At 40.1% G+C, this 56,234-nt stretch carries 66 protein-coding genes and 1 riboswitch (1 of these 67 running past the window's edge); of the genes, 51 read left to right on the top strand and 15 right to left on the bottom strand.

All coding sequences use genetic code 11. The annotated features are described in order from the left end of the window. The 12 genes from rocF to AB5N96_RS11505 form a co-directional block, all read left to right on the top strand. On the top strand, nt 1-256 hold the 3' end of the coding sequence (gene rocF / locus AB5N96_RS11560; protein ID WP_392455492.1) for an arginase. 650 nt of this gene lie to the left of the window's left edge; only the last 256 of its 906 coding nucleotides appear in the window; the start codon falls outside the window, past its left edge; its stop codon occupies nt 254-256. 178 nt (nt 257-434) lie between these two features. After that, nucleotides 435-1,025: an RNA polymerase sigma factor SigW gene (gene sigW, locus AB5N96_RS11555; RefSeq protein WP_204590376.1), complete on the top strand. Its 591-nt coding sequence runs from the start codon at nt 435-437 to the stop codon at nt 1,023-1,025. Further along, complete coding sequence (locus tag AB5N96_RS11550; RefSeq protein WP_204590458.1) at nt 1,025-1,690, top strand: zf-HC2 domain-containing protein; 666 nt, start codon at nt 1,025-1,027, stop codon at nt 1,688-1,690. Before sigW ends, AB5N96_RS11550 begins: the two co-directional genes overlap by 1 nt. A gap of 100 nt (nt 1,691-1,790) precedes the next feature. After that, nucleotides 1,791-2,627, top strand: a complete 837-nt coding sequence (cdaA, locus tag AB5N96_RS11545; RefSeq protein ID WP_204590377.1) for a diadenylate cyclase CdaA — start codon at nt 1,791-1,793, stop codon at nt 2,625-2,627. Then, nucleotides 2,620-3,921 (top strand): CdaR family protein, encoded by a 1,302-nt coding sequence (locus tag AB5N96_RS11540; protein ID WP_499705590.1) that lies wholly within the window; start codon nt 2,620-2,622, stop codon nt 3,919-3,921. The genes cdaA and AB5N96_RS11540 overlap by 8 nt, the downstream gene beginning before the upstream one ends. 29 nt (nt 3,922-3,950) lie before the next feature. Beyond that, entirely contained in the window at nt 3,951-5,303 is a 1,353-nt protein-coding gene (gene glmM / locus AB5N96_RS11535; RefSeq protein WP_499705589.1) for a phosphoglucosamine mutase, read from the top strand. Between the two features lie 385 nt (nt 5,304-5,688). Then, nucleotides 5,689-6,663, top strand: a complete 975-nt coding sequence (locus AB5N96_RS11530) for a nuclease-related domain-containing protein (protein WP_499705588.1) — start codon at nt 5,689-5,691, stop codon at nt 6,661-6,663. 275 nt (nt 6,664-6,938) lie between these two features. After that, entirely contained in the window at nt 6,939-7,454 is a 516-nt protein-coding gene (locus tag AB5N96_RS11525; RefSeq protein ID WP_392455497.1) for a type 1 glutamine amidotransferase domain-containing protein, read from the top strand. 404 nt (nt 7,455-7,858) lie between these two features. Further along, nucleotides 7,859-9,661, top strand: coding sequence for a glutamine--fructose-6-phosphate transaminase (isomerizing) (gene glmS, locus AB5N96_RS11520; protein WP_204590381.1), 1,803 nt, complete (start codon nt 7,859-7,861; stop codon nt 9,659-9,661). A gap of 143 nt (nt 9,662-9,804) precedes the next feature. Beyond that, nucleotides 9,805-10,047 (top strand): hypothetical protein, encoded by a 243-nt coding sequence (locus AB5N96_RS11515; RefSeq protein ID WP_499705587.1) that lies wholly within the window; start codon nt 9,805-9,807, stop codon nt 10,045-10,047. Beyond that, a complete protein-coding gene (locus AB5N96_RS11510) occupies nt 10,044-10,640 on the top strand; it encodes a hypothetical protein (protein WP_499705586.1) in 597 nt (198 codons plus the stop codon). Before AB5N96_RS11515 ends, AB5N96_RS11510 begins: the two co-directional genes overlap by 4 nt. 107 nt (nt 10,641-10,747) lie before the next feature. Further along, nucleotides 10,748-10,900 (top strand): hypothetical protein, encoded by a 153-nt coding sequence (locus AB5N96_RS11505; RefSeq protein ID WP_499705585.1) that lies wholly within the window; start codon nt 10,748-10,750, stop codon nt 10,898-10,900. Between the two features lie 201 nt (nt 10,901-11,101). Here AB5N96_RS11505 and AB5N96_RS11500 read toward each other — a convergent pair whose 3' ends face one another. Beyond that, nucleotides 11,102-11,764, bottom strand: coding sequence for a phospholipid phosphatase (locus AB5N96_RS11500; RefSeq protein ID WP_499705584.1), 663 nt, complete (start codon nt 11,762-11,764; stop codon nt 11,102-11,104). 179 nt (nt 11,765-11,943) lie between these two features. Between AB5N96_RS11500 and AB5N96_RS11495 the strand changes: the two genes are divergently transcribed. After that, nucleotides 11,944-12,597, top strand: coding sequence for a hypothetical protein (locus AB5N96_RS11495; RefSeq protein ID WP_499705583.1), 654 nt, complete (start codon nt 11,944-11,946; stop codon nt 12,595-12,597). Between the two features lie 398 nt (nt 12,598-12,995). Beyond that, nucleotides 12,996-13,505 carry a hypothetical protein gene (locus AB5N96_RS11490; RefSeq protein ID WP_499705582.1) on the top strand — a complete coding sequence of 170 codons (510 nt, stop codon included), beginning with the start codon at nt 12,996-12,998 and terminating at the stop codon, nt 13,503-13,505. Between the two features lie 345 nt (nt 13,506-13,850). Here AB5N96_RS11490 and abc-f read toward each other — a convergent pair whose 3' ends face one another. Further along, a complete protein-coding gene (gene abc-f / locus AB5N96_RS11485; RefSeq protein ID WP_499705581.1) occupies nt 13,851-15,338 on the bottom strand; it encodes a ribosomal protection-like ABC-F family protein in 1,488 nt (495 codons plus the stop codon). A gap of 248 nt (nt 15,339-15,586) precedes the next feature. Between abc-f and AB5N96_RS11480 the strand changes: the two genes are divergently transcribed. After that, nucleotides 15,587-16,114 (top strand): DNA topology modulation protein, encoded by a 528-nt coding sequence (locus tag AB5N96_RS11480; RefSeq protein WP_499705580.1) that lies wholly within the window; start codon nt 15,587-15,589, stop codon nt 16,112-16,114. A 12-nt stretch (nt 16,115-16,126) separates the two neighbouring features. Here the strand turns inward: AB5N96_RS11480 and AB5N96_RS11475 are convergent, their stop codons facing one another. Both AB5N96_RS11475 and AB5N96_RS11470 read right to left on the bottom strand, forming a co-directional pair. Beyond that, nucleotides 16,127-16,426, bottom strand: coding sequence for a TIGR04104 family putative zinc finger protein (locus AB5N96_RS11475; RefSeq protein ID WP_204590403.1), 300 nt, complete (start codon nt 16,424-16,426; stop codon nt 16,127-16,129). 68 nt (nt 16,427-16,494) lie between these two features. Beyond that, entirely contained in the window at nt 16,495-17,775 is a 1,281-nt protein-coding gene (locus AB5N96_RS11470; RefSeq protein WP_239584909.1) for an RNA-binding domain-containing protein, read from the bottom strand. Between the two features lie 141 nt (nt 17,776-17,916). Here AB5N96_RS11470 and AB5N96_RS11465 point away from each other — a divergent pair, with 141 nt between their 5' ends. Next, complete coding sequence (locus AB5N96_RS11465) at nt 17,917-18,318, top strand: hypothetical protein (protein WP_499705579.1); 402 nt, start codon at nt 17,917-17,919, stop codon at nt 18,316-18,318. Between the two features lie 419 nt (nt 18,319-18,737). On the opposite strand, the gene AB5N96_RS11460 is transcribed toward AB5N96_RS11465, so the two are convergent. Together AB5N96_RS11460 and AB5N96_RS11455 are read right to left on the bottom strand one after the other, a co-directional pair. Further along, nucleotides 18,738-19,142, bottom strand: coding sequence for a type II toxin-antitoxin system RelE family toxin (locus AB5N96_RS11460; protein WP_499705578.1), 405 nt, complete (start codon nt 19,140-19,142; stop codon nt 18,738-18,740). Further along, complete coding sequence (locus AB5N96_RS11455; RefSeq protein ID WP_499705577.1) at nt 19,139-19,495, bottom strand: hypothetical protein; 357 nt, start codon at nt 19,493-19,495, stop codon at nt 19,139-19,141. The genes AB5N96_RS11460 and AB5N96_RS11455 overlap by 4 nt, the downstream gene beginning before the upstream one ends. A gap of 321 nt (nt 19,496-19,816) precedes the next feature. Between AB5N96_RS11455 and AB5N96_RS11450 the strand changes: the two genes are divergently transcribed. Beyond that, entirely contained in the window at nt 19,817-20,260 is a 444-nt protein-coding gene (locus AB5N96_RS11450; protein ID WP_499705576.1) for a hypothetical protein, read from the top strand. 23 nt (nt 20,261-20,283) lie between these two features. Here the strand turns inward: AB5N96_RS11450 and AB5N96_RS11445 are convergent, their stop codons facing one another. Beyond that, a complete protein-coding gene (locus AB5N96_RS11445) occupies nt 20,284-20,601 on the bottom strand; it encodes a hypothetical protein (protein WP_499705575.1) in 318 nt (105 codons plus the stop codon). Between the two features lie 67 nt (nt 20,602-20,668). After that, a complete protein-coding gene (locus AB5N96_RS11440; protein WP_499705574.1) occupies nt 20,669-21,532 on the bottom strand; it encodes a GNAT family N-acetyltransferase in 864 nt (287 codons plus the stop codon). Nucleotides 21,533-21,677: 145 nt separating this feature from the next. Between AB5N96_RS11440 and AB5N96_RS11435 the strand changes: the two genes are divergently transcribed. Together AB5N96_RS11435 and AB5N96_RS11430 are read left to right on the top strand one after the other, a co-directional pair. Continuing rightward, entirely contained in the window at nt 21,678-22,106 is a 429-nt protein-coding gene (locus tag AB5N96_RS11435) for a YhfM domain-containing protein (protein ID WP_499705573.1), read from the top strand. Nucleotides 22,107-22,116: 10 nt separating this feature from the next. Beyond that, entirely contained in the window at nt 22,117-22,389 is a 273-nt protein-coding gene (locus AB5N96_RS11430; RefSeq protein WP_499705572.1) for a hypothetical protein, read from the top strand. Here the strand turns inward: AB5N96_RS11430 and AB5N96_RS11425 are convergent. Beyond that, complete coding sequence (locus AB5N96_RS11425; RefSeq protein WP_499705571.1) at nt 22,381-22,623, bottom strand: hypothetical protein; 243 nt, start codon at nt 22,621-22,623, stop codon at nt 22,381-22,383. The two genes, AB5N96_RS11430 and AB5N96_RS11425, sit on opposite strands and share 9 nt — an antisense overlap. A gap of 125 nt (nt 22,624-22,748) precedes the next feature. Here AB5N96_RS11425 and AB5N96_RS11420 point away from each other — a divergent pair, with 125 nt between their 5' ends. From AB5N96_RS11420 to AB5N96_RS11365, 12 genes are all read left to right on the top strand, one after another. Next, nucleotides 22,749-23,108, top strand: coding sequence for an immunoglobulin-like domain-containing protein (locus AB5N96_RS11420; RefSeq protein WP_499705570.1), 360 nt, complete (start codon nt 22,749-22,751; stop codon nt 23,106-23,108). A gap of 51 nt (nt 23,109-23,159) precedes the next feature. Next, on the top strand, nt 23,160-23,447 hold the full coding sequence (locus tag AB5N96_RS11415; protein ID WP_499705569.1) for a hypothetical protein: 288 nt from the start codon (nt 23,160-23,162) through the stop codon (nt 23,445-23,447). A gap of 51 nt (nt 23,448-23,498) precedes the next feature. Continuing rightward, nucleotides 23,499-23,645, top strand: a riboswitch (FMN riboswitch). A 354-nt stretch (nt 23,646-23,999) separates the two neighbouring features. Next, the gene (ribE, locus tag AB5N96_RS11410) at nt 24,000-24,644 is read left to right on the top strand and encodes a riboflavin synthase (protein ID WP_499705568.1); all 645 of its coding nucleotides are present in this window, start codon (nt 24,000-24,002) and stop codon (nt 24,642-24,644) included. Nucleotides 24,645-24,656: 12 nt separating this feature from the next. Next, complete coding sequence (gene ribB, locus AB5N96_RS11405) at nt 24,657-25,301, top strand: 3,4-dihydroxy-2-butanone-4-phosphate synthase (protein WP_499705567.1); 645 nt, start codon at nt 24,657-24,659, stop codon at nt 25,299-25,301. Then, nucleotides 25,298-25,765, top strand: coding sequence for a 6,7-dimethyl-8-ribityllumazine synthase (gene ribH / locus AB5N96_RS11400; RefSeq protein WP_392455546.1), 468 nt, complete (start codon nt 25,298-25,300; stop codon nt 25,763-25,765). The genes ribB and ribH overlap by 4 nt, the downstream gene beginning before the upstream one ends. A gap of 40 nt (nt 25,766-25,805) precedes the next feature. Beyond that, nucleotides 25,806-27,404: a DcuS/MalK family sensor histidine kinase gene (dcuS, locus tag AB5N96_RS11395; RefSeq protein WP_499705566.1), complete on the top strand. Its 1,599-nt coding sequence runs from the start codon at nt 25,806-25,808 to the stop codon at nt 27,402-27,404. Further along, nucleotides 27,401-28,108, top strand: coding sequence for a response regulator (locus AB5N96_RS11390; protein WP_392455550.1), 708 nt, complete (start codon nt 27,401-27,403; stop codon nt 28,106-28,108). The genes dcuS and AB5N96_RS11390 overlap by 4 nt, the downstream gene beginning before the upstream one ends. A gap of 151 nt (nt 28,109-28,259) precedes the next feature. Next, entirely contained in the window at nt 28,260-29,570 is a 1,311-nt protein-coding gene (locus AB5N96_RS11385; RefSeq protein ID WP_499705565.1) for a 2-hydroxycarboxylate transporter family protein, read from the top strand. A 99-nt stretch (nt 29,571-29,669) separates the two neighbouring features. Further along, nucleotides 29,670-29,819 (top strand): hypothetical protein, encoded by a 150-nt coding sequence (locus AB5N96_RS11380; RefSeq protein ID WP_499705564.1) that lies wholly within the window; start codon nt 29,670-29,672, stop codon nt 29,817-29,819. 132 nt (nt 29,820-29,951) lie between these two features. Beyond that, on the top strand, nt 29,952-30,590 hold the full coding sequence (locus AB5N96_RS11375; protein ID WP_499705563.1) for a LytTR family DNA-binding domain-containing protein: 639 nt from the start codon (nt 29,952-29,954) through the stop codon (nt 30,588-30,590). A 145-nt stretch (nt 30,591-30,735) separates the two neighbouring features. Then, nucleotides 30,736-31,587 (top strand): ABC transporter ATP-binding protein, encoded by an 852-nt coding sequence (locus AB5N96_RS11370; RefSeq protein ID WP_499705562.1) that lies wholly within the window; start codon nt 30,736-30,738, stop codon nt 31,585-31,587. Continuing rightward, nucleotides 31,584-32,291 (top strand): ABC transporter permease, encoded by a 708-nt coding sequence (locus tag AB5N96_RS11365; RefSeq protein WP_499705561.1) that lies wholly within the window; start codon nt 31,584-31,586, stop codon nt 32,289-32,291. Before AB5N96_RS11370 ends, AB5N96_RS11365 begins: the two co-directional genes overlap by 4 nt. 227 nt (nt 32,292-32,518) lie before the next feature. Here AB5N96_RS11365 and AB5N96_RS11360 read toward each other — a convergent pair whose 3' ends face one another. Further along, complete coding sequence (locus tag AB5N96_RS11360; RefSeq protein ID WP_499705560.1) at nt 32,519-32,692, bottom strand: hypothetical protein; 174 nt, start codon at nt 32,690-32,692, stop codon at nt 32,519-32,521. 201 nt (nt 32,693-32,893) lie between these two features. On the opposite strand from AB5N96_RS11360, the gene AB5N96_RS11355 reads away from it, so the two are divergent. Together AB5N96_RS11355 and AB5N96_RS11350 are read left to right on the top strand one after the other, a co-directional pair. After that, complete coding sequence (locus AB5N96_RS11355) at nt 32,894-33,067, top strand: hypothetical protein (protein ID WP_499705559.1); 174 nt, start codon at nt 32,894-32,896, stop codon at nt 33,065-33,067. A 15-nt stretch (nt 33,068-33,082) separates the two neighbouring features. Then, nucleotides 33,083-33,556, top strand: coding sequence for a DMP19 family protein (locus AB5N96_RS11350; RefSeq protein WP_499705558.1), 474 nt, complete (start codon nt 33,083-33,085; stop codon nt 33,554-33,556). Between the two features lie 347 nt (nt 33,557-33,903). Here the strand turns inward: AB5N96_RS11350 and AB5N96_RS11345 are convergent, their stop codons facing one another. The 3 genes from AB5N96_RS11345 to AB5N96_RS11335 form a co-directional block, all read right to left on the bottom strand. Further along, nucleotides 33,904-34,470, bottom strand: a complete 567-nt coding sequence (locus AB5N96_RS11345; RefSeq protein WP_499705557.1) for a hypothetical protein — start codon at nt 34,468-34,470, stop codon at nt 33,904-33,906. Then, nucleotides 34,467-34,976 carry an RNA polymerase sigma factor gene (locus AB5N96_RS11340; RefSeq protein WP_499705556.1) on the bottom strand — a complete coding sequence of 170 codons (510 nt, stop codon included), beginning with the start codon at nt 34,974-34,976 and terminating at the stop codon, nt 34,467-34,469. Before AB5N96_RS11340 ends, AB5N96_RS11345 begins: the two co-directional genes overlap by 4 nt. Before the next feature lie 69 nt (nt 34,977-35,045). After that, nucleotides 35,046-35,762: an alpha/beta fold hydrolase gene (locus tag AB5N96_RS11335; RefSeq protein ID WP_499705555.1), complete on the bottom strand. Its 717-nt coding sequence runs from the start codon at nt 35,760-35,762 to the stop codon at nt 35,046-35,048. A 183-nt stretch (nt 35,763-35,945) separates the two neighbouring features. Between AB5N96_RS11335 and AB5N96_RS11330 the strand changes: the two genes are divergently transcribed. The 11 genes from AB5N96_RS11330 (at nt 35,946) to AB5N96_RS11280 (ending at nt 42,361) form a co-directional block, all read left to right on the top strand. Beyond that, on the top strand, nt 35,946-36,689 hold the full coding sequence (locus tag AB5N96_RS11330) for an alpha/beta hydrolase (protein WP_499705554.1): 744 nt from the start codon (nt 35,946-35,948) through the stop codon (nt 36,687-36,689). 13 nt (nt 36,690-36,702) lie between these two features. Further along, nucleotides 36,703-37,977, top strand: coding sequence for a S41 family peptidase (locus AB5N96_RS11325; RefSeq protein ID WP_499705553.1), 1,275 nt, complete (start codon nt 36,703-36,705; stop codon nt 37,975-37,977). After that, on the top strand, nt 37,978-38,334 hold the full coding sequence (locus AB5N96_RS11320) for an alpha/beta fold hydrolase (protein ID WP_499705552.1): 357 nt from the start codon (nt 37,978-37,980) through the stop codon (nt 38,332-38,334). It begins immediately after the preceding gene. Nucleotides 38,335-38,370: 36 nt separating this feature from the next. Then, nucleotides 38,371-38,685, top strand: coding sequence for an alpha/beta fold hydrolase (locus AB5N96_RS11315; protein WP_204590427.1), 315 nt, complete (start codon nt 38,371-38,373; stop codon nt 38,683-38,685). Nucleotides 38,686-38,704: 19 nt separating this feature from the next. Next, nucleotides 38,705-39,169, top strand: coding sequence for a hypothetical protein (locus AB5N96_RS11310; RefSeq protein WP_204590428.1), 465 nt, complete (start codon nt 38,705-38,707; stop codon nt 39,167-39,169). Nucleotides 39,170-39,219: 50 nt separating this feature from the next. Next, nucleotides 39,220-39,672 carry an NUDIX domain-containing protein gene (locus AB5N96_RS11305; RefSeq protein WP_499705551.1) on the top strand — a complete coding sequence of 151 codons (453 nt, stop codon included), beginning with the start codon at nt 39,220-39,222 and terminating at the stop codon, nt 39,670-39,672. A gap of 24 nt (nt 39,673-39,696) precedes the next feature. Next, nucleotides 39,697-40,152: a hypothetical protein gene (locus tag AB5N96_RS11300; RefSeq protein WP_204590430.1), complete on the top strand. Its 456-nt coding sequence runs from the start codon at nt 39,697-39,699 to the stop codon at nt 40,150-40,152. A gap of 72 nt (nt 40,153-40,224) precedes the next feature. After that, entirely contained in the window at nt 40,225-40,722 is a 498-nt protein-coding gene (locus tag AB5N96_RS11295; protein ID WP_204590431.1) for a DinB family protein, read from the top strand. After that, complete coding sequence (locus tag AB5N96_RS11290; RefSeq protein WP_204590432.1) at nt 40,719-40,913, top strand: hypothetical protein; 195 nt, start codon at nt 40,719-40,721, stop codon at nt 40,911-40,913. The genes AB5N96_RS11295 and AB5N96_RS11290 overlap by 4 nt, the downstream gene beginning before the upstream one ends. Nucleotides 40,914-41,104: 191 nt before the next feature. Beyond that, nucleotides 41,105-42,133 (top strand): hypothetical protein, encoded by a 1,029-nt coding sequence (locus AB5N96_RS11285; protein WP_499705550.1) that lies wholly within the window; start codon nt 41,105-41,107, stop codon nt 42,131-42,133. 24 nt (nt 42,134-42,157) lie between these two features. Further along, on the top strand, nt 42,158-42,361 hold the full coding sequence (locus AB5N96_RS11280; protein WP_499705549.1) for a DUF7683 domain-containing protein: 204 nt from the start codon (nt 42,158-42,160) through the stop codon (nt 42,359-42,361). 750 nt (nt 42,362-43,111) lie between these two features. Here AB5N96_RS11280 and AB5N96_RS11275 read toward each other — a convergent pair. Next, nucleotides 43,112-43,699 carry a peroxiredoxin family protein gene (locus AB5N96_RS11275; protein ID WP_499705548.1) on the bottom strand — a complete coding sequence of 196 codons (588 nt, stop codon included), beginning with the start codon at nt 43,697-43,699 and terminating at the stop codon, nt 43,112-43,114. 244 nt (nt 43,700-43,943) lie between these two features. Here AB5N96_RS11275 and AB5N96_RS11270 point away from each other — a divergent pair, with 244 nt between their 5' ends. After that, nucleotides 43,944-44,936: a YcjF family protein gene (locus tag AB5N96_RS11270; RefSeq protein ID WP_204590440.1), complete on the top strand. Its 993-nt coding sequence runs from the start codon at nt 43,944-43,946 to the stop codon at nt 44,934-44,936. 388 nt (nt 44,937-45,324) lie between these two features. Here the strand turns inward: AB5N96_RS11270 and AB5N96_RS11265 are convergent, their stop codons facing one another. Further along, the gene (locus AB5N96_RS11265; RefSeq protein WP_499705547.1) at nt 45,325-46,998 is read right to left on the bottom strand and encodes a DUF2207 domain-containing protein; all 1,674 of its coding nucleotides are present in this window, start codon (nt 46,996-46,998) and stop codon (nt 45,325-45,327) included. A gap of 171 nt (nt 46,999-47,169) precedes the next feature. Between AB5N96_RS11265 and AB5N96_RS11260 the strand changes: the two genes are divergently transcribed. The 6 genes from AB5N96_RS11260 to AB5N96_RS11235 all read left to right on the top strand — a co-directional run bounded on the left by AB5N96_RS11260 (nt 47,170) and on the right by AB5N96_RS11235 (nt 55,958). Then, the gene (locus tag AB5N96_RS11260) at nt 47,170-47,631 is read left to right on the top strand and encodes a hypothetical protein (protein WP_499705546.1); all 462 of its coding nucleotides are present in this window, start codon (nt 47,170-47,172) and stop codon (nt 47,629-47,631) included. Between the two features lie 20 nt (nt 47,632-47,651). Beyond that, the gene (locus tag AB5N96_RS11255) at nt 47,652-48,029 is read left to right on the top strand and encodes a hypothetical protein (protein WP_499705545.1); all 378 of its coding nucleotides are present in this window, start codon (nt 47,652-47,654) and stop codon (nt 48,027-48,029) included. A 408-nt stretch (nt 48,030-48,437) separates the two neighbouring features. After that, nucleotides 48,438-49,358, top strand: a complete 921-nt coding sequence (locus AB5N96_RS11250) for a DNA/RNA non-specific endonuclease (protein ID WP_499705544.1) — start codon at nt 48,438-48,440, stop codon at nt 49,356-49,358. Between the two features lie 81 nt (nt 49,359-49,439). Continuing rightward, nucleotides 49,440-52,175, top strand: a complete 2,736-nt coding sequence (locus AB5N96_RS11245; protein ID WP_499705543.1) for a DNA-directed RNA polymerase subunit alpha C-terminal domain-containing protein — start codon at nt 49,440-49,442, stop codon at nt 52,173-52,175. Nucleotides 52,176-52,177: 2 nt separating this feature from the next. Next, the gene (locus AB5N96_RS11240; protein ID WP_499705542.1) at nt 52,178-53,392 is read left to right on the top strand and encodes a hypothetical protein; all 1,215 of its coding nucleotides are present in this window, start codon (nt 52,178-52,180) and stop codon (nt 53,390-53,392) included. Next, entirely contained in the window at nt 53,385-55,958 is a 2,574-nt protein-coding gene (locus AB5N96_RS11235) for an SNF2-related protein (RefSeq protein ID WP_499705541.1), read from the top strand. The genes AB5N96_RS11240 and AB5N96_RS11235 overlap by 8 nt, the downstream gene beginning before the upstream one ends. Nucleotides 55,959-56,234 lie beyond the last annotated feature (276 nt).

Here is a 56,234-nt window from a genome sequence, read left to right as displayed (position 1 = left end):
CCGTGAAGTGGATGGCGTCCACTTGTCTCTAGATTTAGACGGACTTGACCCACTCTATACCCCGGGAGTTGGGACGCCTGTACCAGGTGGAATCAGCTATCGTGAAAGTCACCTAGCGATGGAAATGTTAGCATCTTCAAACTTGATTACATCAGCGGAGTTTGTGGAAGTGAACCCGATTCTTGATGAGAAAAACAAGACTGCGGATGTTGCAGTTGCATTAATGGGCTCACTTTTCGGAGAAAGCCTTGTATAAAAAAGTCATTCGTCCTCTTCTTAAAAGAAGGGGACTTTTTTCATGCACTATATGAATAATTCGTCCCCTAAGGTCTGTCAAAATTTGTTACAATAAAATAATAAAGAAAAAGTGAAACCTATTGATACCATGGACCGTATAGATTATAGAACCGCAGAGGCGGAGGGGAAAGTAGAGCATGGATGCTATCGTCAACAAGAGAATCAAACAAGTGTTAAACGGGAATCAAGATGCCTATACAGAAATCGTGGATTTGTACCAAGCACGCCTTTATCAAGTCTGCTATCGTATGCTTGGCAACAAACACGAAGCCGAAGATATTACCCAAGAAGCTTTTTTACGGGCTTTCATTAATTTACATTCATTCGATCAGAAGCGAAAATTTTCTACATGGATTTTTCGCATCGCAACGAATCTTTGTATCGACCGAATCCGTAAAAAGAAACCAGACTATCATTTAGATGCCCAAGTTCCGGGAACAGATGGTCTCGACATGTACTCACAAGTCGCAGCGAGCGGAGCACTTCCTGTAGAGCAGTTGGAGAAAATGGAGATGCAAGAGCGTGTCCAGTATGAAATCAGCCGCTTACCAGATAAGTATCGTTCGGTGATCGTTTTGAAGTACATGGAAGAATTACCGCTACAAGAAATCAGTGAAATTTTAGATCTCCCTCTCGGTACAGTGAAAACACGGATTCACCGAGGGCGGGAAGCACTCCGCAAACAAATGAGTCAGCTCCCGATGACGGAGGTAGGAGGGAAACGATGATGGGTGCATGCCACGAGAAATACATTGAACTAATGCATGCCTATCTAGATGGGGATATTCAGCCTGATGAAGAAAAAGAGCTGAAAGCCCACTTGAAGAGCTGTGAGGCATGTCAAGCGCATATGCACGAACTTAGTGACGTTGTTGCGTTTATGAAGAGTGCTCAGCCGGTCACACCACCACCAGATTTGACGTCAAACATCATGGCCACACTACCAAAACGCAACGTTTCAGCCGGTACACAAAACTGGTTTAGACGTTATCCAATAGTATCAGCAGCCGCAGTATTTTTAGTCTTTATGAGTGCCATGTTCTTTGGCAACTTCTCGAATGACCAACAGTTCGCATTTACGAAAGCCGATAATATTCTAGTAGAAGGCGACACTGTGATCATTCCAGAGGGAGAAGTTGTAGAAGGCGATTTTGTCGTCCGAAATGGTGATATTCGTGTGGAAGGAACCATTGAAGGGAATTTGACGGTCATCAACGGTCGCATCATCAATGAAGATGAGATTGAGACATCTTCCTTAATGGCATCCACAGCGGTGGTCACAGGAGAAATTGAAGAAATCGACCGTGTCTTTGAATGGTTATGGTTCAAAATGAAGTCTGGCTATCAAGGTGTCGAAAACTGGATCACAGGTAGTGACGATTCTAGTAATTAAATGAAGAACTCCCGCATCTCCTATGAGGTACGGGAGTTTTTTCTATACGCATCTATGGTATACTAGTGCCATATGCATACAGTGAAAGTGGGGTGGCCACATGGACTTTTTGATGCAACTACAAAACAGTGAACCCATTGAATTGCTTATTACGATTCTAGACGTCCTGTTCGTGTGGTTTGTCATTTATAAACTCATCACGTTGATCCGCGGCACAAAAGCGGTTCAATTGTTAAAAGGTATTTTTGTTATTATCGTGGCGCGTGTTATTACCGATGCCCTCGGAATGGAAACGCTCGGTTGGATGCTCGATCAAGTCATTCGATTTGGTTTTCTTGCCATCATTATTATTTTTCAGCCTGAGATCCGCCGTGCTTTGGAACAACTGGGACGCGGGAAGATTTTTGCCCGCAGTTCGTTGCAAGAGCAAGAGGAACAAAATCGACTCCTTGGTGCGATGTCGAAGTCGGTCAGTTATATGGCCAAACGCCGTATCGGTGCTTTGATTTCGATTGAACGAGAGACTGGGTTATCGGAGTATATAGAAACAGGTATTCCGATGAATGCTACGATTTCTTCGGAACTCTTAATCAATCTCTTCATTCCAAACACGCCTCTACATGATGGAGCAGTGATTGTTCAGCGCAATAAAATAGCTTCTGCTGCTTGCTATTTACCACTGTCTGAAAGTCCGTTCATCTCAAAAGATTTAGGGACGCGCCACCGCGCAGCAATCGGACTGAGTGAAGTGACGGATGCTGTGACGATTGTAGTTTCAGAAGAGACGGGAGCGGTCAGCATTACAGCCAATGGCGACCTACACCGGAACTTGACGATGGACGAATTTGAACAACATTTAAAACGTTTGTGGTTTGGTGAAACGGAGCAGCAAGTGACCACGTCAAAATGGTTATGGAAGGGGCCGAAAAATGGATAAAATGATGGATAATCCGTGGTTTTTACGTATTGTCTCCCTTTTATTTGCCGTCCTTCTATTTATTACAGTTCAAAATGAGTTAGAGGGCAATCAAATGAATACAGTAGGCACTAGCGTAGAAAGTATTCAAGATGTACCCGTTCAGGTCTATTACGATGATGACAATCTTGTGGTGACGGGTGCGCCTGATACTGTCACATTGAATATCGAAGGGCCAAGCAATCTTGTGCTTTCGGCTCAGACTATGCAGGATTACACTGTGTTTCTCGATTTGCGGGAATTGCCACTTGGCCAGCATGAAGTTGAAGTCCAATATGAAAATCTTCCGGAACGTTTAAAAGTGCGAACGGATCCACGGACTGTGACAGTTACGATTGAAGAACTCATCACGGAAGAGTTTGCAGTCGAACCAGATATGAATGAGCGATTGCTTGCTGACAATTATGTGGTAAAATCAACTAATGTTGAGCCGAACCGTGTAACGGTAACAGGAGCACGCAGTATTGTTGAAGCGATCAGTTTCGTGAAAGCGACTGTTAGTGGGGAACAAGGGCTCAATGAATCCTTTACACAGGAAGCCCGTGTTCGCGTTTTAGACAGGGACTTGAACAAGCTAGATGTCGTGATTAAGCCGGAAGTAGTGAATGTTTCGGTTGAGATTGAGCAATACAGCAAAGAGGTGCCAATCGTTCTGGAGCAAACAGGTTCTCCTCAAGACGGAGTTACGATTAATTCGATTACCTCTACGGTTTCTACAATGCGAGTCTTTGGGCCTCGTTCCGTGGTTGATGCACTTGAAGAAATTCCAGTGCGTGTGAATGTTTCACAAATCGAGGAATCGGGCACTGTAGACGTAGAAGTAGAAGCACCTGAAGGAATCGATCGAGTGGGAAGAGATACAGTCCCAGTCATAATCAATGCCACAGTAGCAGCACCGGAAAATGAAGCAGAACAAGTTCCAGAGGATGATACCTCTGTAAATACACCACCTGAAGACACGGAAGATGGGGTCACATCCCGTACATTTCAAAATGTACCGATTGTGATTGCGGGATTGGCAGAAGAATGGAGTTCCACTTTTGCCATCCCCAGTGATGGGGTCGTGAATGTAACAGCGACCGGCTCGGAATCACAGATCAATGAATTAACCGCAGAAGATGTGCAAGTGCGTATTGATGCAAGCACAGTCGATGAAGAAGGCGAATTTACTTTGCCGATCGAAGTCGAAGGATCTGATGTGGCAACATGGGTGGCTGAGTTATCTCAAGCAACGATTACTGTTGCAAGAACTTGAGTTGCCATGAATTAAGGAGAGAATTTCTAATGGGAAAATATTTTGGTACAGATGGTGTTCGTGGAGTCGCAAATGAGGGCTTAACACCAGAATTCGCATTTCGTTTAGGTCGCGTGGGCGGCTATGTATTAACTCAGAATGCTGAGGGCAGAGCAAAAGTATTAGTGGGCCGTGATACACGTATCTCAGGTCACATGCTAGAGTCTGCACTAGTAGCAGGTCTATTATCAGTTGGTGTTGAAGTCATGACGCTCGGCGTATTGAGCACACCTGGTGTGGCTTATTTGACGCGTGTTATGAGCGCGGATGCGGGAGTCATGATCTCGGCATCGCACAATCCAGTTGAAGACAATGGAATCAAGTTCTTCGGTTCAGATGGTTTCAAGCTAACAGATGAGCAAGAAAATGAAATCGAGGCGATTCTTGATCAAGAGGAAGATACACTTCCACGTCCAACAGGCGGAAATGTTGGAGCTGTATCGGATTATTTCGAAGGTGGTCAAAAGTACCTTCAATTCTTGAAGCAGTCGGTGACTGAGAACTTTGTAGGCATCCATGTTGCACTAGACTGTGCACACGGTGCTACGTCTTCTCACGCCACACATATTTTTGCTGACCTAGATGCAGACATTTCAACAATGGGTTCATCGCCAAACGGTCTTAACATCAATGATGGCGTTGGATCGACACACCCAGAAGCTCTTTCAGCTTTTGTGAAAGAAAAAGGCGCAGACATTGGTCTTGCGTTTGATGGTGATGGCGACCGCGTCATTGCAATTGATGAAAAAGGAAATGTCGTCGATGGCGACCAAATCATGTATATTTTAGCGCGTTATCTTGTCAAAGAAGGCCGCTTACACAAAGACACTGTAGTATCGACTGTGATGAGCAACATGGGCTTCTACAAGGCGCTTGAGCATCACGGCCTACACTCTGTCCAAACAGCTGTAGGAGACCGTTACGTGGTCGAAGAGATGCGTAATGGTGGATACAATTTGGGTGGCGAGCAATCGGGCCACATCATTTTCTTAGATTACAATACTACGGGTGACGGCCTCCTAACAGGTCTACAACTCGTGAACATTATGAAAGCAACAGGTAAGAAGTTATCAGATCTAGCGGGTGAGATGAAAATCTTCCCACAAAAGCTTGTCAACATCCGTGTAACGGATAAGCATGCTGTGACAGATAATGAAAAAGTGGCAGCGATCATTTCAGAGGTCGAAAGCGAAATGAACGGCAATGGCCGCGTCCTTGTTCGTCCTTCTGGAACAGAGCCGCTTGTGCGTGTCATGGTAGAAGCGGAGTCACAAGAAAAGTGCGAAAGCTACGTCAACCGTATTGCCGACGTCGTACGTGCTGAAATGGGCTTAGATCAATAATCCAGTCAAACGCCTCCCTTCCAGGGGGCGTTTTTTTGTTTAGAAAGGTCTAATTAGTAAGGTTTTAAGTAATTCAAGGTTTTCTAGAAAAGGTTTTGAGTAATTCAAGGTTTTTCTAGAAAAGGTTTTGAGTAATTCAAGTGTTTTCCAGGAAAAGGTTTGAGTAATTAGTTTCCATAAAATCATTTGGGGCGTTAAACGAGCGAGTACGGTCGCTAATTGATTCAACTCGGGCGTTAATTCACCACTTACGGTCGCTAATCACCTCATCTCGGTCGCTAATGACCATCCACCACACTTTCAAAACTCTTCTCCGACTCTTCTCCGATGGACTCAAAACACCTTATCAGATACTTAATTTCAATCTATACACTTAATCAACGAAATGATACTCTATGGAAAAGGAGGTATTTATATAGAATTTTATTCCTATCAACAACCGCTTTTCCCCTTAGAAATTTTCTACGCAAAGGTTCCCAACCACAATCCCCAAAAAATTTATCTTCAGAATCAACTGAACAACATAAAGGCAGGACTTCGTGGGGAACTAAATGTTCAACGGTATCTTGAGGAATTTCAGTTCCCTGCAGATTCAGTGATTGTTCATAATTTCCATACGACGATACACTCGAAATGGCATATTCAAATCGATTATCTACTTATTTCTCGTAAAGGTATTCTTCTTATTGAAGTCAAAAATATTGCCGGTCATATTCACTTCCACTCTAATCCACGTCAAATTGTTAGAACTCATGAGAATGGTACTGTTCAAGCAATGGATTGCCCCTTCATACAACTTGAACGAAATTTGATGGGTTTGAAGCAACTCAATCTAAATATCCACAACCTATCCACTCATACTTTATTGATCTGGGCGAACCGCTCAAGTCGTCTTACAATTCATGAGATACCCAAACCGCACACACTGATCATGATGAAATCAATTTCACTTTATTTAACGACTTACTTTAAAGGCCCTAACAGTTTAACTAGTGAAGAGGTTTCTCTCTTAAAAACATTCCTGTTAGAAAAAACAATAAAACAACGAAAGATTTCATTTTGTGAACAGTACGACGTGAACCAAACCGAGTTACTCAGAGGACTCTATTGCTCCCTGTGTCATAATCAATTGAAGAAACATATCAGAAGCTGGGTCTGTCCAATATGTAAAGTAGATGCGAGCGACCAGCTTTCAAATAACATTCTTAGCTTATTCGATATAATTGGTGGCGAATTAAAAGTAGAGATAATACGCAAACATATCCCAGAACTTAGTGTGAAACATATACGCTCAATTCTTAAGAAGTTAGGAATACAAAGTAGAGGAACTGGGCGGGGAATGATTTATTTTAGAGAGTAATTAGTTTCCATAAAATCATTTGGGGCGCTAAATGAGCGAGTACGGTCGCTAATTGATTCAACTCGGGCGTTAATTCACCACTTACGGTCGCTAATCACCTCATCTCGGTCGCTAATCACCTCATCTCGGTCGCTAAAGCCACTATCTCACCACTGAAAAGGGCATAAACCCCTATCATCCCAACCCCCTTTCTAGAAAACCCTTCGCCATCCGAATGTTTAATTCTTTCTCAGAGTGGAATACATACTACGTACAAACATTTAGGAGGAGATACAATGGCAAAAGTAGCAACGTTAATCACCAACATGTTTGAAGACGTCGAATGGACAGAACCAGCAAAAGCTTTGAAAGATGCGGGCCATGAAGTGGTCACAATCGAAAAAGAAGCAGGCAAGACGGTTACTGGGAAAAAAGACAATACAGAAGTCACAATTGATAAATCAATTGATGATGTGAACGCAAGTGATTTTGACGCACTTTTACTGCCAGGCGGATTCTCACCTGACCAACTACGTGCAGACGATCGTTTCGTCCACTTTACAAAAGAATTCATGGATGCGAAAAAACCTGTATTCGCTATCTGCCACGGGCCGCAGCTGCTAATTACAGCAAAGACTCTAGAGGGCCGCGATGCAACAGGCTTTAAATCCATTCAAGTTGATATGGAATATGCAGGAGCGAAAGTGCAAGATACGGAAGTAGTCGTTTGTCAGAATCAACTGGTGACTAGCCGTCAACCAGACGACATTCCGGCATTCAATCGCGAAATGCTCAAGCTTTTAGAGAACTAGGACCCCCAAGACCTTTTGGTGCCTAAGCACCAAAGGGTCTTTTCTTACATAGATTACAATTGACGAGACCCACTAAATTTTGTATGATATGGAGGTTATGCTGAGAAGCATAGGAACACGCGCTAAAGGAGGAAAGCTGTGCGCGCAAAGAAATCGGAAACAAGTTGAAGCGCCAGAGCTAAGGAACTCGGACGGAAACAGTCCTTAGCAGACGAGGTGGAGGTTTATCGAGGATTCGGCGGATGCCTCCCGACCGCACTACGCCCGGTTGTTACTCTATCTGTAAACCTGCCAAGCGATTGGTAGACAGACCGGATAGAAGGCGATACTAAATAAGTATGAAAAAAAAGCGCCCAAAGCGACGCTTCTTTTTGCATGCTTCAATCAATCGGAGGATTTTTATTATGTGTGGAATTGTTGGATATATCGGCGAACGTGACGCCAAAGAAATTTTGTTAAAAGGCTTAGAAAAATTAGAATACCGCGGCTATGACTCAGCGGGTATTGCAGTTCGTAACGAAGAAGGCATCACAGTATTCAAAGAAAAAGGCCGCATCGCAGATCTTCGCGGAGCAGTTATTGAAGACGTAATGGGCAAAACAGGTATCGGACACACACGTTGGGCAACTCACGGTGTTCCAAACCAAGTAAATGCTCACCCTCACCAAAGTACAACAGAGCGTTATACGCTAGTACACAATGGGGTTATCGAGAACTATCACTTACTACAAAAAGAATATCTTCCAGGCGTTGAAATGAAGTCTGATACAGATACAGAAGTTATCGTTCAATTGATCGAGAAATTTGTAAACGATGGCATGACGACTGCAGAAGCATTCAGCAAAACGCTTGAACTTCTTCACGGTTCATATGCAATCGCACTTTTAGATGCGGAAGAAGCACAAACAATCTACGTTGCAAAAAACAAGAGCCCACTTCTAGTTGGTCTTGGAGACGAATTCAATGTAGTCGCTTCTGACGCAATGGCGATGCTTCAAGTAACAGACACGTACGTAGAGCTTCACGACCAAGAAATGGTGATTGTGAAAAAGGATTCAGTTGAAATCCAAAAGTTAGACGGTACTGTTGTTGCGCGTGATTCGTATAAAGCAGAGCTTGATATGAGTGACATCGAAAAGGGAACATATCCACACTACATGTTAAAAGAAATTGACGAGCAGCCAGCAGTAATGCGTAAAATCATCCAAGCGTACCAAAACGAAGCAGGCGAGCTTTCAATCGATGCAGATATTTTAGAAGCTATCAATGCTTCAGACCGTCTTTACATCATTGCTGCAGGTACAAGCTACCACGCAGGTCTTGTTGGTAAAGAGTACTTCGAGAAAATTACGAAGAAGCCAGTAGAAGTGCATATCTCAAGTGAGTTTGGCTACAACATGCCAATCCTTTCTGAGAAGCCACTATTCGTCTTCATCTCTCAATCAGGTGAAACAGCTGACTCGCGCCAAGTTCTTGTGAAAATCAAGGAAATGGGCCACAAAGCACTTACCGTAACAAACGTTCAAGGATCAACACTTTCTCGTGAAGCAGACTTCACATTGCTTTTACATGCAGGTCCAGAAATCGCAGTAGCTTCAACAAAAGCATACGTTGCACAAATCGCTGTTCTAGCTGTGGCTGCAACTGTGGCTGCTAAGCACGCAGGTCATGATGTTGAATTTGACTTGATCAAAGAGCTTGGAATTGTAGCGAACGCAGTTCAAGCTATGGTTGACTCGAAAGAAGCAATCGAAGCAATCGCAAAAGATTTCTTAGCAACAACGCGCAATGCATTCTTCATCGGACGTAACGTCGACTTCTTCGTAAGTCTTGAAGGCGCATTGAAACTAAAAGAGATTTCGTATATCCAAGCAGAAGGTTTTGCAGGTGGTGAGTTGAAACACGGAACTATCGCTCTTATCGAAGACGGTACACCAGTGTTCGCTCTAGTAACACAAAAACCAGTGGCACTAAACATTCGCGGAAACGTGAAAGAGGTTGTAGCACGTGGTGCGAAACCTTGTATCATTTCAATGGAAGGTATGGAAGAAGACGGGGATACACTTGTTATTCCAAACGTCCACAGCTTACTAACACCTTTAGTATCTGTTATTCCACTTCAATTGATCAGCTATTACGCAGCGCTTCACCGCGACTGTGATGTGGATAAGCCGCGAAACTTGGCGAAATCTGTAACAGTAGAATAGAAACTATCCCCCTTTTGGATTCGTCCAAGAGGGGTTTTTTGTGGTAACAACTATGTGCAATTTGATTATTTTAGAAATTTCTTTACTATTCTTTTTAATAGTTTACAATTTATGTTAAGAGATTCGGGGGAGGGGTTCGAGTGATGGAGGAGAATTGGAGAAGAGAGAAACCATTCAATGAAAACAAATTAATGCTGCGACAAGCTGGATTTGGGCTGATTGTTTTTCTTTTATATACTCAATATTTTAAGTTTGCAGCCTATGTATCGGATAAGTTCTTTTTCTATAACTATTCTATGAGTTTACTTGTGCTACTTTTAGGTATTCCGCTGTGTTATTTCGTTACAAAACTGCTATTCAAACTAATAAAAAGTGTAGGTCAATGATGATGTTTTCAAATAAACAGTTACAAGCAATGATTGATGGGAAGATTATTGGCGAGAAGTTTCCTTATGATACAAACGATGAGCGAGAGATTGAAGCGCATCTTAGGCGTTTGTTTCATCGTATGAACCGTATTCCGAATGTAGTGTGTGAGGCTGAATGGGATCACTTTGGTAGTGGATATGCCTCGTTTGTGGAATTCTTTTGTTATCAAAAAGAAGATTTGGTAGTGCTTGAGGAGAAAAATGGTCATCGAGAGATCAAAATCTATGGTCTCATTGTGGACATCAGTCGGTTAGCACCTGTTGCCATCATGGGAGAAGATGAGCGGTATAAAACCATTCGTATCGAAACAAATGAAGACATCGGTGGAGGTTATGGTTCTTTACTCGGTGGTCCAAAGCTAGTCGGAGTGAGTGAGAGACTCCAATCACTTGGCGAGCAGTTGAAACAAGCTTTAGAGGAATTTGATATTGATGTTTTAGAACCCGAAGATATGAATCAACTTTTACCTTTTAAAACAAAGATCCCAACGCTCTATCGCGAATCACGGGACTATACTGTGGCAGATGCTATTTTTTATTGGGAGGATTAGCTCAATGAAAGCCTGTTGTTTAGTTTAGTGAGTATAAAGAGTCGGAACTTTTCATAGTTCTCTCCCGTATAAAAGCAAGAGGTTTAAACCAAGGGGAGGATGTTAATATGGAGGCATTTATTATCATTGCGTTTACATTAGGCTCACTGGGAATGACATTTGGCATAATTGGACTTTCTTTAGCTACGCAAGCAAACTCAAAATTAGCCACTCTTGAAAAACGTTTGAGCGAACTAGAAGCAGAAATGAAAAGTAAATAATACATGTCCAACAACTAGTAGCAGCTGTTGGACAGTTTTTTACAGATCCTGATTGATTAATTCGAATAAAGAGTTTCGACTTTCAATGGTAAAGAATTTACCATCCGCCATTTGTAAAGTATTATTGTAGCCGACTACGATCGCCGTTATTTTCTCTTCACCATCAACCTTAGTTAGGAAAAGTCTACCATATGAAGTGCTTTATTCTAAATAGTAAGTAGACTTTTGTTTTGAAAACCGAATCGCTGTCCATAGTAAAGTGATAATCAAGAACAATTCAAATGCATTGGTTGCAGCGTCGCTCCCGATATCAAAAGGCACTGCACTGCCAATTGTCATAACGATAGTTCCAACGAGCATCCACCACCACTTCTTCTTCCACGCAAGTAAAATTCCAGCAATCAATAAGCCGATCAACACAATGAGAATCATTGGAGGTGGTCCTGACGCAGTTTCTACTGCTGCGTAGCTCAAGACGCCGTATGATTCCTGTACAGTTAATTCGAGTCCTCGGATTTCCACAATAATTTCTACAATCGTAGCCACAATCCAAAGAACCACAAAACTCACGACAAACCATGTTTTAAAAGCTAGACGAATTCCTGCTTCACGTAGGATGAATAAAGAAAAAAGAAGTAGTGGCGGTGTGAACAACGCATGAATCCAGAAACGACCCAGATTTAAGTTCTCAAGAAGTGTGCCCTCACTAATCAAATGACCGATTGCCAAAACCCCATTGTCGTAAATGAGTCCGATGATAGTGAGGAAGAGAATAACAGAGGCGGTCTTTGAATGTTTCTTGAATCCCCAGATTAAACTAGCTATGTAGGCTACTGCAAACAAACCAAAAATTAGTGGATCCACAGAATCATCCTTTCCTTTTTTATATGTATTCTTTACCCTGAAAAAAATGATGATAACTTAATTCGAACTATCAAAAAAAAATGTATCAAACATCTAGGAAAGATGGAACTAAATGGTACAATTAAAACGTATAAAAAGAATTAAAAGAATAGTGCAATTATTAATTAGGGGGTTATGGGATGAGAGAAAGAAGATATTGGTTGGTTTTCGCAAGCGTAGGAATTGCATTGTCTATTCTATTTTATTTTGGAGCTTACAACTACTTGAATGGAGCACCGTTTCTAGCGTTGTTTTTGAGCATTGTCGTACTATTTGTTTTAGTGATTCCAGTAGCTCGCACCTTAGCCCGAAAGTTTGAAAAAGTAACATCAGAAAAAACTAAGAAGTGGTATACAGTCATGGCTGTGGGTCTAGCTGTAATCACAAGTGCTTCACTAGTGTTCAGTATCTATGATGAGTATCGTGTGAAAAGCTTGGATTCCGTTTTTGAATTTCATCCGGAAGAGGAGTTGCGACTACAATTCGACTTAGCCGGAGAAACATATATTGTTGAAGACAAGCAAGCCATTGCGGAATGGAAAACATTTTTAGCTCAATATGATGTGAAGAAAATGAATGACCGAGAATGGGACGCGGACGTATCCGATGAACAGGGTTTTATGATTAGTGTTATTTTCGATAATCATTGGATAGGTGGATCAATCTACGAAAAACGTATTCTCTCCTATGATGAGGGACCCTATTTCCATGTTCTAAATGGACCAATTAATATGGAGTGGGTCAACAACTTTATTGAAAACTATCAACCAGTGGCGATAACGGAAGGAACTTAATGAAGTGATACCTCTAATTTATGATCAAGTAAATACATATGAAAAAGACACCGAGTTTTTATTGAACCTGATGAAACAAACGAATGGAAAGAATGTAGCGGATTTGGGAAGACAAACTAGCGGATGAACAGTCCTACTCATTTGTGTTTCAGGTAAGAAAATGAAGTCTGGCCTCAGCACATTATGCATCTACAACTAGCCTGAGTTATACACAAGTTTTCCAGAAAGCAGTAGTCTCGTTTAGTTAGAAATCAGCGATGCCATCGATGATTTTAAATACGGAGATAATCTTTCTGAAATGAGAAAAGATACTCTACAGGAATGGATTCGAATACGAGCGCGTGAAATGTGACACTTTCTCTAAAGTAACGTCTACTAGATAAATAGGAGTGATGCAGTTGAAGCGATTAGGCAGTATTTTAACTTTGGTCATCTTTTTAGTAGTAGTGGGCTGTTCAGATGAAAATGAAGCAACTAGTGAAGTGAAAGAAGAAAAGGGCACTGTTCAGACTACCCAATCATCAGAGGCTACAGTTCTAGAACCCCCAGAATTCACTATAACGGCAGGAGGGAAAACTATTCATCCAACCCTTGGCACACACAGCTGGACAATCGACAATGGAGATGGAACAGCAGAAAGCATTGAGGTAGATTCAGATGCTCCACCAGATCTAGTCACTGGAAAGAATACCTTGCAACTTACAGCTAACAGCTCTGTGGAATTTAATTTTGAAGAGCCGCCTACTAATTATATTTTGAGAATATGGGATGAAGAGTATACGATTGTTAGACAAACAAAAGAAGTAGATCTAAATGAGACAGGTGTTTTCATCTATGAAGTTTTAGCCCATTGGGAACAAGGAACAGCTAGTTATGCGTTTGCTGTAGAAGTTAGTGAAGAGCCCTGAAGCTGAAAATAAGCTTCAAGGCGACTGAAAACCGAAAATAGCAACAAAACTTAGTAAACCTGTAGCGATGAGAAGTAGTGCATTTGCGGAAACAAGTACGAATTTATAAGTGTTTTTAGTACTTAGCAATGCAAAGATAAACGCGATAACACTGTACATCATAAAAATGATTATAAATGGCTGACCGGCTGTGTGGAATGTAAGCACGCTTGCCCATACGCTTTCTTGCGACATAGAGATAAGAATGCTGAACCCAAGTAGTAAAAAAATAAAGGAAATGATAGGGAATACTTTCTTCATAAACACCCTTAATGAAACAACCCCAGGGGTTACATCAAAAAAATATTAAAGTTTGATAATACGGGTAGCTACTCGCTCGACAAAGGCCTGGTCATGTTCAATAAACAGTAAGGTAGGCTTATAAGTAGCTATCATTTTCTCGATTTGGTTCTGATTGTAGACGTCCAAATAATTGAGTGGCTCATCCCATAAGTAGAGTTCTGCAGGCGTACAGAGAGACTTCGCAAACTCAACTTTTTTCTTTTGGCCTTCACTCATTTCTTCGATGGGCACTGAAAAAATATCGCGAGTGAAGCCTAGAATACGTAAATTGTTTAGGAACAATGTGTAATCTAGTTTGTGCGAATCTGCGAACTCTTTTAGCGTACCTTTGTGGGAAGTGGTTTGAGAAACATGACTCTTCACTAAGTGCTCGGATAAACGAATTTCTCCTTCTGCTTTCACTTCAGCAGGCGAACCTTGAAGAAAATTCATGAGCGTAGTTTTTCCTGAACCATTTGCTCCGACCACTGCGATTTGTTCACCTTGATAGAGTTCAAACGAAATTGGCTCGAACAAGGGGGTTCCATCATAGGACAAAGTCAATTCCTTCACACGCACCACTGGATTTCGATGAGATTTCATGACTTGAATGGTCAAATCATCGACTTTTTCGATATTCTTCAGTAAAGTTTTTTTCTCTTCGATTTTTTCATTCGTCCGTTGCTGAATCGCTTTTCCTCGTTTCATCATACGTTTTGCAATCGCATTACCAAACGGGTCATTGCCTGAAGGTTTTTCTCGTTCCAGCCCCCAGTCTATTTTCTCACGCGCTGATTTTTCAATTCGCGCAATCTCAGACTTCAGCGAATGGTTTTTTTCAAGTTCGAACTGATCTTGCTGTGTTTTCTGTGTCTCGTACGTTGAAAAGTCACCTTTGTAGAGGATGACTTGGCTACGCTCAATTGCGAGCACATGATCAATCACAGCATCTAAAAATTTCCGGTCATGACTGATGACAATATAGCCACTTTTTTTATTCAGGTACGAAGCAAGATGGTGTCTTCCTCGAATGTCCAAGTGATTTGTCGGTTCATCTAGCAGAGCGAATCGATTATCTTCACAAAACAACGCAGCAAGCATCACACGTGTTTGTTCGCCGCCGGAGAGTTGAGAAAAAGGCTGCCACAGAATATCTTTGTCCATTCCAAGTAAATGACATTCCCGCTCAAGCTTCCATTGTTCAGTAGGAAAGACCTCATCAATTGCAAAATAAACGGGAAGGTCGGGTTGTAAAATCGTCAACGGGAAGTAGACGAATTCATGATCCGTGAGTACCTCCCCTTGATAGTCAAGTTTGTTCATGAGAAGCTTGAGTAAAGTCGTCTTTCCCCGTCCGTTTCGTCCAACAAGGCCAAGCTTCCAAGATGTGTCCAGAGTCAATGAAACATCTTTAAATAATGGTGCATCTAGTAAATCATAGGCAAAGGTTACGTGTCTAAGTTCTATCGGCATGCAAAAACCTCCTACTAATCGAGTTGCATGCACACGCATTCTACAAAAAAACCTCCCACGAAGTCGTGGAAGGAAAAGTATACGAACATAAATAAACTTTACGAAGCCGTAAAGGATTATAAATGGTCAGACTCATCCTATCTTTTCGTAAAAATGCGTATACATTTTAACGTGAAAAAATAGAATTAAGAAATCATTGACCATTCATCATCCCTTCTAGTAAGTTAGTTCGAGTATAGAGCAGGATAACGCTTTTTTCAAGTTATTTACTAAGTGGAGGTGGCAGTATGAAAAAGATAGCATTGATCGGTTCGAGTGGAGCAGGGAAGTCCACCCTATCCCGAGAGCTTACGGAAATACTCTCCATTCCGGGTTATCATCTCGACCAACTGAATTGGCGAGCAGGGTGGGAAGAAGTATCAAGGGACGAGCAGATACGACTTCAAGATGAGATTTTTGAAAAAGATGAGTGGATCATCGACGGGAATTATGGGGGAACGCTTTCTAAGCGAATGGAAGAAGCAGATACTATCCTCTTTTTTGATTTCCCACGGCTACTTTGCATCACACGAGCAGCTAAACGAGTGATGAAGTACCGCAACACCGTGCGACCGGATATGGCGGAAGGGTGCCCTGAACATTTTGATCTTGAGTTCTTCAAATACATTTGGAAATTTCCTGAGCAAAAAACGCCGCATATTATCAATCGGTTGCGCGAACTTCCATCGGGTAAGCGCGTCGTGCATTTCAGAAAACCGAGTGATGTGGAACGGTTTTTAGAGAATTTAATAAAAAAACAAGCGCAGAAGAAATGATGTCTGTGCCTGTTAAAACATATGCTCTTCGGTATTCGAAAGCTTAATCATCCGCAGATATGTGATCATAACCACTAGTAGAACTAAACCGAACAGTACGAATGTGTACGCTGTAGGACCAAAGAAAATATTAAACAGCATGACAAGTGCGATACTTAGACCGGAAACTATAGCTGAACGTTTCCGAGACTTTGCTGTGATGAATTGATCCCTTTCGCAATTCGGGCATTTCATACCGGGCCAAATCGAAAACGAGCGCTTTAGTGTTTCGCCAAGACTCCAGGTGTGGCCGCATGTTTGGCAGACAGGCATAAAATCCACCTCCTTATTTTTGGAAGGTTGCATATCTTTACCCTAACATGATGGAGGAGTAGGTTCAATCAATGGCTTTTTTTGTAACGAGTTGCTGGACCATTGCCAATCCGATTAATAATATTTTGGTTAACTAATTCCGCTAATAACTTTCTAACAGAAGATTTACTTTTGTTAAGGGCTATTTCTAAATCTTTAGCAGTGAATGAGGACTTGCTTTCTAAAAAGTTATTTAAGCTTTCATCAATTTCATCTCTTGTAGTCTGATCCTTTTTAGGGAGTGTAACAACAAACGAGTTTGGGCCAATTGACCAAAATGGTTGAACGCTATTTTTACTATAACTTTCCAGAATCCTTTGTAGACCAGTTCCATAACTTTCAATCCATTTTAAGCGATAAAGAATGTTCGCTAGTTTTGTGTTTCTACTTTGAGAAATCCCAAGTTCAATATCTTCTTGAGTCAAACCTTTTACTAAACCACCAACTGAAACTAGTTCGATTCGATTTGTGAATATATGGATTAGTGTGCTGCTAGAAAAACTATAATCTCTGTGTGTGGCTGCATTAATCAATGCTTCACGTAATGCATATGAAGGGTAGCTCTCCTGTTCAACTCTTTGAAGTCCCTTGAATGCAGAGTTTTTTTCATTGTGTAGAGAGAGGTACTCAAAAGCAGATTCAATCTGTTTCAATAGCGATCCAGTAAATTCCTTTCTATCTTGAAACTCTAATTTGTCCACCCCTACATAACGAGCACATTTAATTGTGTGTTCACATTGGTCCGAGAGTAACAAACCAACGTTGGTATAATAACCTTCAGCATTTATGATTCCCAATGTGCGCATGTTGGATTCTAGTAAGCTTAGTCCATTTTTTTTGAATATTGCTTCTGCATCCGTAAATGTCAAATCTTGCTCCATGCTCCTCATGGTTTCAAAGTTTGTGCCGTCAGTTTCAATAATCATTTGACGAATGTTTTCTTCAGATGCATTTGTTACTGATGTCCCATAGCGAATAAAAACTCCTGAAGGGCGGAGACCCTTACCTTTTAAATGATAAGGTCGTCTACTACCTACACTAACTGAAATTTTGACTACATCTTTGTCATCAATTGTTTCTATTGATAATGTTGTATGCATCAGTATGTCTGGTTGTATACTATCATGTACAATGTTTGAAACATCTTCTAAAATTCTTTTGGGGTTATCTAATCCAACTACTGATCCATCATCGTCTACTCCTATATATAAATCTCCGCCAGAGGTATTTGCAAAGGCAATAATTTCTTTTTTTATTCCTTCTGTTAATTCTCTTTTAAATTCTAATGTTAATGATTCTTCGAATTTCAAAGCCAATCACCTCACTAATTGATTACTTATATTATAATCAATAGTAATCGATTATAATCGATTAATCAATACATACAAATGAAACGATTTTAATTTATACTCGTAGTACAATGTAGGAAGTAAGAAGCGAGGGTATTCACAATGAAATGGATTGAAAAAATCAAGTATTCCCGGTACCAAGAGAAAATGTTAAAAAAGGTCCGAAAGCAGACGGATCGACTGGTGAAGCAGGACCGTTTAGATGAACTATTCCCATATGTGACTGCTGAGCTGGATGCAAGTTGGCTTTCTAATCCTGCCAAAGCGGATTTATTGATTTATATGGCAAGTCGTTTTAAAGAAAAAGGGGATGCACCAAGTGCTGCTGCTGGCTATGATATGGCGTTGCAGTTGGTCAAACAGAAGGAGTTCGAGTATCATAAAGAACTTCAAAACATCTTAAATGTGTTTCGATATGCTGGAAGTGAAGATTTAGTTGAAGAATGGCGAGCAGATTTTCACACGCGTGTTTCGTATGATAAGAAGTTTAAAGATTTGACGTAAAGCCAAGATACTTAATTAAAGTTTGAAGAGCTATCTATGTAGTAAGAAGGAGGCATTAATGTATGGCAGATATTCTAATCTTTGGTTTGATCGGAATCGGTATAGTGACAGGTGTTGTTATGATAGTGATGGGAGTAAAAATAACACTCAAAAGATAAGTGCCTTTGATAAATAACTCGTAATTAATTTCTCACGAAGAAATTTAAAATGAGAGGCGGCAAGACTATGGGAAGTATGTTGATGTGGTTATTAATCCTTTGTGTAGTAACAATTGGTGGAGGACTCTTGTTGTCTTATATATTTCTTAAAAAAGGTTGAATCTATGCGAGTTAGAATCAATAAATGATGGAAGGAGGCCCAGTGAAAAAATTTCACCGGGCCTCTTTTGTAAAGTGTATAAGTTTCTCTTTGAAGAGCAACTAGTAAGGTGCGTGTCTTTTAGTGCTTCTAATTTTCTCGTAAATGTCAGATGGTAAGTACCTGTGACCGAAACCGATGATCCAGAGTTGGGCATTTTGGATAGTATAGACAATCCGCATGTCATCGTGTGGAGGATTTGACGGATAATCACTCAAAAAATGATAAGAGTAATAGCCATAAAAATCATTCTTTAAGGGTTCTCCGCTTTCTGGGAATTTTGAAATTATTTCTAAAGAGTGAATTAATGTTCGAATAACAGAGGAGAATTTTTCATCTGTATCAAAACTTTCTACACTAGTAAGTGCTAACAAATCAAGGACTAAATGTTGTGGATCCATATAGAGTTTAGGAATCGCTGAAATTTGAGCGATAGCATCTTTGACTAGAGTTGTATTTATATTCATTCAGTTTTTCCAGAGTCAATGTAGTGGAGCAGTATGTCTTCAGCCCCTTGCTTTAACTCATCACCAGATTTGCGATCTGTTTCATTTAAGCGCTCTGCATATAGTTGTTCAACCAGTAATTGCTCTAATTCATTTTCTAATTCGTAAATTCGATTAAGTAGAGCGGGAATGACAGTAGGATTACTCAATTGTGCAACAGTTTCTCCGTTTAACATAATTTCAACAGTGGCATATTGGTCCAAAAGTGCCTGCCATTTTTTACTGTAGCGGAGTTCTGAAGCGATTAGACGATTTCGATTTGGTAATTCTTTTTCTATTTGCTTCACATCAATAAAACCAGTTGTAGCTGCCATCTTTTTCTCCTCCCGTCTCAATTACTTTCACCTCCATTTTATCATGTGTACATATTATATTCAATAAATGTACATTTAAAATGTACAATTTACCAGTCATTTTCATCTTTCACATTTCTTTAATGATTGTGAGTATGTAAAATTTAATTTATCTGAAACTATTTACCAATTCCTTTCGTATATATCAGAAAGGAGTGGAGAAGATGGTTATAGGAAATTTACTGATAGGATTAGTAGTGCTTGGAGTAGTACTGACAGCTGTAGGTATATGGCTGTCGTATAAATTTTTGAAGCCGGATTGACCAGGAGGGAGGGAGAAGCGTGACGGATACACTTATAGTTTTTTCATTGCTACTTGCTGTGGCAAGTCCCATTATTTTTTTGTATTTGAAGAGAAAAGCCTGGGCTATTATAAATTTCGTGATACTAGGTAGCGTTGGTGCTCTATTTAGTAATGCGATGCTTGGAAATATGGATTCCACGAATGGCACACAGATGATGATTTGGTATATATGTGTAGCAGCAGCGTTACTCTTCTCTGTAATCAGTTTTACGTTCCTCGCAAGAGAAAAATGGCAATTGTCCGCTACGACGTTAGGATTTGGAGCTGTCCTTGTCACGATTATCTATTTTGCCGTTCTCGGTGATTTTTCTAAACCGGTTGGTGAGTGGCTCGATGTGTCGATGAGTGTTGCTCTTCCAACTTACGTGGGAAGTATGAGTTTATTGGCACTGTTTCAGTTTGATCGGCGGGTGGTGAGTTAAAACCTCATAAAAGTCAGGGAATCCTAACTTTTATGAGGTGCTGCAGCTTTCAATTTCTCAAGCTCAAGCTTTGCATCGGCTTCTTTTAACCATTCTTTGTACCACTGCATGAAAATAATTGTAGCTCCGAAAACAAATAATAAGACACCTACGACAAACGGAAATCCTAATAAAAGTGGCTCTGAATCTACATAACTACCACCGAATAAGACAGAGCCCACTTTAGAATTTCCTGACCATGATTCAGTACTCGTTGCGTAGATTGTAGCAGCAAGCAAAGTCGCGCTCATCAAAATAGTGCCCGCTCCAAAAAGCACAATTCCGCGTATTAAATTCTTCATATATACTCCCCTTTGTCTCTCACTTTCTTACAACTGTATCATGAATATACTGGGAATTATAGAAGAATTATTTAATTTCTAACCTGTAATGCCAAAGCTCGTTCTCAACTTGAAATCCAACTTTTTCGTACAAAGGATTGGCTGCATTATTTAATAAATCTACAGTTAATGTTACCGAAGCTAATTTCTTCGCAGAGGTCACTTGATCAAGAGTCACGCGCATTAATTCTTCCCCAAGACCTTGCCCGCGATAACCTGAATTGAGAGCGAAATATTCTAAATGAATAGAGTCTGTTCCTTCCTCGAAATAGGAATACCCGACAAAGCTCTTCTCGAAATAAGCGAAGTAGAGTGTATGGCCTTGTTGAAGGGAACGCTCCAGAATCGTTTTGGCATCATAATACGTATCAGGAAACTCAGTGTCATGGAGTTCCACAAATTCCTGAACGTCCTGATTGGAATATATCTCGAAAGTTAATTTGTGTGATGCGGTCTTGGTCGGTAGTTGAAGTCTGTAATACAAATGCTTTCCGCGAAGCGTTGCTTGAAGTGTGTCCATGAATTCTTGTTGCGTTCTGTTGTCCTTATGTATGAAAAACGAAAATGTTTGAAGCTGCGGAAATTCATTCGTAGCGAAATTCCATAAGGCTAGAGTTTCTTTTGGATTCGGAGAAAAAATAAAGGGTCCCCACACTTCCGCAAAATCCTCCTCGTAATCAAATCCAATCAACCCGACGATCGTCTCGCCTTCAAGCTCCGCAACCAGTGATGTCAACTCGCCTTCAACAAAATCTTCATGTAAACTCTCTAAAATCTCTTCTTTTGAAGTCCCGCAATAACCGGAATGAGACGTCGTTTGGCTATTGATGTTTGCCAACCACTCGGCTGCCATCTCTAATTGAGATGCTGCTAGTCGTACATAAGTTGTCATGTTACTGCTCCGTTCTGTGAAAAGTATTTCTTCTCTTCCTGCTATCTAGTAGTATGAAGAAAGTGAGCGTTCCTGTAAATAAAAAGAAGGGCTTCCAAGTAACATCCACTAGATTAATAACGTCTAAAGAGAAAAGGTGAAAACTATGAACAAGAAATTGCTAGGGGCATTAGTGGCCGCGGGAGTTGTAGCTGTTGCGACGTATGCAATGTATCAAGTGGGAGGAGAACGTCTTGCACTCCTCGACGAGAAAATTGAGACCATAAGAGTTTCGAAATCTACGGGGCTTGGCCTGAACAATGAAGAAAGTGTAGTAGCTATCGAAGAGGTAGAGCAGATTGCCGTTCTAGAAGCAGCTCTGCGAAATGCCAAGTTGCAGAGTGGCGTACTTCCAGAAGCTACACCAGAGTATGATTTGATGGTCGAGTATCAAAATGGTCTTCCAAGTCATCCACTGCATCTGTGGTTAGGGGAAGAAGGGGAAGAAGCATTAGTGACTTATACAGTGAATTACGAGGAAGTATATAAGATTTCTGCAAAAGATGCAGATGAGATTCGAAAGGTGATTCGATAGGAGGAAGCCGATGAACTACTTGGAGCAAGTATTTGAAGATGAACTAATCGATGCGGAAACATACAAAACTCTTTATGATTTCATTACTTTAGATAATTTTCGCAGTGGTGAGTATGAAGGCAATATGTATGTCTTCCGAAAGATTGATCGTACATATATTCAAATCGAAGATGAAGTCGCGTTTGAGAATACTGGGAAGCGACGGGTGGAAGGGTTTCAGACGGAACAGGTGGCCCGTGAGTTGGAACGGTATTGGGAGACCAATGAAGAGCGCTTAAAGTAAGTTGCCATGGACGAACGGATTACTATGCGTATTTTCTATTCTCCGCCAGTGAAATAATTCTTTCGTCGCTGGAACTGGCGTTTTCGTCGCTAGAATTGCCCGAATCGACGCTGGATTGGAGATATTCGTCGCTGTAGATAAGCGAATGCTCGCTTTCGTCGCTGAAACTGGCGTTTTCGTCGCTAGAATTGTCCAAATCGACGCTAGATTGCAAATTTGCGTCGCTTTAGTCAAACTACGCTCTAAACCAGAAAGGAAAGATGAGGATGCGGCATAGTCTACTGCTTTTTGTTCTTCTTCTCAGCCTATTAACTGGTTGTTCCTTTTCCGAAAAGTCAGCGGAATTAGTGAAATCTGATGTGACTGAAGTGAACACTTTGGATGAGGTCAGCCTTGAAGTTCTCAACGACACACTGACTCCAAGCGGGTTAACACTTCATCTCATCAATAGTGCTGAACATTCTGTTGGCTACAACGGATCCTTCTCTCTTGAACGAAAGATTGAGGGGGACTGGTATGTGGTGAACGATGTTGTCGGAGGAAGATTCGCTTTTACGGACGAAGGGCTAGGCACAGATAAGAATTCCTGTACAGACATGGCGATTGACTGGAGAGGGATTTACGGAGAATTAGATGCCGGCGATTACCGGATTCTTTTTAATGTTAACAATGAACTAGAAAACTACACTTTAGCTACCGAATTTCAAATTCCTAAATAGAATTTATCTTCTTTTAAATCCTTATGAACATTGGAGAAATGAGGCGAGTCTATGCAAGTTCTGTTTAAAAAAAGCACACTTGTCACTACAGCAACTATCGCTTTGATGCTACTGTTCATTGGATTCTTTCTGCGTGCATTACTCATTCCAATTCAGGACTTTCATTTACTAACAGAACAACAAATGAAAGAGGCGCAATTAGACTATGCAGTAAACTATCCTTTAGGATCAGCGCTAATGTACGCAGGGTTTTCCTTCCTGTTTTTCGTAGTGATTTTAATCGTTTTGAAAATTATTCAATCAAAGACTAGTTTGAAAAAAAGAGATAGTGTCAAATAACCTCTCTGTATACAGACAAATCTGATTTTGGTATAGTAAGGGCGTGAATAGGATTTCCTTCGGGGTCGGGTGCAATTCCCAACCGGCGGTGATGAGGCATGGCCTCTTAGTCCGTGACCCGGTTTCTGTGAAAAGAAAGCGGTGGATTTGGTGAAACTCCAAAGCCGACAGTAAAAGTCTGGATGGGAGAAGGAAAACACAACGTTTCAAAATCAACCGATTTTAAACGCTTTTTTGTGCTGCTTTTTTCTCCCTCACCTTTCAAAAGGTGGGGGTATTTTTGTGCATGACAAAAACAAGTCAAACAACAAGGAGGTTATGATGAACGATTATGATGACATGAAACTTGATTTCTCTTTACCAGAAGAACTATGCAGACAAACCATCCTTCACAACCATCCTTCTCTCACCACCCGACGACCCCGGGGTGGATACAATCCCATTCGCATTATGCTCAAATCAGAGCACACTTTCACACACTTTTAAATTTTTTCAAGATGGACAAGCACCTTCTTAGGTGGACACAACCAAATATGTAAAGGAGGCACACGAATGTTCACAGGCATCATCGAAGAACTTGGCGCAGTCCTTTCCATCAAAAAGACAGGCGAGGCCATGGAACTGACGATTTCTGCTGAAAAAATCCTGACTGACGTCCAGTTGGGGGACAGCATTGCCATCAATGGAGTCTGTCTGACGGTTACGCGATTCACAAACCATCAGTTTACAGTCGATGTCATGCCAGAAACATATGCAGCCACAACAATCGGTCGATTGAACCGAGGCCAAAGCGTAAACCTAGAACGAGCCATGGCAGCGAATGGTCGGTTCGGTGGACATTTCGTAACCGGTCACTGCGACGCTGTTGGAGAAATCATAAACCGGCAGATGAACCAAAATGCATTGCAGATCACGGTTCAGTTCCCGGAGTCTTTCCGGAACTACGTCATTTTGAAAGGGTCCATTAGCGTGGACGGGGTATCCTTGACCATTTTCGGTCTCACAGCGGATACTCTTATGATCTCGTTGATTCCACATACGGCCGAACAAACCATTTTACACACAAAACAACCAGGCGATCTCGTCAACCTGGAGTTTGATGTCCTCGGAAAATATATCCTTGGCGCAGCGCAACAAGAACGTCCAAAAAAATCAACGATGACGCATAGTTTTCTGCAAGAGAACGGTTATGCGTGAGGAGGAATGGACATGCAAGTAATCGAAGTGGCGTTAGAAGAACTGAAAAAAGGGCGTCCGATCATCGTGGTCGATGACGAGGACCGTGAAAACGAAGGCGATTTTTTAGCATTAGCAGACTATGCGACACCGGAACTCATCAACTTTATGGTGACAGAAGGAAGAGGCCTTGTCTGTGCACCTGTATCAAAGGAGCTGGCAGAGCGTCTTGAGCTTCCACCGATGATTGCTACTAATAAAGATCCGTATGGCACGGCATTCACTGTCAGCATCGATTCTGTGAAATCCACGACTGGAATCAGTGCACACGAGCGCGCAGAGACGCTCCAACTGCTTGCAGATCCTGCAACGAAAGCGAATGATTTTGTACGTCCAGGTCATATTTTCCCGCTCATTGCGAAACCGGGTGGCGTTTTAGAGCGACCTGGTCACACAGAAGCAGCCGTAGACCTCGCACTACTTTGTGGGGCAGCGCCAGTCGGCATTATTTGTGAAATTATGAATCCGGATGGCACGATGGCACGACGTCCGGAGCTTGAAGAATTAGCTGACAAACATGGACTGGTGCTAATTTCAATTGAACATCTGCAAGCTTATCTGAAAACGAACCAACAAAAGCTGGACACTATCTTACACCTACAGGAGGAATTTTCATGAAACAGATTATCGAAGGACATTTAGTTGGAACGGATTTAAAAGTAGCCATCGTTGTGGCACGATTTAATGAGTTCATTACGAGCAAACTATTAGGCGGGGCAGAAGATGTATTACGTCGTCACGGAGTAAAAGAAGAAGACATCACGATTCTGTGGGTACCCGGAGCATTTGAGATTCCGCTTGCAGCGAAAAAGTTAGCGGATAGCGGGAATTACGACGCAGTCATCACGCTTGGGACAGTCATTCGAGGTGCTACACCACACTTTGATTATGTCTGTGCAGAAGTGGCAAAAGGCGTATCGGCTGTCAGTTTGCAGTCCGGTATTCCAACGGTCTTTGGTGTGTTGACAACAGAATCCATCGAGCAAGCAATTGAACGGGCGGGCACGAAAGCAGGGAACAAAGGAGCAGAAGCGGCTATCACGGCAATCGAAATGGCCAACGTCTACAAAAGCTTGGCATAAGAGTATGCTACTATAAAGAAAAACGAGAGAGGTGTATAGTATGCGACGGCCTAAATGGAAATTGACGACAGTGATCAGCTTATTTGTCATAGCGGTCGTCGCTGTCTCTCTACTCGTAACCGATATTTTGATTTCAGTCCAAACGAGCCAAGATACGCAAGAAGAGCTTGAAGAAAAAGCGCGGATCATCTCACGTACAGTCGCAGAATCCTCGATTGTCCAAGACGAGTTACTGACGGATGAAATTGAAGGGACGATTCAAGAGTATACGTCGAGTATCCAACAAGCGAGTGATGTTTTATTTATTGTCGTGATGGACATGACCGGTCTTCGGCAATCGCACCCGAATCCAGAGCAGATTGGGAACCGGTTTGTTGGTGGAGACGAACAGCGGGTATTGGCAGGAGAAGAGTATATTTCCATTTCAGAAGGAACGCTAGGTTATTCTGTGCGTGCATTTGCACCCATCTATAAAGATGGTGTTCAAATCGGTGCTGTTTCTACAGGGATTTCACTGGATGCAGTGGATGCAGCGATTTTTGAAAATCATCAAATGATTCTATTAGGTTCTGCAGTGGGGATTTTAGCTGGAATCATCGGCGCTATCTTACTCGCCCGCTACATCAAAAAAAGCCTACTCGGACTTGAACCCGTTGAAATTGCTCGCATCTATCAAGAACGAGACCGGATGTTCCAAACCGTCCGAGAAGGCATTGTCGCGATTGATGAACACGGAATCATCACATATGTGAACCGCTCTGCTCGTGATATTTTTGAAAAAGCGGGTATCCGAGGTGACAATCCCGTAGGTTTATTGATTTCCTCCTATCTTCCACACTCTCGTCTAGAGCTTGTGTTGGAGACAGGGAGGGCCGAATACGATGAGCAACAAGAGTTGAACGGCACGACTATCATTGTCAACCGGATTCCGATAGAGGTGAACGGCAAAGTGGTAGGGGCCATCTCGACGTTCCGGGACAAGACAGAAGTCAATCGTTTAGCGGAGCAACTCACGGGTGTTCGCTTGTACGCAGATTCTTTACGCGCGCAGTCGCATGAGTTCCGCAATCAATTGCAAGTGTTGCTAGGGTTAGCAGAAATAGGCGATACAGAGCATATGAAGCGCTACATCACACAACTTGCGGCACATCAGATCGAGGAAACTGATCGTATTACTGAACAGATTCATGACCCAATCCTCTCAGGATTCCTGCTCGGGAAAATCAGTTTTGCACGTGAACAAGGTGCTGAGCTAGCTGTATTTTGTGAGACGGATATTCCGGTATTGCCAGACGGAACGATGGCCCACGACTTAGTGACGATTGTTGGGAACTTGGTGGACAATGCATTAGAAGCAGCGATGGAAACACCTCCAGGAAACGTGACGGTCGACTTGTCATGTGTAGACGACTTACTCACCTTGACTGTCGAAGATGATGGCCCAGGAATGGCATCCGATGAAATTGACCTGTTCTTCGAAAAAGGGCAGTCGTCAAAAGGAGAAACACGTGGTTACGGATTGTACCTTGTAAAAACTAGTGTTGAGAGCCTTCATGGCTCACTGGAAGTGGATTCAGTAGTAGGAAACGGAACAACTATCCAAGTCATAATTCCGATAGAAGGGAGGGAAGAAACATGATTCGCGTACTGATTGTAGAGGATGACCCGATGGTGGCAGAGCTGAATCGTTCCTACATAGAGCGAACAGACGATTTTTCCTGCGTTGGAGTCGCCCATTCACCTAAAGAAGCGAGAAGCTTTCTTGCAAACGACCAAATAGACCTCGTACTACTTGATGTCTACATGCCCGGTCAAGATGGCCTTTCGTATTTACAGGAATTGCGTGAAGAGAGGGCAAGCGTAGATGTGATTTTGATAACGGCAGCTTCTGAAACGAAACAGATTCAACAGGCCCTTCGTCTTGGAGCAATCGATTATTTGATCAAACCATACGCGTTTGACCGGTTACACACAGCGCTGGAAAAGTTCAAGCACCATCATACATTTATCAAGAGTAGTGGTCAAAGTAGTCAACAGGACATTGATGCGCTTCTTCATACAGAAGCTCATCAAGAATCGACGCAAATCTTGGTACCTAAAGGGCTTACAAAAACAACGCTCGATCATGTGCTAGACGTTATTAAGACATTTGGCGGGAGGCGGTTCTCGACAGATGAAGTGGCAGAAGCAGCTTCCCTCTCCCGGGTGTCCATTCGAAAGTATTTGAAATTCTTAGCAAGTCATCTATTTCTCGACGAGCAATTGGAGTACGGGGTAGGTCGCCCTGTCTACTACTACAAGCGCACGGCAAAACCTATGAAAAACGACCAATTTTCTATATAAAGTAGGGAACCTCATAACGAGGGCCTCTACTTTTTTTACTTACAATACTATTTTTACTTTCATATTCTTTGCGATTGAGAAAGCATTCAGTATGATAAACACACTTATTGAAAGCGTTTTCTTTACAAAGAGGATGAAGGAGTGAATGGAAATGACAATTGCAGCACGCAATCAAAGTGTCTCTCTGTCACACGCGAGAGAGCAAAAACAAAGCATTACGATTTTCGGATTGCCGCTTGTCTGGTTTGGGGTACTCGCAGCGGTTACAATGGTCAGCATGTATACTGGAAATCTTCCAGGTGGCATGATTGGAAGTTTACTAGTCATGATGGTATTAGGAGAACTACTCGGTTGGGCAGGGGACCGGTTACCAATCGTCCGCACTTACTTGGGTGGAGGTGCGATTGTCGCTATTTTTGGGTCGGCGTATATGGTTTATGCAGATTTGATTCCAGCATCAACCGTCACGATGATCAATGACTTCATGACTACAGGTGGCTTTTTAGATTTCTATATTGCGGCACTGATCACAGGCAGTATCTTGGGAATGGATAAAGAAGTGTTAGTGAAAGTTGGACTGAAGTACTTTGTTCCGATCTTTGGAGCAGTCATCGGCGCCATCATTTTAGCTGCTCTCTTCGGAGTGCTTGTTGGATTCTCCCTTTCTGAGGCAGTACTTGTCATGGCGATGCCGATCATGGGCGGCGGAATGGGAGCAGGCGCTGTTCCGATGAGTCAGATCTACAGTGAGATGATGGGGAACACACCGAGTTACTATATCTCGATGCTCGTGCCGGCTCTGGCGTTAGGAAATGTCTTTGCCATTATTTTAGCGAGTGTACTGAATATCGTAGGGAACAAACGTCCATCGTTATCAGGAAATGGTCAACTATTAAAAGGATTCGAGTTCACGGAAAAAGAAACTCCGTTCGATATTAAGAAGATGGGGATTGGGTTAGCAATCGCTATTACGTTCTTTGCAATCGGAGGATTACTAGCAAGTTTTATTCCTCTTCATGCCTACGCTCTCATGATTATTGCAGTAGCAGTAGCGAAAATTGCGGGATGGTTACCAGAACGCGTATTAGATGGAGCAAACCAATGGTACAAATTTGTTGCGAAAAACTGGACGTTAGCACTGTTGTTTGGAATTGGAGTAGCATACACGGACCTTGAAACGGTTCTTGCAGCATTAACTATTCCTTATGTCGTCACTGTTTTTGGTGTAGTACTTGGGGCGGTACTAGGAGCAGCGCTTGTCGGACGCCTTGTAGGATTTTATCCGATTGAGTCTGCAATTACAGCAGGTCTTTGTATGGCAAACATGGGTGGAACAGGCGATGTAGCCGTTCTCTCAGCTGCAAAACGTATGCAGTTGATGCCGTTTGCTCAGATTTCATCTCGACTTGGTGGTGCACTCATACTTCTATTAGCCGGTTTAATTATACCTTTGCTATTTTAATCTACAAAAACACGTATCTCTTCGGGGTTACGTGTTTTTTTGCATGTTTTCTCATGGTATGCTTGCATTATCAGACAGACCGACAAGTGAGGACAGGATATGACTTTAACGCTTACCGCAGTGACAGAGCAAAATCGTGTGTGGATTCCAGAGTATACATTCACAGAAGGTGTGACAGGGTTGTTAGTGGATATGAAACGAGCAGCATCTGTCATGCGCCAATTTGAAAAGTCTGCCTATGTACATTAGGTGCAAGACGGGCATTATCCCCATCTGACCGTACAAGAAACCATTGCATACTATACCAAATTAGCAGAGGTTGAATGGTCCGTACCAGAATTATTGAAGACATTCGATCTTATAACAGAAGCACGTACCAAAGTGAAGAAATTATCCGAAACAAAACGCAACACATTGACGCTAATCAAACCCTACTGTTCACGTCATGACTGGGTAGTTATCGAAGAACCGTTCCACCGGATCGAACTAGAAGGGCGTCATGTAGTAGACCAAATTTTAAAAGGTATTGAGAGACAAGGAAAATCTCTAGTTTTGCTTAGTAGCAATTTAGAAGACCTTTTGCCGGTGACGGACAAGATTTATCGAATGGACGAACGAGGAATCCATAAATTGGAATTTCAAGATGAGACAGCTACTCAAAATGAAGAGCCAGCACAGTTCAAGGTCAATAAAATTCAAGTGAAACATAATGACAAAACATTGTTGTTCAATCCACCAGAAGTCGACTATATAGAAAGTATAGATGGTACGGTTTATATCAATGTTGCAGGTGTTGCTTATACGAGTCCTTTGACATTAACGGAACTGGAAGTCCGGTTACAGCCGTATGGATTTTATAGATGTCACCGGTCATACATTGTAAACTTGCAAAAAGTACGAGAGCTAGTCAGTTGGACGAAAAATAGCTATAGTATCAAGTTGGATGTCGAAAAAACGACATTGGTTCCCTTATCTCGTGCCAAATTAAGTCCGTTAAAAGAACTTCTTGGCATATCATAATATTTCCTGGGAAATAATCGGCACCATTCATGTCGAAATTTCCACCATTCAGCAAATTTCGGAAACGATTCACCGCTAATCTACTGCGGGCCTCCCTATCTTTTCATACACTCAGTGTAGGAAAACAACAAAGGAGGCCATTTATATGTCGGTTACCATTAAAATGGAAAATGTAAAGAAAAGTTTTAGTCGGTTTGAAGCACTACGAAATGTAGACTTGGAAATTCAGTCAGGTGAGATTTTAGGTTTGCTTGGGCCGAGTGGTGCTGGGAAATCCACTATTATTAAAATCTTGACGGGTCAACTGGATCCATCATCAGGAACTGTGATGATTTTCGGTGAATCCAGTGAACAAGTGAAGCAAAGCAAGACCCGTAAGCGCTTTGGTGTCTTAACGGATAATAGCGGCTTATATAAACGACTTTCTATAGAAGAAAACCTAAAAATGTACTGTGACCTCTATGATCTTCCGGTATCGGCAATGGATGAGGCACTTGAGTTTGTGAATTTGGTTTCTAGTAAGAAGAAAAAAGTATCAGAGTTGTCTCGCGGAATGATGCAGCGTGTCACATTGGCGCGTGCTATCCTTCATAAGCCAGAGCTTTTGTTTTTAGATGAGCCAACATCAGCGCTTGACCCAGTGAACACGCATCATATTCATGAGGGATTGCGAAAGCTGAATGCAAGAGGCACAACGATTTTACTGACGACACATGATATGTATGAAGCAGAAGCGCTGTGCCACCGCGTTGCTTTTTTACACGAAGGAGAAATTCGAGAGAGTGGTTCTCCAGAAGAATTAAAAGATGCGTACCGCAATGATGTGATTGAAGTGGAATTGACGTGTGGCGAATCACATGAGTTACCAGTAAATCAAGTAGCGACAATGGACAAAATGAGAGAGTGGGCGGCGGCACAACGAATTCGTCGTGTCCATTCCAATGAACCAACATTAGGTGATTTATTTATGCGTGTAACGGGGGGAGAATTATCATGAATGTATCTGTTAAACGAATCCAAGCAATCTTTGTAAAAGACTATAAAGAGTTCTACCGAAATTATGCAATCTCGACGATGGTGCTTATGCCACTAGCACTAGCATTTATCTATAGTATGACAGGGGACATGGATCTTCAGAGTTTGTTCATGCCCATCAATTTAACATTTGCGATGATTACTGCGTTTATCCAGAGTTGTTTGATTGCTGAGGAGAAAGAACACAATACTCTACGTAGCTTGCTGTTGTCCCCGGCATCTATAGCAGATGTGCTGATTGGAAAGAGTGCTTTAGTATTTGTCATCACGGTGGTCGTATTGGGTATGTGCATGTGGATTTTAGAGTTCTCACCTGCCAATTTAGCTGCGATGGGGGTTGCCCTTGTCTTATCTACACTATTCTATTTGGCCATGGGATTGATTGTAGGTCTATATACGAAGACAGTGATGGAAGCCTCAGTTGGAATTCTTCCTGTCATGATTGTATTCTCGTTTGGACCACTCGTCTTGTTATTTGCGGATCGTTATCCGGTTCTAGAAGTATTTCAATGGTTGCCAAGTGCACAGTTGCTTCTACTTGAGCAGTATAGTGTAGCAGGAGCAACTTCTGATATCGTTGTGTCTCTTGTGGTACTAGCGGTATGGGCAGTAGTCACTGTAATTGTATCCGCTGTACTATTTAAAAAACGTATGAGTGACGAATAGAAAAAAACACGAATCCTTGTGTAGGGTTCGTGTTTTTTAGTGCAAACTAGCATTGCCAAATGTACTCCAAATCGTCATTATAAAGAAAAGGGTGAGAAGTGTTAAAGTAAACCAACTAATAGGCGTTTTTGGACCTTTGGCGAACTGAAAGGCTAAATATAGTAAAACTGAAATTAGTGAAACCAAGAAGACAAACGACACCAGCATAGCCATAATAAAAAACATAGTTACGGAATATACATCTCGTTGTGAGAAGTATTGTGTGCAGAGTTTGCAGCATTTGGTGAGTGTACACTGTTCGGGTTAGTGTCATGTGCTTTTCGCGACCTGAAGCTTCCGCGGCGTAGGTCAGCCAAAATGCCAAAAGTCAATACAGCGAGTAGAAATCCTAAAATATACATGAAATGCACTCCTTCCTACTTTCCTTTAGTATACCATTTTTTGAGAAATAAATAGGATTTTGGGAACTTAAATGGATATAATCCGTACAACAAGAAAAGAGGTATGATCAGATGGTCTTTTTAGCAATTGCGATAATCGCTTTTATAATCATTGCTGTTTTCACTGACATCTTCCAAAGAAGAAAATAAGGGGGTGTGAAGGTGAAGTATTACTTGATGATTTTTTTAGTGTTACTAATGACAGGTCTTGTTTTCAATCAAGGGGCAGGCAGCATCTCGGGAATTTTATATTTGCTAGCATTTCTAACATTACTAGCATCGATTATCCACGCTATTTGGAATCGGTTCCGGAAGAAGCAAGTCATCACTGAGTAGAGAGGAGTTATGCACATGTGGACAAAGTTAGCTTTTCGAAAAGATCAACTTGAAACGCCAGAAGAGAAATGGAATGCATCGATTGAAACGATAGTAGAGAATGAAACGCCTGGGGATACTGAGATTACAAACACCGCATGGCATGCATATGCTTATTATTCAGAGTTAGAGTCAGGTGGGCATGAAGCATTTCTTTATCACTTTGACTATCGGTTTAAAGAGTATGGTGCGAAGACTTTCCTGAAAAATACCGTTGAAGCTTTAGAGAAAATCGGAGCTATGGAGCATGCGGCTAATTTGGAACATCATGGGTTGGAGTTATGGACAGTTTATACACAACTTGAACAAGACATGCAGTTTGAAGAGGTTTTTTATGAGCGAATTGCAGCGGCCGATGAAGCGTATCATTCGTTTGACCCACCGCTACATGATCATTTAGAAAACTTTTTCGAGAAGAATTATCATCAGTTGATGGAGATCAGTGAGTAAATAGGATAAGGAGTTGAGTAATTCGGGTATAGGGGGAGAATTGGACCAAATGAGGGGGAAATGAGATGAAGAAGAAATGGTATTTTCTAATGGGGTTTGCCACTGCACTGATTGTAATGCCGTTCATCACATGACTTGGAATTCCACGGTACGCCGATTTTTTGAAGGCGACATTTGGTGATTTTAAATTGCTAGCGGGTATATTTTCACTTAGTGTTTTAGTATTTTTAGGTGTGTTGTTAATGGATATGAAAGAAAATGTGAAGCAAGGAGATTAGATCGTGAAGGTTCTACGAATAAATTAAAAACCAAGTACGTCCTAAGAATAGGAAGCGTACTTGGTTTTTTTAATTATACGTATTTCTCATCATAGTTACGAGATCGAATAAGCTGTCATTGGTTGTAGAATAGTAGAGGGAAGTGTCTACATCTTTTAGCTGATATCCATCAAGTGTTTCATAGACTTTGAATCGCGTGATGGATGAGTCTTCCGTATAAATGGCGAAGTCGAATAGTAGAGTGCCAGGTACTTCCTGCACTTCTTCTAACTGTAGTAGTAAGGAATGAAGTGTCGATTTCCATTTTCGATCTTCTAGAAGAATTTCTTTTGCTTCTGGTCGAGTCGGAAGCGTAGCCCGGAAAAGTGTTTCTTGATTTGTCTGTGCAATGACTGTTCGATACGGTTCAAGAGTGGAATAGGCGGAATTCCTATCGGACAGTGGTAGGAATGATTGAAACACTAGTATTGTTAGGACGCTAATTAATGCCATTCCAACGAAATAAGGTGTGAGTTTACGACGTTTTGGTAAACTTGTTTTCGACATCCTCAGAGAATTTATATGGCGATGCCTCACAGACTGATCCAATTCTTCAGCGGCTAATTCTTTAAATAAAGCGTCGAATGATTCTTTCATTTCGTCCCCTCCTCTTTTAAGAAAGTTTCCCTTAGCTTGGACAAAGCACGAGCAGATTTTGCTTTTACTTTGTCTTCAGACCATCCAAGAATTTCAGAGGTTTCACGTATCGACAACTCTTGGATTTTCCTGAGAATCAGGACTTCTTGATAGTCTTTTTTTAATTCGCCAAGTGCTTGATAGAGGAGACGAACATCTGCTTTTTGAATAGCATTTAATTCAGGTGTCTTAATAGTAATGGGCTCAGACCTTTTGCCGAACGCTAGAAAGTGTACGCGTTTGGTTCTTCTTATGTAGTCAATGGCCGTATTTCGTGCGATTTTTAATAACCAAGTGCGTAGAGAGGATTGTTGGTTAAACTGATGAAGTGAACTATGTACTTTTAGGAAAGTATCATGCGTCAAATCTTCTGCAACCTCTTTATTACGCAGTAAAAATAACAAATAGCGATAGACATCGTCTGAATAAGACTCATATAGGTCAAGTAAATCTATTGAGTTTCTCATGAAAGCCTCCTTTAGAAGACTAGACGAACGAAAAAATGAAAAGAGTCGGTATGGATGACAAAATTTAATTTAAATTTCGATACTACTTATGAATTCTAAAAGGTGCCTTGAATAATTTTCTGGCTGATCGCGATGAACAAGGTGGCCAGCGGATGGGAGGATTGCAAGTTGCATTGCGGGTTGAAGACGCTTGAACTCCGCAGCGGCCTCCACTTCATGTAGTAATTCATCTCCCATTATGCAAAAAAGAGGCGTTTCCATAGAGGCAACTGACTTTAGTTGCTCGTAAGGATAAAAATCTGCTGTATTAAATGAAGTCAGCAGAGCCTTCCAATCATTGTTGGTATGCAGTTCAGTCAAGATACGAGAGATTTCCTCGTCTTTAAAAAGTGTTTCATAATGTGCTTGCTCTTCTTGTAATCGCTCCGAATACTCTTCCCCCATAGTCGGTGAAATTCCTGAAAATGTAGCGGATACTACTAGTTCAGGATATCTTTTAGCAAACAAAACTGCTGCAACGCCACCAATTGAAACCCCAGCAACATGGCATTTTTCGATTCCTAGATGTAGTACAGTTTCTTTCAGATCTTCTACAGTACGATTAAAAAACTGATCAAACGGTCCAACAGATTTTCCGTGACCTCTCAAGTCAGGCCGAATCACGCGGTACCCTCTTTCTGCTAAATAGCTACTTTGTTCTTCATACTCCGAATCCCCAGTCATCCCACCAGAATGAAGTAGTACGATAGCAGTGCCTTGTCCTTCTTCAGTTGTATGTAAAATCATTGCGTACACTCCTTAACTTTTTTGCACAACTCAATTCTATTAGTAACTTTTCCTATCCTACCAAAACAATTAGCGCATCACTAGTATCTTTGGAAATATATTGTAACGATAACGATGAAAAGGTATGATGGATTTAAGACCATTGAACGAAAATTCACGCAATTTTTAGGGGAGGAATTGAACGTGACACAATTTGAAGTACTAAAGGGAGCAGAGGCTTTTACATACGAAGGTGGAAAGAAAGGCGTTCTAGTTTCGCACGGATTTACGGGAACGACTCAAAGTATGAAGCCACTCGCAGACGCATTTGTTGAAGCGGGGTATACAGTTTCTATGCCGAGACTGAAGGGGCACGGGACGCACCATGAAGAAATGGAAACTTCGACTTATCAAGAGTGGATTGATTCAATCGAAGAAGCTTACGCTTGGCTATCGGAACGCTGCGACACTATCTATATGACGGGACTTTCCATGGGAGGGACTTTGACGCTCTATATGGCGCAACATCATCCGGACTTAAAGGCGATTTCGTTGATCAATGCAGCGATTGAAGTACCAGCGATGGAAGGGGTTAAACAGCTTCCTGCAGAAGTGCGCTTTTTGGATGCAATCGGTTCCGATATCAAAAAGCCAGGTGTGGTGGAACTTGCGTATGGAAAGACGCCGGTTGCTGCAGTGAAACAATTACTCACTTTTATGGAAGAAGTGAAATCTGGACTTTCAAGCGTGCAGTGCCCAACGATTATTTTCGTGGCACCAGAAGATCATGTTGTCCCGCCTACAAATAGCCAGACAATCTTAGATACTATCGCTTCACGTGACAAAGTGTTAGTCGAGTTGCCAGAAAGTTATCATGTGGCAACGTTAGATAACGATCAAGAAACTATTATTCAAAAGACATTGGCGTTTTTTGAGGAGCAGGTTTAAAAAGGAGAATTAGATGCAGTACATTTTAGAAGAAATTATTGAAATTATGCATAATGATTATGCCGGTTTTCAGGACAAAAAAGGGTGGGACCGACCAGATATCTACCGAAAGAAATTAGCTGAGCTGAAAGCAAATGAATCAATGTCCGATGCAGATTTTGAAGAACTAATTAAAGAATATTTAAGTGATTTTGAAGACAAGCACATGTTCTTTAGTAAGACTGACAAAGTTGAACAAAGCCAAAAAGAAGTAGGCTTTCAAGTTCGTCGCTATGAAGACCACTTATATATAACTTCGGTTACACAAGAACAAAAGCTTACAGTTGGTATGAAGATTGAGTCGATTGATGGGCTGACAATACCTACTTTGGCAGAGAAATTTAAGAAAACGTTTAAAGAAAATCTGCATGAGAGACAGGACTGGAATAAAGTTCTTTTAAGTGCAACTAAAGTTAACGTAATCACGCTTGAGCATGAAACTAAGGAATTTCAACTTACTAAATTTGAGAAACAAACTCGAAAATCAATTTATGAAATAAAAGTAGAAAGCGGAATAGCCTTCATTACATTTACAGATTTCTTAAATCCTGATGCGGTTGTTAAATTAGTTGAGGACAATCGCTTGTTACTAGAAACAGTAGATGCTTGGATAGTTGATGTGCGTGTAAACTATGGCGGAAGTGATAGCAGCTTTTTTCCTCTGCTTCCCTACATAATGCCCCCTGAAGGTGTAGACCTTACAAATACAGATGAAAAAATGCTGTTCAATTGTACAGAAGCAAGTGCAAAAAGAGAATTACGTTTGCTCGAGCAACAACTCGCTGAAACAGAGGATGAGCAGGCTCGACATTTTCTTGAGGTATTTAAACGCGAATGGACAACAAATAGAGGGAAAGGCTTTGTTGAATTTGATTTCAGCGATATTTTACCAGACCTCTTTATAAAAGGAACGGATAATCCGAAGCATGTCATTGTACTTTCAGATTATATGTGTGGTAGCTCTGGAGAATCGTTTGTGGAACTTTGTAAAATGTCCTCTAAGGTCACTGTCATTGGACGGGCAACATTGGGATTAAATGATTATGCCAACCTATCAAGCGTAATGTGGGAAGAGGGTTTTGAATTTATGTACCCTACTTCCCGACTTTCCCGAATTGACAAGAATAATGGAATGACTGGAATTGGCGTATTACCAGATATCTCTATTCCATGGACACCACTACATCTAAAAGCTGATGTTGACATGAAAAAAGCTCTTGAACTCATTGGAAATGTGAGTGGAAAGTAAATGAAATTAGCTTATAGAGAATCAGGTAGTGGAGAACCGCTTGTATTTTTACACAGTGGTTTAGAAACTTCCTCAACAGATTTTATTTACCAACAAAAATACTTCCGTCAATTCTATAAAGTACTAGCTTTTGATTTACGAGGCCACGGAGATTCACAGTCAACGAACCTCTCAAATTTCTTTGAAGACAGTGTACAAGATCTTTTTGAAACACTTTCGGAAATAGGGGTAACGCAGATTCATTTAGTCGGTGCGTCTCTCGGAGCTCTTGTAGCTATTTACTTTTCGAACCGGCCCGCTAGGGTTACGAAGAGTTTAATCATTTCGGGAGTTACACCAACGAAACCGGAGAACTAGAATGACCTTCATTTAAGACAGAAGGAAAATCAAAGGATGTTGTTAGAAAATCAAGAAACCGTAAACTATTTTAACACTCTTCATAAATCTGATTGGCGTGAATTTCTAACTTTAGCTAAAGATGAAGACTGGTATCCCTTTGAGGAAACGAGCAAGCTAAAAGATAATAAATGTCCGGTATTAATTATTTCAGGAAATCAACTTCCTTCTGAAACTGCGAGTCACGCAATATACAAAGGTGAAGAACACATACAGGTAGAAATCTTGCCTAACGCGGGTCATCTAGTGCACCAGCAGCAACCCGAATTTTATACGAAGAGTGTTACTCGATTTTTAAATGACAGTGTTTAACCAATGAGGGGAGTTAAGGATGAAATTATCAGGACTACTAGCAGCCACGGGTTTTTTGGTATGCGGGGCAAGTGTTTTACTAACCATTATGACCTTTGTATCTTATAAATCTGGCAACGGACTGACGCTACTGATTTCCGCACTGGTTTTTCTCAATGGACTCATTGCCATTGGAGTTGCAATCATCTCATTTCTAACTATTTTAGTATTTCTAGTCAGTTATGAACTCTATAAGCCAGCATACACTTACGAAGAAGCCCAACAGCGTGTGGGAGCGGAGTATTCGCTAGCCATTCGTGACAGTCATTTTAAGACGATTCAAATCCTAGATACAAATTATGAACATTACCGAGTGGCTGCTGGTGAAGAAGGACAAATACAAGAGTTTATGATTGATCCAAAAACAGGCGAAATCAAAGCTCTCAAAACAGACGACTTAGTAGAGGTAACATCTTGTAACTCGGTTGAATCCACTACATTTTAAAGGACGAAAGAACAATGAAAAAATTCAAACAAATGTAAGAGGAGAACACGATGGGGATTAGAAATTCTGCAAAAGCTGTCATAGTAAAAGATGACAAGATAGCACTCATAAAAAAACACGATGAAGAGGGTTTCTTTTATATCTTTCCAGGTGGAGGGCAAGAGAAAGGAGAAACCCTTAAAAGTGCAGTGATTCGAGAGTGTTTAGAAGAGTTAGATGCGGCTGTTCAAGTACAAGAACTGATTCATATTCGAGAATACATCGGGGAAAACCATGAATTTGCTCACTTTGATAAGGGCGTTCATCAAATTGAGTTTTATTTTCTATGCAGTATAGTTCGTGAAAATGTGAATGGCGCCCCTGTACAACCTGATACGGATCAAATTGGTGTTGAGTGGATTCCACTAACTGATTTACATAAATTTCGTGTATATCCAAAAGCGATAGTAGAGGTGTTACAACGAGCAGAGAAGACTGAGGTTTATTTAGGGGATGTGAACTAGAGTAGACATGGGAGATGAATTGTCATGAGAAAAATCGGAATCTTGCTCAGCGGATATTTAGTAATTGGAATCTCTAGCATTTCTTACATATTTACAGATGCAGAAGCTCGAACAGGTGCAAATGAGTACTTTTCTTTACTGCAGGTGACGGGAATCATCTTCATAACCACAGGGTTTTTGTTCATAGTACTTCAAGTGAAAAATAGACTCACCGTTAAATCACTTACATTGTGGGGAACCGCTTTTAGTTTGCTTTACCTACTTGGAATAAGTTTTTATATTTCTGATCGACCGATTTATAAACATTCCGACTCTCTTGCCCTGGTAGAAAGAACTTACAATGTTGAGGTGGCTGCTAGTGGTCTTTTTTTGATTGAGGATTCTACTTCAGGAAGAGTGAACTATTATTTTTCAAGTGTAAGTAGTGAAACGAGTTACATAGTAGACCCCTATACTGGTGAAATTGCTATTGATAAGTAACTCTACTATTTGTTAGTACTGAAACTTAATTGTAGCTATCTTTGAAGAGTAAACAGAAAGTAGGGCTGTGATGTGACTAGTATCAAAATCTTTATAATCAAACTTCAAAATTATAATCGCGAGCAATTAGTCTTCAAGCCGAGTTCTACTGAATGGTCAATTGTCCAAGTCTATGATCACTGTATTGTTGTGGCGCATGAATATTGTGAAGCTGCAGAAAATTGTCTAGCAGGTAAAGGGGAACTCCAGACTGGTAAAACAAAATTTGGAGAAGAACTCTTTGAACGTGGTGGTTTTCCGCCTATCAAAATTACACTTCCAGACGAGATGAATCAAGCACCAGATAATAGCTACACTCGAGAAGAGTTGGTGATTCAATTAGAGACCTTGACTCAACGAATTGAGGCGTTAAAGGGTCAAATTGAGCTTGCTCAACCCACTCTTGCTGTGCGGCATGGGGGATTTGGGTGGTTAACGGCAGCGGAATGGCTCGCACTAGTGGATATGCATTTTACTCACCACTTGCGACAACTTGATACATTAGAAACACATTGGAGGAGCCATACTTGATCGAAGAACTTATCATCTTTTACTACGGATTACCACTTATCCTAACCTTGTTATTTTTCCGAACGATTCTATGGATTGCTAGAGATATTCAGTCAGGAAACGCTGACAAGCTTTCTTCTACCATTGGAACGATTCTTGCAGTCGCTTGGGTATTTTCATTGATGCTTTCTGCGCTGCTCATGTTTGGATAGTCTATATGGTGCCTGTCACCATTTACCATATGTTTCCAAAAGGTGCCTGTCACCATTTGCCATTTACACCCAAATACATAATTGAAATCGAGGCTATTATGAAGAAGATTATTCTTAAGCTAGTCGTGGTGTTTGCCACATTTTTTATCACATGGACAATAATGAATACCCAACCCGTACAATCCTGGTGGATGAAAACTATATTTGAGCTTTCGTTAGGTGACGAAAAAGAACAACTGGAGACTTTCCAATACGACCATGTAACCATATATACAGATCAACCAGAACGCATTATGGAACTATTTGAACCAAACTTAGATGAAATCGACCAACTCTCAAGTGCTTGGTTTGAACCAGCTTCGAAAGACTATCCTGAGGTAACTATGTATGCAATTGAACCAAATCTAGTGATGAATATTATGCTAAAGGGTGCTAATGGGATATATATTCCCTCAAGTGAAATCATGCTTTTGAACATGAACCTGGATGACGATAGAATTTTGCACGGGTATGCGCACGAATATGCGCATTACCGTATGTTCAACTATTTGGAAGAGTTAGATGTCAGTTATAAAAAAGTTCCGATGTGGTTCCATGAAGGGGTGGCAGAAGCATTCAGTCATCGTTTTGCCCCGTTGCCTTTTGCGGAGGTAATGAATGAATGGGAAGTCGATGCGTTTTTTGAAAAAGAAACAACGGATCGATTGACGAGTGATGAGTATATCATGAGTCAGTTTCTTGTAGAGTATCTTCTCTATACGAAGGAGGACGAAGCTGTGCATACAGTTCTGAGTAACCTGACAAGATCCTCTGATTTTGAAACCGTTTTGGAAGAGCAATTGAACTATACGTATACAGATTTGAAAACATATTTAGCAGCAGAAGATGATACGGTAGAAGACTTTATGTATAGAACGGAAGCAGAAGTAGGCAACGAGCAGTTTCAAGCGGAAGTTCTTGCTTTCCACGAAAGAAAGAAACCTTATTACTACAATGCGCAATTGGTGACGAATATACTTTCTCAAATGTATCAAACGGACGAAAAATGGCTAGAGATGGCAGAGTTGACCGAATATCGGATGAATTACGTACAACGTGACTCAATTGATTATCAGTTGGCAGCAGATTTTGCAAAAAAAGCAGGTAATCTAGAGAAAGAAGCGTACTATCTAGCAAAGGCAGAAGAGGAAAAGGCAAAGGAAGAACCCGTCCAAGAATAAAATTTTCCATAAACCTCCTAAAAGGTGACAGGCACCGATTACCTAGTAGAGGGAGAAGCGGTACTTCCTAAACTCTCGCGTGAGGATTTGCAAAAAACCTTCGGATTGTCTAGTGAACATCCAGTTTTAGGTGCTTTCAAAATCACCCCTTCAAATAACAAGATGTTCACAGATTTTATAAACTTCGATTTTGACCAATTTGATTATTGGCTGTTTTGTGGGGATTGAGTTTGATGTTGCGGATGGGAGGTGCTGATGTAAGGTGCCTGTCACTGGAAAACAAATTAAGGATTGAAAAGCTTTTTTTCCAAGTGTTCCCAAATGTTCCCAAATGGTGCCTGTCACCTTTCGTAGATGACACAACTATTGCGATTTGGAATGAAGATTTAGGAGCACCTGTACGAAACTATAATGCGAAGTTAAATGTTGAAACTGAAATCTTTCATGACCGAGGTCGCGCTTGTTGGAGTTTGCTGCTAAAGCCGACATACGAAAATTGTTATTCAGAATCTATGATGAGTTCGAGTGTGGAATGATTGATCCAGTATAGTGAGGTGCCTGACACCAGACAGAAAAACGGAAGAAAAGAGGGAAGACATGTCCGATCCAAGATATTTTCCAACACTTTTCCGCTTCGAACATTTTCCGTTGATTTTGATTACAGTAACTGTACTATTTTTCACATCATTGCTTTGGTTTTGGCTCCCGCTATATATACTTCCAGAACTCAGTGGATTTGTGGTTTTACTGATTTCAGGAGTCGTATTTGGCCTTCCGATTTCGCTTATATTCCTCCCACTGAATTATGCTGTGGCGAAGAAAAATTTGCAGAATGGCGAATCAATAAAATCTTTGGTAAGCAAATACTCTGCGGTCACTTTTCTAGCCGGTTGCTTGATCTATTTCGGTAGCTGGATTGGGATTTATTTTCTAGCATAAAAAGACTCCGTTCTCACATTCGAGAGCCGAGCCTTTATTTTAATACGCATTCAAAAGCTCATCCAATTCTTCCAGATTTGCAATCGGTCCTTTGAATGAATGCAAGACAATACCTTCCTCGTCCAAAATATACGAAGTCGGGAAGGCAAGAACTTCATAGAGTTTTTCTACCTCCCCGTTTGGATCCAGAACAATTGGGAAAGTGAGCTGATACTCGTCTACAAAGTCTACGACATCTTGGTTAGAACGCTCTCGTTGCGTCATATTGACAGCGACAACTTCATAATTCGACTTTTCTGCAGAGTTATCGTAATACACTTGCATATGCGGCATTTCGTCTTCGCAAGGTCCACACCAAGAAGCCCAAAAATTTAAGAATACTTTCTTCCCTTTTAAATCAGACAAACGAACAACATCCCCGTCGAGTGTCTCTAACACAAAATCAGGCGCTTGGTTGCCGGTCTGTATGCCATCATTAAATGACTCCGTTGGTAGAATTCCACTTTGGTCTGCAACCATCCCACTTGGATATTCCTCTTCACCGAAATTCGTTTGAATCATGACTACCACTAAATATGCGAGCAGAACGATGCTGAGCGTTGCCGCTACTTTTCGAACAATCTTCATACTCAATCGACTACTTTCTTAGAATGTTTATACTGTAAATACCTGTAATTCAAGTGTATATCATATTGCTGAAAGAGTCACTAATTTCCAGGGAACTCCTAAATGGTGACAGGCACCAAATGCCATCTGTTCCCATTTGGTGCCTGTCACCTAAGCATCACCTAAGCAAGCAGCTGCTCTCGGAAACTTTTTTGAAGTTCATACGTAAAACTACTAAGACCAATCGAAGAAGGGGCGAGGAGACATGCAATTTAACGAACAAGAATTCAATGACATTTATGATAAAGAGATACGCGAAGTCAATGCGCAACTCGATAACGAAATTCTTTTTGTGCTTATTGGGGACGTGAACGCGGGGAAATCGTCCACTGTAAATCAAATTATGGGGGAAGATGTGGCGTCAGTTGGCGCGCAACCTGGAGAGACGACGGCTATCAAGAAATATGTATACAAAGACAAAATTGTGTTTGCAGATACACCAGGGCTCGATGATATCAATAAGAGCAATTCCGAGGAGACGCTGAAATACTACAAAGAAGCAGACGTTGTGTTGTTCTTCTTGAACGCAGCAGGAACTGTTCTGTCAGATGGGGAAAAGAAGGCACTTCAAGACGTGAAGAAGACCAACAAGGAAATCATTCTTGTGCTGAACAAGATTGACGCAGCCGATGATATTCCGGGTCTCGTCCAGTACATTCGAACGAATACCAACAACGAATTTAAAGTCGTGCCTATCTCGTCGCGCACGGGGGAGAACATGCAGCAATTGCGTGATGCGATCTTGGATATTTTGCAGACGAAAAAAAAGGACCTTCTCTTCGCGAAAGAATTAAAAGCAAAATCCGCAGTCGCAAATAGATGGATCATCGCAGCATCGACGTCAGCGGGAGTCATTGGCGCTGTTCCACTCCCTGGGGCAGACATCGTGCCACTGACAGGCGTACAGGTTGGTTTGATGGTGCGACTGGCAACACTTTATGACAAGCCGATTTCGAAAGAACGTGCACGAGAACTGGCGATTGCTACTTTGACCGGAAACATCGGAAAGAGCATCTTCCGCCAAGCAGTCAAAGTCGTACCAGGCGCCGGCTCTGCAATCGGTGGAGGCGTCGCAGCATCTCTGACACTCGCGCTTGGATACGGAATCAAGTACGCGTATGAAAACGATATTGAGTTGAATGTCGAGTTCTTAAAGAACTTCGCCAGCAACTTCAAAGACAAGAATCCAAACACATAAGACAAAACCATCTTGCGAAGAGTGATGGTGTCCATGAAGAAAGCCCTCCGGAACATGCGTCCAGAGGGCTTTTGTGATTTTTAGGATGCCCAAGACCTTGCTAGGAAGGGCTTGAGAAATTAGGGGGTGGGTGTTGAATTAGTTTCCATAATACGACTTCGGTAGAACAAATCTAGTTTCGGTAGAATAAATGTCCATTTCGGCAGAATAAATCTTGGTTTCGGTCGAAGAACGCCCGCTCAGTTTCTAGAGTGGCGTTCTCCACATCTAGTGAAATCGAGTTGCGCCTCCTAGAAATCCCGCAAGAAGCCATCGCGGCCCATGAAGCAAAAGCACTTCACGGTCCACGCTGTCATCTTGCACAATTTCTAAACAGTCGGCTCCACATCTAGAATGCCCCCGACCCACCGCCGCCACCACCGACTCCGCTGCCCCCGCCAGAGCTAACGGAACCGCCGCTCGCACTTGCGCTAGTTGATGTGTTCGCTGCGACAAAGATGGTCATCAAGAACATTGGGTTCATCACAAAGTTGTTATCTTGACTGACTGCACTTGCCATCGTAAATGCTTCTGCTTTCTTTTCCGCTGTCTTCGAATCACTTCCTAGCAAATACGCATAGGCACGTTTTCGCTCATCTTCCGTCAATGCTTTCCACTCATCTTCTGTTACTTCCGGAAGAGATTTCTTCAACGCGCGCCATTCTCCACGGATCAAGTGACCTTCCACTGAGATCGGCGAATAGAGAAGCGCAAAAACGAATGCTGTGAATGCGAAGAAGATAGAAGCGGCCATCCATGGATAGACTTCATAGATGCCTGTGTATACTGCCAGTCCAACAAATAAAGCAGAAAGAGCCCCAGCGATCCAACGAACCATTGGGCGTTTTTCATAAAAATCATGCGAGAGCACTTCTGCACGAACGCCTTTTGTCCATTTCGCAATGGCTTCGTTATAGGCCGAATGATTGATTGTTTTACTCGTAAACTCTTTTACTTGTGATAAGGTGAACCGTTCGCCATCCCCAATGCGGTCGACGAGAAGCGTTAGTAATGTTGCTTCATGGTCGTGTTCTGTCGTTCGATTCACGCGTACAAACTCGTCTTCAGAAACTTGCGTTAAGTTTCCTTTCCGTACCAAATCAAGTATTGCCGCAGCCGTGACATGCGGAGAGAGGAAAGGGGAGTTCGTGAAATACAACGTTCCTGGAATGCTCAATGTTTCTTTTGGAACGAAGAAGCCATTTGCATTGCTCGTAGCCGCTCGCTTTCGATTAAATGCTGAGAACCAGGCAAAGAACAAGCCAATCAATAAAATCGTACCGGCACCAGCAATAATTGGTACACCCACTGAAATCGCTGTCTGCTGATTCGCTGCAAAGGCTGCTGCTTCTTCCTCAAGTTTTGTTCGGTCCGCTGCCAATTCGTCTCGAATAGTCCCATTCTGAGCTGCAACCCCCGGAAATAGTTCCGCATCGAAAATTGCGCGGACGTCTCCGTTTCGGCCGTCACGCACAGTGCCCATCTCGAAACGCACACTACCGTCACTCACAATTCGCTCAGACCCATAGGCTTCGCCATACCCGAGCGCTTCCGTATCAGTCGACGTTTGTGGTGGCGTCACGACAATCGTCATGTCTTCATAAGTCGACTCGTTGCTGTCATCAAAGAACGCATAATAGAATTGTGCGCCGTCTTCAAACTTTTCTACAGCTTTTTCTACTGTGTACGACAAATCAATTCTAATGGTCTCGCCATCATCACCTGCTCGGTAGATCCGGAATTCTCCGTCTTCGAACTCCGTACGCAATTGTGTTCCATTTTCGGAAGCTGTAAAATTCTCAATCGCTGTTCCTTCTTTGGCAATCAAGGAGCGCGTAATTCCATTAAAGTCGTCTTCAAATATATAGGTGAACGTTTCCATGACTTGTGCAGTTCCGTTTTCTTCTAACTGAACATCAATCAATACCGTGTCAATTTCAAAATCAATCGCAAAGGCTTGGAGCGGGAATAGCCCCGTCATGAGTAGCGCGAATAGGATTGGAAGGAGTAGCTTTTTTGTCATTTGTTATCACCTCTTCCCTTTATTTACGAATAAGCTGAAAAAAAGTTTCGGGTAAAGAAGTGTGTAAGTTCCTTAGGATATTTTTGGAGATAAAAGGATTTTGAGACTTTTTCTAGAATAAGAGTAGAGATGGGATTTATTCGATAAGAATTAGTGAAGGGGGAAAACCACTTGAAGAAAGTAAAATATATTCTTGTGTTGCTACCAGTTCTTTTAATTGTGTTTATAGTCACCACTAACTCTATTGCTTCCTCTCAGTCTTATAAGCTCACAAATTCAGTTACGAGTGGGCCTTGGGTGCTGAAGTATGAAGTCACTAAAAAGGGGAAAGAGGATTGGCAGCTTGATCAATTCCTGTTTAGTAGAGGCGAGGTTAAAGTTCGAGAACTCATTATGTACACAGAGTCATCAAACCTTGGTTCCGACGAAATAGGTCGTACAGAAATGAAAAGTGTGGACCATATAACGTTTACAAATCAACTTGCGAGTAGTTCAGAATATATAGGGTTGTCGAATACAAGTAGAGTGGACGAAGAAGAAATGCGCCAAATTTTATCAAAGCTGACTACAACTATCCTTTGGAAAGAGGAAGGACAGGGAGAACAAGAACTAAAAATTACGCTGGGTGAATAGTAGGGGGCATAAGTAAAACGATGAAAAGTAAAGAAGCTCAATACAAAATTTTAAGCATTATTTTAGCAATTGCATTGATTGCAGTAGTATCCATGCAGGTATTTACATACCCTAGCAATTCTTTAGAGTTACATAGTTGGTTACTGAATGAAGAAAATCTAGCATCACTGGATGACGAAATTTTCCTAACTAGCACCGGCAAAACGGCTGAGGAAATTCGAAATATTTATGATTCGAATAACCCTAGTAAAATCAAGCAGCTCACGTATGTTGAGCTAACTGGTCGATTGCAACCTCTCTTGATTGAAACATCTCCGGGGTTAGAGAAGTTCAAAGTGATTCGTGTGATTGAAGTGAATGAGGAAGTGGAAGCTATTTTGAAAAGCTCTCTAGAATAATAGAAGTTCCCAAGAAAGATTTCAATGAAGATTGCACTTACAAATGAGACAACTCCAAGGGTTATCTCATTAATTAAGTTAACTTCACTTATGAAATCTTACCTGGGAGCTTTTTTCAGCCTGTGATTATCGGCTTTTTAGGACGAAGCGACTTGTAGAGCGACTTCATGTATTTTAGTCGCTCTAGTGCAGTCGCCCAAAAGATATCTATTCACTTGAATCGACATGATTTTGAGAAATACATCTACAAATAGATATATTTGGGATATCATGAACATATAGATTAAATTTTTTTACCTATGACTATTCAACTAATCAATCCATGTGCAAATTAAAGTGTTGTCTAGAAATCAGCATTAGAAACAGAAAGTATTCAAAGGGTCGAAATGAATTAAAAGAATTATATCTATGCTATTTGTCGCAATCTTAATGACTAGGATGTACAAAATCGAAGAAAATGTGTTAGAAGAGAATACAGTAGTTGCTGAAGAGGAGGTAGTCGAACAGGTCGAGGTAAATAACGAAGTTGTCTCAACAGATGAGGAAAAAGCTGAAGAAACTAGCGAAGTAGATAAAGAAGAATCTGAATCAGAAGTTGTTGAAGAAGTAGATACGGTATTTGAAGGCTATACACTTCTCAAAGTAGATAGGGGTGACACGTCCGGGATACGTCAACCGAATGTAGTAGTCGATATAGGATTTGGTGATCGTGAGCACTGGGCTTTTACAAATGAAAATGGTCAATTGGTTCGTGTGGTTGCTGCGGAAATTATCTTACCAGATGATAGTGAACCGATGATGTCATCAGGCAGATACTATTCAGATGAAGCAAAGGTTCCTGGGGTCGAACATGATCAACTAGATGAGGTACACGTTATTGCAGACTCGCTAGGTGGTGTGTCTAATACCTATGATATTACTCCGCAAGACAGCACCCTTAACCGACATGGTAATCAGGCCTATATGGAAAGTGTTATTCGAAGTGCAGGTGGGGCTACCAACTTTGAGGTCATCATCACATATCCAGATACAACTGCACATATTCCTTCAAGTTATCAATACACGTATACACTCATGGGTGAAGTGATTGTAAATGTCTTTGAGAACGTGAACCCTGATGAAGTGAACGAAGAGCTGGGTCTTACTGGAGAAGAGTCAGAAGCAACTGCAGATACTACAAAAAATGATGTCTCAAGTGTAGATACAAATGGAAACGGTCAAGTCACAATCAAGGAAGCAAAAGCTGCAGGATATTCAATGCCGATTACAAGTGATCACTGGCTCTATCAATATATGGATGATAGAGATGGCGATAGTATGGTTGGATAATATTTTTTTAAAATGAAAGTAATTGAAAAAAATATCTCTAGGATATAGTGAAGTGTTTTTAATTGAAGGAGTGATAACTTGATGTTTTATCATTATACAGATTCAATAAGTAAGCTTAACTTATCGACTAGGTTATTCAATGCGCTTACTAAAAATAAGATAGATACGATTAATGATTTATTTAGTTTTTCTAAAGAAGATTTCTTTAAGATTAGGAATCTAGGCAAAAAGAGTATAGATGAACTGAATGAAGTTATTGATGAATTAGAAAAGTATAAAGAAAGCATCTACTCTCAACAAATTCTAAGAGAGCCAGAACAAAGAAAAATTTTCTTTGGAAAAGATGGAGTGAAATATTATGACATTTCCATTGAAGAATTAAATTTAAGTGTTCGAACATTTAATTGTCTACAAGCTGCAAAAATCAATTACTTCTCAGATCTCCTATTAAAAAGTGATGAAGAATTAATTAAGATAAGAAATTTAGGTCAGAAAAGTTTGTCGGAGTTAAATGAGTTGTTAAGAAACACTTCACTAGAGTGGTTTTCTGAAGAGGAAAAGTCAAAACGTAATGTCTTAGAAGATATATCTAGCGAATTATTTAAGGTTCTTAGTAAAAAAATAAATATTAATCCAGCAAATTTATTTGAAGTTCTCACTTCATTATATTCAAGCTACTCAAAGAATAATGAAAATATTGAAGATGCAGTAACAATATTGAAAGACAAAAAATTTATTGAAAGTTTATATGAATCACTATATATTCAAGAGTCTTTTGAAAAATATATACAGACTCTTATAAAAGAAGAGATTTATGGATGTGATGAAGAACAAATATTAGAGAAAATGCCAAAGTATTTTGATGACATAGAATTTGTTGAGATGATATTGGATAAACTATTATCAAAAAATCATATAGCAATATTTACTAACGACAAGTATTTTACTGTTTATAAACCGTTAGATTTAGGGCTTAAAGAAATATTGACTACAAGACAATACGAAATCTTTAGTGAGCGAATTAGAGGGAAAACATTAGAAGAGATAGGGCAAATCACTAATTTGACTAGAGAAAGAGTTAGGCAGATAGAAGCTAAGATACTAAGAATTTTAAATCAAGGAAACTACTATTTTGAAGAAGATATTTATTCAGATATTTATCAAAGATATATTATAAGCTCAGATGATTTTGAAATCGCTTTTAAAAATCGAGAAGCCTATAACTATCTAGCTCTCAGATATGGTCTTAAAAAGGGTGAAGTTAAAGACTCTAAAATCCCTTTGGAGAAAATACTCGAGGATAAGAGTGTACCTATTTCAATCAAAAGAGCATGTGAAGTTGCAATCTATAAAGATTACGTAAAAATTGCCAAAGATTATGTTCCATGTACTAGAAATGACATAAGTAATTATGTTCTTAAACACTTTGCAACAGATGGTATCAACTTTAATGAGTTTCGTGATCTATATTTCTCATTATTGGAGGATATCGGGCGTTCGAATGATAGTAGATTGACTTTAATGGAGAGAGGTTACGAGAACAAACTTGCGGCAAGTAATAATACTTTATGGAAATATGGGAAAATGCTCCGATATTACAATATTGAAGTATACGATTTTACAGAACTTTTAATGGCATTGAATTTGAATCAATATAAAGATGTAGAATATTCCACACTAAAATTTTTCAGACTATATCCTGAAATTATGAAAACATATGATATTCGAGATGAATATGAGTTACATAATCTTTTAAAGAAAATTTGTGATCCAGGTACTTACCCTGAGGTGAATTTTAGACGGATGCCTCAAATAGAATTTGGTAATGCTGATAGAGATACTCAAGTGAGAGAATTGCTATTTTCCTTAGCTCCAATATCAAATTATGACCTCGCTATGGAATATGAACGAGAGTATGGGACGGCAGTAAATACAGTATTAGCAAACTATATGACTAACTTTAATGAGTATTATCATGATGACATCTACATAATCGATTTCCCTCATTTACCGGATGATATATCTGACAAATTGCAAAGAACTTTATCCAAAGAATTTTATTTATTATCTACAGTGAAGAGTATTTATCAAAATGAGTTTCCTGAATACGAGGAAAAACTACTAAATCCATTTACATTAAAAAGACTAGGCTTCAAAGTGTATTCAAATTATATAATAGTCGACCAGTTTAATTCTGCAGCTGAATTTTTCACTTATTTATTAAAAAAAGACGATATTTTGAATTATAACGAAATTTCTAGTGAGATAAAGGGGATAATTTCTTTCACTTATCAATTATATAAATTAAAGGCAGATTATGAAATTATCGAATTTTCGCCGAATAAGTATATAAATAAGAGAAGGTTAGAAGAAAATGGAATCACACGTGAAATGTTTGAAGCCTATTGTGAGGATGTTCTAAAGTTCGTTGGAGGAAGTAAATATTTCACTCTTCATTCTTTAAGAAAAGAAGGATTTTCTCATGATTTAGATGATTTAGGGTTCGAAGACTATTTTTATACCTCACTTTTAATAGAAGATAAAATCAATGTTTCACATTTAAGAGTGGGTGGAAACAAATTAATGTTGAGTGGCAATTTTGAAGTACGTTTTGAAGAGTTTCTAGAGTATGTGGTTTATAGTTTAGATGCATTGTCGATTGATATATTTGAACTATTAGAGTATTTACAGTACCACTATCAGATTAAGGTGAATATTTACAAGTTAATCAAAGTCGTTGAAAACACAAATATGTTTTATGATGTCGTTTCTGAAAGAGTTTATGCAGATTACGATATATACTACGAGGAGGTATAGAATTGAATTTATTAATTGAAGGAATTGAAACAAAAGCAGTGGTTGCTAACAATACGGATAAAAGGATTGTTATAGGTGAGATATCTAAAAATTATCCTGTATACAAAATTAGATTAGATCAATTATATTACAATGATCAAAATGATCGAATTGCTACTTGGATCTCACAATATAAAATCGACCAGAACATTGATAGTTTAACCTCATTAAATAGAGAAGAATATAATCAAACAATCCATAAGTTTATTACCGACAGTAATCCACAAGCACTTAAGAACACACAGAAAAATATTAAGTTGATAGGGCAGCAAGAAGTAGGTGTTGTTCTATATGATGGTCGTATTATTGATGGAAATAGGAGGTTTACTTGTTTACGCAATATTGAAAGAGAAACTGGCAAGACGCAATATTTTGAGGCTGTAATCTTAGACCATACTATTGAAAATAATGCTAAACAAATAAAAATGTTAGAGCTTATGTTGCAACACGGGCTGGATGAAAAAGTTGGATATAACCTTATTGACAAGCTCGTAGGTATATACAACGATATCATTGAAACAAAGCTTCTAACTGTTAAAGAATATGCAGATAGCGTGAATCAAACTCCTGCTCAGATAAATAAAGAGGTTGAAATAGCAGAATTACTAGTGGAATTTTTAGAATTTATTAATGCTCCGAAACACTTCCATTTAGCGCGAACTATGAATATAGCTTCATCGTTAGATGATTTATTCAAGATGTTAAAAAGAGTGAAAAATGATGATAAAAAGGAAGATTTGAAGAATATTGTGTTCGCTCAATTGCTTATTCAACCAGTAGGCGATTCTAACCGTTTTATAAGACAAATTGGAAAGATAGTAGATAGTAAGAAATTCTTCGATGATTTTGTTGATGAACAAACTGAAATAGTAGAAAAAGTCTGTGATGAACTTGAGAAACATCCAAGAGTTACAGATAAAGAAATATCAAAAATCAGATCGGAAGATCAAATTAAGAAAGATTTTAAACATTCTACTGAAATATTTTTAAACCGTGTAGATTCAGATACAACTCGTAATCAACCTATAAAACAAGTCGAAAAAGCTTGTGATTCAATAGAATTAATAGATAGAAATATTTTCAAGAAGTTAAATGATGATCAAAAAGACGACATTCAAGAACAACTAGATAGACTCGAAGAACTTATATTAGACATGAGGAAAGAATTAGATGTTTGATACTCTTACCCTTAAGTCGACCTACTCTACTTATGAAGATAATATTGGTGAACAGTTTTATACGCCTATCCTGAGTTGCTGTACACATTACGATAGAGCATCTGCCTATTTCTCTGCAAAGGCACTAGCTAGCTATGCTAAAGGTCTAGAAGTGTTTTCTCGGAATGGCTATAAATATCGGCTGATTATTTCTTCAGAAGTCACTGAAGATGATTACAATGAAATAAAAAAAGGCTATCAATTACGAGATACTATGAGAAAAAAATTGATTAGTCAATTAGATGAGTCATTGACATCTGTAGAAGTGAAAAACTTATCTAACTTAGCATATTTAATATCTGTTGGAACTATCGATATTAAAATGGCTTTTACTCAGAAAGGAATCTTTCATGATAAGTTTGGTGTTATGAAAGATTCTAAAGAAAATATAATATGTTTTCGAGGTTCAAATAATGAGACAGACGCAGCCTTTCGTTCAAACTATGAAGCATTTGATATAACTTGTAGTTGGAATTCTTCTGAGTTCGATTATTCTAAAATCACAAAAAGTATAGAGACGTTTGATAACTTGTGGGAGAACAGAACGACAGGTATTATAGTCAGTAATATTGATGAAGTGATTTTAAAGAATATACTAACCTATAATAAAGGTCAGGTAATCCATGAAACCATTATGTTGAAGAATGATTGTTTGATTCTTGATTACAATGAAAGTAATCTCGAATTATCTATTAAGTTAGAGCCGAGTATTATTTGGAATAGTAAACTCTATAAATTAAAACTACGAAGATATGTCGATACTGATTTAAGTTATGATGAAAAAATCGTCTTTAAAGAGCATCTTACCTATCCACACTATAAAAAAATAATAAAAATACTGGAAATCGATTCGAATAATAGAGAATACGATTTTCACGTAACTAAAAGGCTATTAGACTATATTTCTTCGCGTGAAATGCATATCAATGAAAGAGCAAATATAGGTCTTGCAATAAAACAAGAAAGTCCTCAGATTTTCAAGGAATTTAATGAATATAGACAAGTTGTTGATATGAGCATGGATAGAAGATTGCGTGACAAACAGATGTGGGATTCATTTTATATGTATTTAATGAGGAAATCAGGAAATTTCTCTGTCCCAGGTTCAGGAAAAACATCCTCTGTGCTGGGGGTTTTTGCATACCTTACAAATAAAAATTTGATTGATCGAATAGTAATGGTTGGACCCAAAAATTCTTTTGGATCTTGGATTGATGAATTTAATATTTGCTTTAAATCTAAAAAAGAACTAAAAACATTTAACATTCAATCATATAAAACTTTGTCAGAAAAGAAACAAGCAATTTTATATGATACTGGGGACAAAAACCTATTATTGTTTAACTATGAGAGTATAAATTCTATTTTAGATGAAATGAAAAATATTATAAATGACAGAACATTATTGGTATTTGATGAAGTACATAAAGTGAAGGGTATCAAAAAACAGCGTGCAGGAAATGCACTTGAAATATCCAGAAATTCATTTTATACCATTGCAATGACAGGAACTCCTATACCTAATTCTTATTTAGATATAAAAAATTTATTGAGTATTCTTTATCATGATGAATATGGAGAGTTTTTTGGGTTTTCCGATCAACAATTAAAGAGCCCTTCAAGTGGCGATATTGAGTTTATCAATAATAAAATCCAACCTTTTTTTTGCCGAACTACAAAACAGCAATTAAATGTTCCAAATGCTAACGACGATATTTTGATAACAACAGAGGCAAGCGAAAATGAAAACAAAATATTTCAGATTTTATTATTAAAATACGCCAAGAACAGACTCGCTTTGATTGTAAGATTATTACAATTAGAATCGAACCCACAGATGTTATTAAAAGCATTAGATGTAAACGGTGAAGATTTTTCTGAAATACTGGATACTTCAGGTGAAATTGAAGATATTGGTTTCAAGGATTATTCTGATGAAATCAAAGACTTAATTAACTCTGTATCTACTACTAAAAAATTCAATGCTTGTATTGGACAAACACTAGAGTTATACAGTCAGAACAAACCTGTTATCATATGGTGCATCTTTGTAGATTCCATTCTTAGATTATCATCCGAATTAAGATCTAGAGGTCTCAATGTTGGACTGGTATATGGTGCAATTAATTCGCAAGAAGAACGAGAAAGTACATTAAAAGATTTTCGAACAGGTAAAATTGATGTACTAATAACCAATCCTCATACTCTTGCTGAATCTGTGTCGTTGCATTCCGTTTGCCATGATGCCATTTACTTTGAATACAGTTATAATCTTGTTCACCTTTTACAATCAAAGGACAGAATCCATAGACTAGGATTACCTGAGGAACAGTATACTCAATACTTTTACTTACAAAACTATTTTGTGGATAGAGATAATCAGGCTTATTCATTAGATAAGAAAATCTATGAGAGACTAAATGAAAAAGAACAAACTATGTTACAGGCAATTGAAAATGATATTCTAGAACCGGTAGTTACTATTGAAGAGGACCTAGAAATCATTTTTAAAGACTTGAAACATTAATGTACAAAATTAAATGGATTTCAAATAATAATCCCCTCAGGAAACTATATTCTGAGGGGATAACTATTACCTTTCTATTTCTCTTTCGTATTCGCTTTCCTTAGCGTCTCGTTCTACTTGAAGGAATGTTGTTTATGGCAGTATAAAAATGTAGTGTTTGGCAGTTAATTCATGCAGCCTCGTAAGAGGCTGTGAAAATAAGAAAAGCCACTTGTCAGCATCTCTCCATACAATTAAACTCTCTGATATTGGGCTAACAATATTCAGGGAGGTACA

Source organism: Chryseomicrobium imtechense (genome assembly GCF_041475995.1).
Lineage (GTDB): Bacteria > Bacillota > Bacilli > Bacillales_A > Planococcaceae > Chryseomicrobium > Chryseomicrobium aureum.
Note: the sequence above shows the minus strand (reverse complement) of the source record. Positions and strands in the feature narration are given on the sequence as shown.

What these genes read in the sequence shown, in the direction of transcription:
- dcuS (WP_499705566.1), top strand. Translation starts at nt 25,806, where the DNA reads ATGCGACGGCCTAAATGGAAATTGACGACAGTGATCAGCTTATTTGTC.
- AB5N96_RS11540 (WP_499705590.1), top strand. Translation starts at nt 2,620, where the DNA reads ATGGATAAAATGATGGATAATCCGTGGTTTTTACGTATTGTCTCCCTT.
- AB5N96_RS11360 (WP_499705560.1), bottom strand. Translation starts at nt 32,692, where the DNA reads ATGTATATTTTAGGATTTCTACTCGCTGTATTGACTTTTGGCATTTTG.
- AB5N96_RS11320 (WP_499705552.1), top strand. Translation starts at nt 37,978, where the DNA reads ATGAAATTAGCTTATAGAGAATCAGGTAGTGGAGAACCGCTTGTATTT.
- AB5N96_RS11250 (WP_499705544.1), top strand. Translation starts at nt 48,438, where the DNA reads ATGCTATTTGTCGCAATCTTAATGACTAGGATGTACAAAATCGAAGAA.
- AB5N96_RS11460 (WP_499705578.1), bottom strand. Translation starts at nt 19,142, where the DNA reads ATGAATATAAATACAACTCTAGTCAAAGATGCTATCGCTCAAATTTCA.
- AB5N96_RS11385 (WP_499705565.1), top strand. Translation starts at nt 28,260, where the DNA reads ATGACAATTGCAGCACGCAATCAAAGTGTCTCTCTGTCACACGCGAGA.
- AB5N96_RS11300 (WP_204590430.1), top strand. Translation starts at nt 39,697, where the DNA reads ATGAGAAAAATCGGAATCTTGCTCAGCGGATATTTAGTAATTGGAATC.
- AB5N96_RS11310 (WP_204590428.1), top strand. Translation starts at nt 38,705, where the DNA reads ATGAAATTATCAGGACTACTAGCAGCCACGGGTTTTTTGGTATGCGGG.
- AB5N96_RS11435 (WP_499705573.1), top strand. Translation starts at nt 21,678, where the DNA reads ATGAACAAGAAATTGCTAGGGGCATTAGTGGCCGCGGGAGTTGTAGCT.
- sigW (WP_204590376.1), top strand. Translation starts at nt 435, where the DNA reads ATGGATGCTATCGTCAACAAGAGAATCAAACAAGTGTTAAACGGGAAT.
- AB5N96_RS11380 (WP_499705564.1), top strand. Translation starts at nt 29,670, where the DNA reads ATGACTTTAACGCTTACCGCAGTGACAGAGCAAAATCGTGTGTGGATT.
- AB5N96_RS11245 (WP_499705543.1), top strand. Translation starts at nt 49,440, where the DNA reads ATGTTTTATCATTATACAGATTCAATAAGTAAGCTTAACTTATCGACT.
- AB5N96_RS11430 (WP_499705572.1), top strand. Translation starts at nt 22,117, where the DNA reads ATGAACTACTTGGAGCAAGTATTTGAAGATGAACTAATCGATGCGGAA.
- AB5N96_RS11265 (WP_499705547.1), bottom strand. Translation starts at nt 46,998, where the DNA reads ATGACAAAAAAGCTACTCCTTCCAATCCTATTCGCGCTACTCATGACG.
- AB5N96_RS11335 (WP_499705555.1), bottom strand. Translation starts at nt 35,762, where the DNA reads ATGATTTTACATACAACTGAAGAAGGACAAGGCACTGCTATCGTACTA.
- AB5N96_RS11475 (WP_204590403.1), bottom strand. Translation starts at nt 16,426, where the DNA reads ATGCCTGTCTGCCAAACATGCGGCCACACCTGGAGTCTTGGCGAAACA.
- AB5N96_RS11445 (WP_499705575.1), bottom strand. Translation starts at nt 20,601, where the DNA reads ATGAAGAATTTAATACGCGGAATTGTGCTTTTTGGAGCGGGCACTATT.
- AB5N96_RS11465 (WP_499705579.1), top strand. Translation starts at nt 17,917, where the DNA reads ATGAAATGGATTGAAAAAATCAAGTATTCCCGGTACCAAGAGAAAATG.
- AB5N96_RS11480 (WP_499705580.1), top strand. Translation starts at nt 15,587, where the DNA reads ATGAAAAAGATAGCATTGATCGGTTCGAGTGGAGCAGGGAAGTCCACC.
- glmS (WP_204590381.1), top strand. Translation starts at nt 7,859, where the DNA reads ATGTGTGGAATTGTTGGATATATCGGCGAACGTGACGCCAAAGAAATT.
- cdaA (WP_204590377.1), top strand. Translation starts at nt 1,791, where the DNA reads ATGGACTTTTTGATGCAACTACAAAACAGTGAACCCATTGAATTGCTT.
- AB5N96_RS11510 (WP_499705586.1), top strand. Translation starts at nt 10,044, where the DNA reads ATGATGATGTTTTCAAATAAACAGTTACAAGCAATGATTGATGGGAAG.
- AB5N96_RS11345 (WP_499705557.1), bottom strand. Translation starts at nt 34,470, where the DNA reads ATGAAAGAATCATTCGACGCTTTATTTAAAGAATTAGCCGCTGAAGAA.
- AB5N96_RS11255 (WP_499705545.1), top strand. Translation starts at nt 47,652, where the DNA reads ATGAAAAGTAAAGAAGCTCAATACAAAATTTTAAGCATTATTTTAGCA.
- AB5N96_RS11495 (WP_499705583.1), top strand. Translation starts at nt 11,944, where the DNA reads ATGAGAGAAAGAAGATATTGGTTGGTTTTCGCAAGCGTAGGAATTGCA.
- AB5N96_RS11340 (WP_499705556.1), bottom strand. Translation starts at nt 34,976, where the DNA reads ATGAGAAACTCAATAGATTTACTTGACCTATATGAGTCTTATTCAGAC.
- AB5N96_RS11305 (WP_499705551.1), top strand. Translation starts at nt 39,220, where the DNA reads ATGGGGATTAGAAATTCTGCAAAAGCTGTCATAGTAAAAGATGACAAG.
- AB5N96_RS11530 (WP_499705588.1), top strand. Translation starts at nt 5,689, where the DNA reads ATGATACTCTATGGAAAAGGAGGTATTTATATAGAATTTTATTCCTAT.
- AB5N96_RS11270 (WP_204590440.1), top strand. Translation starts at nt 43,944, where the DNA reads ATGCAATTTAACGAACAAGAATTCAATGACATTTATGATAAAGAGATA.
- AB5N96_RS11515 (WP_499705587.1), top strand. Translation starts at nt 9,805, where the DNA reads ATGGAGGAGAATTGGAGAAGAGAGAAACCATTCAATGAAAACAAATTA.
- AB5N96_RS11350 (WP_499705558.1), top strand. Translation starts at nt 33,083, where the DNA reads ATGTGGACAAAGTTAGCTTTTCGAAAAGATCAACTTGAAACGCCAGAA.
- AB5N96_RS11550 (WP_204590458.1), top strand. Translation starts at nt 1,025, where the DNA reads ATGGGTGCATGCCACGAGAAATACATTGAACTAATGCATGCCTATCTA.
- ribB (WP_499705567.1), top strand. Translation starts at nt 24,657, where the DNA reads ATGCAAGTAATCGAAGTGGCGTTAGAAGAACTGAAAAAAGGGCGTCCG.
- AB5N96_RS11365 (WP_499705561.1), top strand. Translation starts at nt 31,584, where the DNA reads ATGAATGTATCTGTTAAACGAATCCAAGCAATCTTTGTAAAAGACTAT.
- ribH (WP_392455546.1), top strand. Translation starts at nt 25,298, where the DNA reads ATGAAACAGATTATCGAAGGACATTTAGTTGGAACGGATTTAAAAGTA.
- AB5N96_RS11440 (WP_499705574.1), bottom strand. Translation starts at nt 21,532, where the DNA reads ATGACAACTTATGTACGACTAGCAGCATCTCAATTAGAGATGGCAGCC.
- AB5N96_RS11235 (WP_499705541.1), top strand. Translation starts at nt 53,385, where the DNA reads ATGTTTGATACTCTTACCCTTAAGTCGACCTACTCTACTTATGAAGAT.
- AB5N96_RS11285 (WP_499705550.1), top strand. Translation starts at nt 41,105, where the DNA reads ATGAAAACTATATTTGAGCTTTCGTTAGGTGACGAAAAAGAACAACTG.
- AB5N96_RS11370 (WP_499705562.1), top strand. Translation starts at nt 30,736, where the DNA reads ATGTCGGTTACCATTAAAATGGAAAATGTAAAGAAAAGTTTTAGTCGG.
- AB5N96_RS11415 (WP_499705569.1), top strand. Translation starts at nt 23,160, where the DNA reads ATGCAAGTTCTGTTTAAAAAAAGCACACTTGTCACTACAGCAACTATC.
- glmM (WP_499705589.1), top strand. Translation starts at nt 3,951, where the DNA reads ATGGGAAAATATTTTGGTACAGATGGTGTTCGTGGAGTCGCAAATGAG.
- AB5N96_RS11455 (WP_499705577.1), bottom strand. Translation starts at nt 19,495, where the DNA reads ATGGCAGCTACAACTGGTTTTATTGATGTGAAGCAAATAGAAAAAGAA.
- AB5N96_RS11325 (WP_499705553.1), top strand. Translation starts at nt 36,703, where the DNA reads ATGCAGTACATTTTAGAAGAAATTATTGAAATTATGCATAATGATTAT.
- abc-f (WP_499705581.1), bottom strand. Translation starts at nt 15,338, where the DNA reads ATGCGTGTGCATGCAACTCGATTAGTAGGAGGTTTTTGCATGCCGATA.
- AB5N96_RS11390 (WP_392455550.1), top strand. Translation starts at nt 27,401, where the DNA reads ATGATTCGCGTACTGATTGTAGAGGATGACCCGATGGTGGCAGAGCTG.
- AB5N96_RS11275 (WP_499705548.1), bottom strand. Translation starts at nt 43,699, where the DNA reads ATGAAGATTGTTCGAAAAGTAGCGGCAACGCTCAGCATCGTTCTGCTC.
- AB5N96_RS11315 (WP_204590427.1), top strand. Translation starts at nt 38,371, where the DNA reads ATGTTGTTAGAAAATCAAGAAACCGTAAACTATTTTAACACTCTTCAT.
- ribE (WP_499705568.1), top strand. Translation starts at nt 24,000, where the DNA reads ATGTTCACAGGCATCATCGAAGAACTTGGCGCAGTCCTTTCCATCAAA.
- AB5N96_RS11505 (WP_499705585.1), top strand. Translation starts at nt 10,748, where the DNA reads ATGGAGGCATTTATTATCATTGCGTTTACATTAGGCTCACTGGGAATG.
- AB5N96_RS11525 (WP_392455497.1), top strand. Translation starts at nt 6,939, where the DNA reads ATGGCAAAAGTAGCAACGTTAATCACCAACATGTTTGAAGACGTCGAA.